Genomic DNA, 40,677 nt, shown 5'->3' with positions numbered 1-40,677 from the left:
ACGGCGCGCTCGGCGACGCGGGTGCCGGAGCCCTGGCGTGCGGTGAGCCAGCCCTCGGCGATCAGGTCGGCGTAGGCGTCGGCGACGGTGTTGCGGGCGATGCCCAGATCGGCGGCGAGGGAGCGGGAGGAGGGCAGCCGGGTGCCGGGGGCGAGCCGGCCGCCGCGGACGGCTTCCCGCAGGGCGTCGGTGAGACCGCGCCGCAGCCCGGGCCCGCTCGGGTCGAGGTGCAGGTCGATGCCGAAAGTGGCCCAGCGTTCCGCCATGGAACTGGACCATACTCCTGGGCTGACCGGCTCCTAGGGTCGAGGGCATGACGAACACCACCGACACGACCGGGACGGCCACGTACGCGGCGGAGGAGCCCGCCCGTCTGGAGTGGACGAAGCACGCCCCCGAGGTCTACAAGGCGATGGTCCGGCTGGACGTCGCGGCCCGGAAAGGGCTGGACCCGAAGCTGGCCGAGCTGGTCAAGGTCCGCGCCTCGCAGCTCAACCACTGCGCGTTCTGCCTGGACATGCACACCAAGGACGCCCTCGCGGCGGGCGAGAGCGTCGAGCGGATCGTCCAGCTCTCCGCGTGGGAGGAGTCGCGGCACTTCTACACGGAGAAGGAGCTGGCCGCGATCGAGCTGACCGACGCGGTCACGGTCCTCACGGACGGCTTCGTGCCCGACGATGTGTACCAGCGGGCCGCCAAGCAGTTCGACGAGGCGGAGCTGTCCCAGCTGATCGCCGCCATCGCGGTGATCAACGCCTGGAACCGGTTCGGCGTGACCTGCCGGATGACTCCGGGCCACTACCAGCCGGGACAGCACCAGTAGACGATCAGGGCAGCCACTTCTCCCAGACGGAGCGGTGGCTGTCCACCCATTTCCCGGCCGCCTCCTCGGGCGACAGCTTCTGCTCGGCGATCATCAGGGAGACCTCGTTCTGGTCCTCGGTCGTCCACTCGAAGTTCCTGAGCAGCTCCGCCGCCTTGCCGCCGTCGCGCGCGAAGTCCGCGTTGAGGTACTTCTGGAGCGGGGTGTGCGGGTAGGCGCAGGCGACCTTCTCCGGGTCGGCGTCGCAGCCCTCCTCGTACGGGGGCAGCTTCACCTCCGTCATCGGCACCTGCTCGGACAGCCACTGGGGCGTGTACCAGTAGGTCAGGAACGGCTTCTTCTCCTTGGCGAACTGCTGGATCTGGGTGATCTGCGCGGCCTCGGAGCCGGCGAACACCACCTGGTAGTCCAGCTTCAGGTTCTTCACCAGCGCCTTGTCGTTGGTGACGTAGGAGGGGGAGCCGTCGAGCAGCTGGCCCTTGCCGCCGCTCTCCGGCGTGCGGAACTGCTCGGCGTACTTGTTCAGGTTCTTCCAGTCGGTGACGTCCGGGTGCCGCTCGGCGAAGTACGTCGGCACGAACCAGCCGATGTGCCCGGTGACGCCCAGGTCACCGCCGTTCACGATGGTCTTCTTGTCCTGGACGTACCGCTGCTCCTGCTCGGGGTGGCCCCAGTCCTCCAGGATCGCGTCCACGCGGCCCTGGCTGAGGGCGTCCCAGGCGGGCACCTCGTCGACCTGCACGGTGTCGACGCGGTAGCCCAGCTCGTGCTCCAGCAGGTACTGGGCGACGGCCACGTTGGCCTGGGCGCCGACCCAGGACTGCACCGACAGGGTGACCGTCCTCGCCCCGCGCGCGTTGGCGAACGGCGAGGCCTGCTTGGTCATGTCGGCGGCCCCGCAGCCGGTCAGCAGCGCGAGCGCGCAGCCCGCCGCCACCGCGGGAATCGTACGGATCCGCATGTCACGCTCCCTTCCGTGCGCGGCGACCGGTGGGCTGGGTGACCCGGTCGAGCATCAGGCCCAGGCAGACGATCGCGGCGCCGGCCACCAGACCGGTCGCCAGGTCGCCCTGCGCAAGACCGAAGACGACGTCGTAGCCGAGCGCGCCGCCGCCGACCAGGCCGCCGATGACGACGACGGCCAGGACCAGCACCACGCCCTGGTTGACGGCGAGCAGCAGCGCCGGGCGGGCCAGCGGCAGCTGCACCTGCCGCAGCTGCTGGGCGCCGGTCGCGCCGAGCGAGCGCGCCGACTCCAGGGCGGCCGGGTCGACCTGGCGCAGCCCCTGGGCGGTGATCCGGACGACCGCGGGCAGCGCGTAGACGACCGCGGCGGCGACCGCCGGGGCGCGGCCCACGCCGAACAGGGCGACCACCGGGATCAGGTACACGAACTGCGGCATCGTCTGGAACACGTCCAGCACCGGGCGCAGCCACCGTTCGACGCGGTCGCTGCGGGCAGCGGCGATGCCGGTCGCGAAGCCGACGACGAGAGCCACGGCGACGGCCGCGAGGACCTGCGACAGCGTGTCCAGCGACGGCTTCCACACGCCGAGCACCCCGATCGCGGCCATGGCGAGGACGGCGGTCAGCGCGGTGCCCCAGGTGCCGATCAGCCACGCCAGGGCGGCGACGACCAGCAGCACGGCCCACCAGGGCAGCCACAGGAGTCCGTCGCGGAGCGGGTCGAGCACCCAGGTGGTGAAGCGGCCCGCCCAGTCGGCGGTGCCGCCGACCACGGGCACGCCCGAGTACAGGTGGGCGGTCATCCAGTCGACGGCCCGGTTGACCGGCTCCGCGATGCCGACGACCCAGCTCTCGGGCCACTCCAGCCGGCCCGCGAGCCGCCCCGCGACCGCGACGGCCACGGCGGCGATCAGGGCGTACGCCCCCAGCGCGCGGGCATTCGGCGCTGGCGCCTCGCCGAGCCGGGCGCCGGCCGCGCCCGTCACCCGGTCGAGGACGACCGCCAGCAGCACGATCGGGATGCCGGCGGCGAGCGCGGCGCCCACGTCCACCGAGGCGAGCGCCTGGTAGACGCGGTCGCCGAGGCCGCCCGCGCCGTGGCGCAGCGGCTCGCCGCCGACGAGACACTGAGGGCCCGCCTGGTGCGCGGCCTCGACCTGGCAGTCCTGCCGGCCGAGGCCTCGCCTCCCGGCGAGCCCTTGTACGTGCGTCAGTGACAGAAGAACGGGCACCGGGGCGCCCGCCGGGTCAGCCGTAGACCGCGCCCGTGTACTTCTCGCCCGGCCCCTTGCCCGGCTCGTCCGGGACCAGGGAGGCCTCGCGGAAGGCGAGCTGGAGCGACTTCAGGCCGTCCCGCAGCGGAGCCGCGTGGAACGAGCTGATCTCCGTCGCCGAGGCGTCCAGCAGACCGGCCAGCGCGTGCACCAGCTTGCGGGCCTCGTCCAGGTCCTTGTACGTGTCGCCCTCCTCGGTCAGACCGAGCTTCACGGCGGCGGCGCTCATCAGGTTGACGGCGACCGTCACGATCACCTCGACCGCCGGAACCTCCGCGATGTCGCGGGCCATGGCGTCGAAGTCGGGGCTGCCGGGGGTCTCGGGGGTGTCCGAGGGGGAGGTCTCACTCATGCCCCACACGATAGGCGCAGCCCCGCGCGCCGCCGACGCCAGGAGCCGGGCGGACGGCCGGTTGGTGCCTGTCCCGGGGAACTGCTAACCTTGTGTAACGACCGGTCGGACCCGTATGTCTCACGGCACGCGAGCCCGGCCCACAAGTGGAGGCTTTCGAACTCCCACCTGGCCGCCCTCAGGGCGGCGGGTCACCGGTCAGGCAGATCCCGTCCCCGAGTCGGCGATCGGCCCGAAAGCGCGCCCCGCGGTCTCCGTGGCGGTGTTCCGGTAGTTCGAGGAGCCCCGCCAGTGATCGTCCGGGGCATTTTTCGTGTCTCGGCGCGGTTAGGTCTAAGGAACACAGACGTTACGCGGCTGTCCGCCAGACCGTCGCGTGGTGCTACCGAGGAGGATCCATCAGCGCCGAGCCCCGCATCAACGACCGGATTCGCGTTCCCGAGGTGCGACTTGTCGGTCCCAGCGGCGAGCAGGTCGGGATTGTCCCGCTTGCCAAGGCCCTGGAGCTTGCGCAGGAGTACGACCTCGACCTCGTGGAGGTCGCGGCGAACGCCCGTCCGCCCGTGTGCAAGCTCATGGACTACGGGAAGTTCAAGTACGAGTCGGCCATGAAGGCCCGTGAGGCGCGCAAGAACCAGGCGCACACGGTCATCAAGGAGATGAAGCTCCGGCCGAAGATCGACCCGCACGACTACGACACCAAGAAGGGTCACGTCGTCCGGTTCCTCAAGCAGGGCGACAAGGTCAAGATCACGATCATGTTCCGTGGTCGCGAGCAGTCCCGGCCGGAGCTCGGTTACCGGCTCCTGCAGCGGCTCGCGGAGGACGTGGCCGACCTCGGGTTCGTGGAGTCGAACCCGAAGCAGGACGGCCGCAACATGATCATGGTCCTCGGTCCGCACAAGAAGAAGACCGAGGCGATGGCCGAGGCCCGCCAGGCACAGGAAGCCCGCAAGGCAGAAGCGAAGGCCAACCCCGGCAAGTCGCAGAACGCCGCGGACGCGGACTCCGTCCAGGCGGCCGAGGAGCCGGCCGAGGCGTGACTCCCCGGGGCGTGAGCCCCAGGAAGCAACCCGACACAAGTACGACGCTCCACCGTGTGCCCGGTTTCACGACCGGGCACAGGAGCGCCACCGACGAGGAGAGAACGGCGCTATGCCGAAGAACAAGTCGCACAGCGGTGCCAGCAAGCGCTTCAAGATCACCGGCTCCGGCAAGGTGCTCCGCGAGCGCGCCGGCAAGCGCCACCTGCTCGAGCACAAGTCGTCCCGCGTGACGCGTCGCCTCACCGGCAACGCCGAGATGGCCCCGGGCGACGCCGCGAAGATCAAGAAGCTTCTCGGCAAGTGACGCCCCGGCGCCCTCACTGAGCGCCGTGCGTCAACACCGGGACCCAATCGATTCCGGGCCGTGTGAAGACCACCACGGCCCCGCTACAAGGAGTTAACAAGTGGCACGCGTCAAGCGGGCAGTCAACGCCCACAAGAAGCGCCGGGCGATCCTCGAGCAGGCCTCCGGCTACCGCGGTCAGCGTTCGCGCCTGTACCGCAAGGCCAAGGAGCAGGTCACCCACTCGCTGGTCTACAACTACAACGACCGCAAGAAGCGCAAGGGCGACTTCCGTCAGCTGTGGATCCAGCGCATCAACGCCGCTGCCCGCGCCAACGGCATCACGTACAACCGCTTCATCCAGGGTCTGAAGGCCGCCAACGTCGAGGTCGACCGCAAGATCCTGGCCGAGCTGGCCGTCAACGACGCCACCGCGTTCGCCGCGCTCGTCGAGGTCGCGCAGAAGGCGCTGCCGGCGGATGTGAACGCGCCCAAGGCCGCGTAAGCACTGCGTTGGCTTGAAGCCGACGTGAGTTATTCAGGACCCGCAGGCTGAAAGCTTGCGGGTCCTGTCGTTCTGTTCGCCGGCCGTCGTTCGGCCGTGGGTCCGTCGTGGCCGGTCGCGCAATTCCCGCGCCCCTGGCTGTTCTTCCTGAAGGTGACTGAAATGGTGTCCGTCGGACCTGAGCTGATCTCTCCCCGGTCCGCCCGTGTGAGTGCCGCCCGGCGGCTCGCCAAGCGGAACTTCCGGGGGAAGGAGCGGCTGTTCCTCGCCGAGGGGCCGCAGGCCGTGCGGGAGGCCGCCGGGCACCGGGACACGCTCGTCGAGCTGTTCACCACCCCCGAGGCCGCCGAGCGGTACGCCGACATCGTCGGGGCCGCCCGGGACGCCGGGGCCCGCGTCCACCTCGCCTCCGACGAGGTCGTCGCCGACATCTCCACCACCGTCACCCCGCAGGGACTCGTCGGGGTGTGCCGGTTCCTGGACACGCCGTTCGAGGAGATCCTCGCCGCCCGCCCCCGCCTCGTCGCCGTCCTCGCCCATGTCCGCGACCCCGGCAACGCCGGCACCGTGCTGCGCTGCGCCGACGCCGCCGGGGCCGACGCCGTCGTCCTCACCGACGCCTCCGTCGACCTGTACAACCCCAAGGCCGTCCGCGCCTCCGTCGGCTCCCACTTCCATCTGCCCGTCGCCGTGGGCGTGCCCGTCGAACGCGCCGTCAGCGGACTGCGCGACGCCGGCGTGCGGCTGCTCGCCGCCGACGGGGCCGGCGACCGCGACCTCGACGAGGAGCTCGACAAGGGCACCATGGGCGGCCCCACCGCCTGGATCTTCGGCAACGAGGCCTGGGGCCTGCCCGAGGAGACCCGCGCCCTCGCCGACGCCGTCGTCCGGGTCCCCATCCACGGAAAGGCGGAGAGCCTGAACCTCGCCACCGCCGCCGCCGTATGTCTCTACGCGTCGGCACGTGCACAGCGCGCCGCCGGAGGGTCCCGCTCCGTCACCGAGAGCTAGTAGGCTGACCAGCTCGGGGACCTCCCCAAGCTCTCGGCCGGGGCCCGGGAACGGGGCGCCCCGAGGACGTTCCGAGAGGTGGGGTACGGGGATGAGCGTCGGCACGAGCAGCGCACCGGGAGCCAAGCGCACGGCGCGCCCGCCCGCGCCCCGGCGCGGTGACCTCGCCGACCTCGGCATCGACCCCGACCAGCTCCCCGACGGACTCGTCGTCGCCGACGAACACGGACGGGTGATCTGCTTCAACGCCGCCGCCGTACGCATCACCGCCGTCCCCGCCGAGCAGGCCCTCGGCCGCGCCCTGGAGGCCGCGCTGCCGTTAGAGGACCTGGAGGGGCGCCGCTGGTGGCAGCTCACCGACCCCTACGGCGGCCTCGCCATCCGGGTCGGCCAGCCCGAGCGCAACCTCCTGCTGCCCGGCGGCCGTGAGGTCCTCGTCTCCGCCCGCTACGTCCGCGTCCGCCCCACCGGGCCCGTCCGCCGTGTCGTCGTCACCCTCCGCGACACCGAGGCGCGACGCCGCACCGAGCGCAGCCACGCCGAGCTGATCGCGACCGTCGCGCACGAACTGCGCTCGCCGCTCACCTCGGTCAAGGGCTTCACCGCCACCCTTCTCGCCAAGTGGGAACGCTTCACCGACGACCAGAAGCGGCTCATGCTGGAGACCGTCGACGCCGACGCCGACCGCGTCACCCGGCTCATCGCCGAACTGCTCGACATATCCCGCATCGACTCCGGGCGCCTCGAGGTGCGCCGCCAGCCCGTCGACATCGGGGCCGCCGTGGGCCGGCACATCCAGGCGCACGTCGCCGCCGGCCAGCCCGCCGACCGGTTCCTGCTCCGGGTGCAGCACCCGCTGCCCGCGCTGTGGGCCGACCCCGACAAGATCGACCAGGTGCTGAGCAACCTGCTGGAAAATGCCGTGCGCCACGGCGAGGGAACCGTCACCATCGACATCACACCCTCGGCGTCCCCGCGCGACCGCGAGCACGCCGAACCCGCAGCCACGTCGGTCACCGTCAGCGACGAGGGGCCCGGCATCCCGGAGGAGTCCATGAACCGCGTCTTCACCCGCTTCTGGCGGGGCAGCAAGCGCGGCGGCACGGGCCTCGGGCTCTACATCGTCAAGGGCATCGTCGAGGCCCACGGCGGCAGCATCACGGTCGGACGCGCCCCCGGCGGCGGCGCCGAGTTCCGATTTACGCTGCCCGTGGCTGCCCCCGCGTATCTCACCTGAGACGCCTGCGGCCCCCACGGGCGCCTTCGCGTACACCCACCCCGTTAGACTCGGCCTTTGGCACCTTTGCGTCCCGAGGACGAACGCCGCGCCCCGCTGCGGGCGCGCGACGGACCGTTCGTCCACGAGTCGATGACGGGGACCATCAGCCAGCCAACGGAAGCACGGGAAGAGATGTCGGCACCGAATAAGTCGTACGACCCTGTCGAGGTCGAGGCGTTGAAACCGGAAGAGATCGAGCGCATGCGGGACGAGGCGCTCGCCGCCTTCGCCGCCGCGGACTCCCTCGACGCGCTCCAGGAGGCGAAGGTCGCGCACACCGGCGGCACCTCCCCGCTGGCCCTGGCCAACCGCGAGATCGGCGCGCTGCCCCCGCACGCCAAGGCCGACGCCGGCAAGCGCGTCGGGCAGGCCCGCGGCGCCGTGAACAAGGCGCTCGCCGCCCGCCAGGCCGAGCTGGAGGCGGAGCGGGACGCGCGCGTCCTCGTCGAGGAGTCCGTGGACGTCACGCTGCCCCACGACCGCGTCCCGGCCGGCGCCCGCCACCCCCTCACCACGCTCTCCGAGCGCATCGAGGACATCTTCGTGGCCATGGGCTACGAGGTCGCCGAGGGCCCCGAGGTCGAGGCCGAGTGGTTCAACTTCGACGCCCTGAACATCGGCCCTGACCACCCGGCGCGCGGCGAGGCCGACACGTTCTTCGTCGAGGGCCCCCAGGGAGGCTCCGAGTCCGGCGTCGTACTGCGCACCCACACCTCGCCCGTGCAGATCCGCTCCCTGCTCGACCGCGAGCTGCCGGTGTACGTGATCTGCCCCGGCCGCGTGTACCGCACCGACGAGCTGGACGCCACGCACACCCCCGTCTTCCACCAGGTCGAGCTGCTCGCCGTCGACGAGGGCCTGACCATGGCGGACCTCAAGGGCACCCTGGACCACATGGTCCAGTCGCTGTTCGGCGCGGAGATGAAGACCCGGCTGCGGCCGAACTTCTTCCCCTTCACCGAGCCGTCCGCCGAGATGGACATGCTCTGCTACGTCTGCAAGGGCGCGTCCGTCGGCAACCCCGACCGGCCCTGCCGCACCTGCTCCAGCGAGGGCTGGATCGAGCTCGGCGGCTGCGGCATGGTCAACCCGCGGGTGCTCACCGCCTGCGGCGTCGACCCCGAGAAGTACAGCGGCTTCGCCTTCGGGTTCGGCATCGAGCGGATGCTGATGTTCCGCCACAACGTCGAAGACATGCGAGACATGGTCGAGGGTGACGTCCGGTTCACCCGGCCGTTCGGGATGGAGATCTGATGCGGGTCCCGCTTTCCTGGCTGCGGGAGTACGTCGACCTGCCGGCCACCGAGACCGGCCGTGACGTGCAGGCCAAGCTGATTTCGGCCGGCCTCGAGGTCGAGACCGTCGAGCACCTCGGCGCCGACCTCAAGGGCCCCCTCGTGGTCGGCCAGGTGCTGACCATCGAGGAGCTGGAGGGCTTCAAGAAGCCCATCCGCTTCTGCACGGTCGACGTCGGGCAGGCCAACGGCACGGGCGAGCCGCAGGAGATCGTCTGCGGCGCCCGCAACTTCTCCGTCGGCGACAAGGTCGTCGTGGTCCTGCCCGGCGCCACCCTGCCCGGCGGCTTCTCGATCAGCGCCCGCAAGACCTACGGCAAGACGTCCCACGGCATGATCTGCTCCAGCGACGAGCTGGGCATGGGCGACGACGGTACCCACGGCATCATCGTGCTGCCGCCGGAGACCGAGGTCGGCAAGGACGCCATCGAGCTGCTCGAACTGGTCGACGAGGTCCTGGACATCGCCGTCACCGCCAACCGCGGCGACTGCCTGTCCATCCGCGGCGTCGCCCGCGAGACCGCCATCGCCTACGGCCTGCCGCTGCGCGACCCGGCGCTGCTCGACGTGCCCGGGCCCAACGCCTACGGCTACCCGGTGAAGGTCTCCGACCCGGCCGGCTGCGACCGCTTCACCGCCCGCACGGTGACCGGCCTCAGCCCCGAGGCGCGCTCCCCGATCTGGCTCCAGCGCCGGCTCCAGAAGGTCGGCATGCGCCCGATCTCGCTCGCCGTCGACGTCACCAACTACGTGATGATGGAGCTCGGCCAGCCGCTGCACGCCTACGACCGCCACCAGGTCCAGGGCACCATCGGCGTCCGCCGCGCACAGGAGGGCGAGAAGATCGTCACCCTCGACGGCGTCGAGCGGAAGCTGCACGCCGAGGACCTCGTCATCACCGACGACCGCGGCCCCATCGGCCTGGCCGGCGTCATGGGCGGCGCCGACACCGAGATCGCCGACCACGACCCCTCCGAGGAGGGCGCCGGCGCGACGACCGACGTGATCATCGAGGCGGCCCACTTCGACCAGGTGTCGGTGGCCCGCACGGCCCGCCGCCACAAGCTGTCCTCCGAGGCCTCCCGGCGCTTCGAGCGCGGGGTGGACCCGCAGGCCGCCGCCGCTGCCGCGCAGCGCACCGTCGACCTGCTGGTGCTGCTCGCCGGCGGCACCGCCGAGGCCGGCGTCACCGAGGTCGTCGCCCCCGGCGCGCCGCACACCATCACCATGGCCGCCGACCACCCGGACAAGGTCGCCGGTGTGACCTACGGCCGGGAGACCGTCGTACGCCGCCTCCAGGAGGTCGGCTGCGACGTCTACGGCCAGGACGAGCTGATCGTGACCGTCCCGTCGTGGCGGCCCGACCTCACCGACCCGAACGACCTCGCCGAGGAGGTCATCCGGCTGGAGGGCTACGAGAACCTGCCCTCCACCCTGCCCAGGCCGCCGGCCGGCCGCGGTCTGACCGCCCGCCAGCGGCTGCACCGCCGCATCGGCCGGGCGCTCGCCGGCGCCGGGTACGTCGAGGCGCTGAACTACCCGTTCGTCAGCGAGCAGGTCTTCGACCAGCTCGGCCTGGAGGCCGACGACCCGGCCCGCCGCGTCGTCAAGCTGGCCAACCCGCTCAGCGACGAGGAGCCCGCGCTGCGGACCTCGCTGCTGCCGGGGCTGCTCGCCGCGCTGCGCCGCAACGACGGCCGGGGCTCGCACGACCTCGCGCTGTTCGAGACCGGCCTGGTCTTCCAGCCGCGCGACGCCGCCGAGGTCGCCGCGAACCTCCCCGTCGACCGGCGCCCGAGCCCCGACGACATCGCCGCGCTGAACGCCGCGCTGCCCGACCAGCCGCGGCACGTCGCCGTGGTGCTGGCCGGCGCCCGCGAACAGGCCGGCTGGTGGGGCAAGGGCCGTCCGGCCGACTGGGCCGACGCGGTCGAGGCCGCCCGGACCGTCGCCCGCGAGGCCGGCGCCGACCTGCGCATGCGCAAGGGGCAGTACGGGCCGTGGCACCCGGGCCGCTGCGCCGAGCTGACCGTCACCGTCGACGGCGCCGAGCGCGTCGTCGGCCACGCCGGTGAGCTGCACCCGCGCGTCCTGAAGACGCTCGGTCTGCCGGCGCGCGCCTGCGCGATGGAGCTGGACCTGGACGTCCTGGAGCGGGTGGGCGACACGGTGCCGCAGGCGCCGTCCATCTCCACCTTCCCGGTCGCCACCCAGGACGTCGCCCTGGTCGTCGACGCCTTCGTGCCCGCCGCCGACGTGGAGGCGGCCCTGCGCGAGGGGGCCGGTGAACTGCTGGAGTCCATCCGCCTGTTCGACGTCTACGAGAACGCCGAGCAGCTGGGCGAGGGCCGCAAGTCCCTGGCGTACGCGCTGCGCTTCCGCGCGGACGACCGCACGCTGACCGTCGACGAGGCGTCGGCGGCCCGGGAGACGGCAGTCGCCCTGGCGGCGGACCGCACCGGCGCGGTACTCCGCGGCTGACACCGCGCGCTGTCCCGCGTACGGGATGCTCGCACGGGCCGGTCACAAGGCAGCGCGCCTTGTGACCGGCCCGTGGTGTGTGCGGTTGGCCGGGTGAGGCGCCCCGGAGGGGCGGAAGGGGGGTTCCGGTTCGGGCATATGACGGGGTGGGCGCGGGCATGTCAGGGCTGGTCAGCGAGCGGAACCCCGAAGTCCCCTCGGTTACTCACTCCTTCGAGTGACTGAGTCGGGTGATGCGACCGGATCGGGGGTCGCGGTCGACAGAATCGGACCGGCCTCTCGAGGCCGGTCTGCGCTGTCCGGGCCTATTTGGGGGGCCATCGGCATGATCCGCTTCAAGCCTGGGGCTCCCCGCGGGGTGCCGCCCCGGTTCCTGTCACGGCTGAGCTCCCTCGCGGTGCCCACGGCGTGGAGTGCCGTCGCCGTGGCCTACCGCCTGGCCTGCCCGCTGGCCCGGGACGACGCCCTCGGCGCCCGCCTGGTCAGCAGCGCCGTCCTGTGCACGGTCGGCACCGGCATCGTCCTGCACGTCCGCCGCCGCATGCTCCGCGAGGTCCGGCACGCCCGCCGGATCGCCGAAGCCGCCCAGAGCGTGCTGCTGCGGCCTCCCCCGCCCCGTGTCGAAGGGCTGGCCGTCGCCGCCCTCCACCTCTCCGCGGACCCGGGCGCCCGCATCGGCGGCGACCTGTACGAGGTGACGGCCACCGAGCACGGCGTACGGGCCGTCATCGGCGACGTCCGCGGCCACGGCCTCGGCGCCGTCCGCACCGGCGCCGCCGTCCTCGGCAGCTTCCGCGAGGCCGCCCACGACGAGAAGACCCTCGCCGGGGTGCTGCGCCGCCTGGAGCGGGCCATGGACCGGCACCTGCGTGAGCGGGCGGACGGCGACCACCTCGCGCCGGACGGCGCGCCCGCCGCCGAGGAGTTCGTCACCGTCCTGCTGCTGGAGATCGACCCGGACGGCGAGGTGCACGCCCTCAACTGCGGCCACCCCTGGCCGTACCGCCTGACCGGCACGGGTGCCGAGCCGCTGGCCCGCGCCGATCCCCTCCCGCCCCTCGGCCTGTTCCCGCTCCCCGGCGACCTGCCCACCGCCGCCTGCGGGCGGCTGCTCCCCGGCGACATCCTCGTGCTGCACACCGACGGCGCCGAGGAGGCCCGCGACGCCGACGGCCGCTTCTTCCCGCTCCGGGACGTCCTCACCGAGGCCGCCCGCGACCGTCCGGGCACGCCCCAAGCCGTCCTGCGCACGGTCCTCACCGCCCTGCTCGACCACAGCGCCGGCCCGCCGAAGGACGACGTGGCCCTGCTGATCCTCAGGAACGAACGCTGCTCCCCGCCCACGCGGCCCACCCGCGGCGCCTCCCGCTCGGCCACGGCCGACCGGTAGCGCCGCGCCCCCGCCCGGCCACGGCCGGCCGGTGGTGCGCGAGGCCGGCTGGCCGTCCGCCCCGCCGCGGAGTGTCGGGCAGGCGGCCGGGCGGACGGCGGACATACGGGCCGCCGCTGTACGAGGGGGAGCCGGCGGCCCGGCCGGCCTCTTTCGAGGCAATCCAGTCAACCGGCCGGGCACGCTCCGCGACAGCGCGTGCACACTACGGATGCGCGCACTTCGTTCACACCCCGTGTGAACGACCAGCCACTACCCTGTCCGCACCGAGCCACCGGGGGGCCCGACATGCAGCCCAACACTCTGCTCGACGCGATCCTCGACGAGGCCGGCATCTCCCACGCGGGGCTGGCCGCGCACGTCAACCAGGCCGGGCGGGCACGCGGTCTGACACTGCGCTACGAACACACCGCCGTCGCCCGGTGGCTGAAAGGGCAGCGCCCCCGGGGCCAGGCGCCCGACCTGATCTGCGAGGTGCTCGCCGCCCGGCTGCGCCGCCCCGTCACCCTCGACGACATCGGCCTCGGCGTCCACGGCGAACCGGCCGTCCCGCACACCGGCTCGCTCTCCGGATTCGTCGAACGGGCCACCGCGCTGTGGCGCTCCGACCAGCAGGGCCGCCCGCACCTCCTCGGCGCCCCCGCCGTCACCGGCACCCCGGCCGTGATGCCCGTGTGGGAGTGGGAGAACCCGCCCGAGGACGTGGACGTCTCCCGCGGCGGCCCGCACCGGGTCACCCCCGGCGACCTGGAGATGCTGCGCGCCGCCCGCGCCCACTACGAGCTGATGTACCGCAAGGCCGGCGGCATGGCGACCCGCGCCCGCATCGTCGGCTTCCTCAACGCCGAGACCGCCCCGCTGCTGCGCGGCAGCTACACCGACGCCACCGGCCGTCAACTCCACCGCGCGACCGGCGGGTTGGTGGCAATCGCGGGCATCTGCGCCTACGACTCCGACGCCCACGGCCTCGCCCAGCGCTACTTCCACCAGGCGCTGCGGCTCGCCAAGGCCAGCGGCGACCGCGGCCTCGGCGCCTATGTGATCGCCCTGCTCGTCAACCAGTCGCTGCACATGCGGGAGTTCCGGCAGGCGGTCGCCTTCGCCGAGGCCGCGCTGCGCGCCGCGGGCCGGCGCATCACCCCGGCGCTCGCCTCGGACCTGTACGCGATGCAGGCCAAGGCGTACGCCCATCTCGGCGACGGGGCAGGCGCGTTGTCCTGCATCCGGCGGGCCGAGCAGTCCGCCGAGCGCATCCGGCGCGGCCACGAGCCCGACGAGACCGGCTATGTCCAGCCGGGCCTGGTCAACGTGCAGGTGGCGGAGGCCCTGTTGAGCCTCGGTGAGCTGGCCGCGGCGGGTGAGCACGCGACGGCGGCCGTGGACACCCCGGCGCACGACCGGGGCCGGGTGCACCGGCTGGCCATGCTGTGCACCGTCGAACTGCGCCAGGGCAACGCCGACCGCGCGGTGGCCGTCGCCGTGCAGATGGCCGAGCAGGCCCGCGGCATGGAGTCGCAGCGGCTGCGCGACCGGCTGCGCGAGGTGCGCGAGCATCTGGTCCGCAGCGGCTGCGCTGGCACCGCCGAGGCGGCCGAACTCATCGACGGAGCGCTGCGGGTGCCGCTGTAGCGGGCCGCGCGCCGGGCCGCACCCGGCGTGTGCCTCCACCGCGCCGCCCCCTGCGTCACGGGCGGCCCTCCGTGCGCCTGCTGTGCGGCGGCCGCTGCTGCGATATTGCCCCTTACCTCTCGGAAGGCGGCAGATCCATGCAGTGGACGAAACAGAACGAGCAACGCGTGTACGCAAACCGCTGGTTCAGCGTCAATCTCGCGGATGTCGAGCTCCCCGACGGCCGTCACCTCGACCACTTCCTCATACGCCTGAGGCCCGTCGCCGTCGCCACCGTCGTCAACGACGCCAACGAGGTCCTGCTGCTGTGGCGGCACCGCTTCATCACCGACAGCTGGGGCTGGGAACTCGCGGCCGGCGTCGTGGAGGACGGCGAGGACGTCGCCGCCGCGGCGGCCCGCGAACTGGAGGAGGAGACCGGCTGGCGCCCCGGCCCCCTGCACCACCTGATGACCGTGGAGCCGTCCAACGGCCTCACCGACGCCCGCCACCACATCTACTGGTCCGACGAGGGCGAGTACGTCGGCGAGCCCGTCGACGCCTTCGAGTCCGACCGCCGCGTGTGGGTCCCCCTGAAGGTCGTCCCGGACCTGATCACCCGGGGCGAGGTCCCCGCGGCCAACATGGCCGCGGCGCTCCTCCTCCTGCACCACCTGCGTCTCCAGGACAGGCCCTAGGCGGGCCGGTGAACTCCGGCTGGTCCAGCACCCGCAGCCAGCTCCCGTCCGGCTGCCGCCGCACGACCTGGGCTCGGGCGCCGGCCCCGTCCTTCGGCGGGGTCGACGTCAGCGCGAGGTCCCCGCCGACCAGCGTCGGCAACGGCGGCTCCGGCTAGAACCGCGGGGCGTTCGCCAGCACCTCCTCCCACAGCGCGCGGATCGCCTCCCGCCCGACGGTCACCTCGCCGGGCGGACAGGCCATCACCGCGTCCTCCTCGTACAGCGCGACCCGGTCACCCCCTGGAAAAGCGGCACCGGCTCACCCTGCGCGACCTGACCGCGTACCCGCTCGTGCGTATGCCGCCGGGCTCCGGCCTGCGCACGGTACTGGACCAGGCGTGCGCCGCGCAGGGCGTGCGATCGTCCATCGCGCTCAAGGCGAGTGCCGCCGACGCAATCGCGGACCTCGCCGTCCGTGGCCTGGGCGTCGCCGTCCTCAGCGAGCCGATGGCGGACACCTACCGCGACCGCCTCACCCCCATGTCATCACCGACGCGGCCATCCCGGTCCTGCTCGCCCGGGTCCGGCGCCCCGCCCAAAACCCTGCACTGCGCGCCCTGCTGACACTGCGGGCGGGCGTTCACCTGAGGCGCCGCAGTGCCTGGCCCGGAGTCACATCAGCTCGACCTTGCCGACGACAGACCCAGGGCGATGCGCGTCTCAGCAGGGAACGTCACCGGGGCAGCGCCAGAGCACTCGGTCCGGCCAGACATGGGCGTTCGTCGACATCTTGTGGACGACCCACCTGTGTGAGTGACCCAGGGCGAGCAGCCCTTCGGCCTGATATGCGGAGTGAACCCTGTCTGCCGCACAGTTCTTCGGATCAGTGGTGTGACTCGCCCCCGCTGCCAGGGTGCCGTGCCAGAGACCGTTCCCCTGGCAGGTGTGCCGCTTACTGTGCACGAAGTAGGTGAGCCGCGAGGTGACTTCCACAGGAACCGATCCGGAGTTGCTCAGCTTGAGCGCGAAGAACACCCGTTCGTCCGTGACGCGGACGCATGCGCGCAGGAGCACCCCGGCGGGTCCGACGCGGGCGTCACTGCAGCGGCTCTCCCGTCCCAGCGGGTCGACCTGGACCTGAGAGGGGTCTTCTCCCGGCACCCAAGGCGGGACGGATTCCGGCATCGGGATGTCGTCAGGCTGCTCGGTGCCGTGCGGTGTGGCACCCGCCCTCCCGGCCGTCGGGGCCGGCTTCTGAGCAGGTACGAAGGTCAGCAGGAGAACGGCCGCTGCGACGGTCGCGAGAAGCGTGACACCACGCCGCCGTCCGAGAGTCCCGAGCCGACGGACCCACGAGTGTCGGCTCGGACCCGCGTCACCTCCGACCGGCGCCGGGGCCGGGGGAGTCTCGTGCTCCATGCCGACCTGAGCAGGAACTGCGTCATCGCCGGGACCGACTGTTTCCTCGTCGTCGGTGGGCGAGGCCAGCTGGGCCTCCAGGTCGTGCCACCGCCGCCTCCACTCGGCGATCACCGTCTCCCGCTCTTCGGGGCCGGCCTTAGCGTACGTCAGACAGGCGCGTACATAGCTCAATGTGACCTGGCGGGAGGGCATCGCCTGGCCGTTCGCGGCCCCGGACAAAGCGGTTGACGAGTATCCGGCGTACCGCGCCAGCTCCTTGTACGTGGGGCTCCCGCACTTCGCTCGAAGCTGCCGCAGCTGTACGGCGAACGCCTCGGTGGGGCCGTCGTCCGGGTTGATCGGGCGCTCCGCACGCCCTTGCCGTGGTGTCGTCATCCGCACTCCAGGTACGTCAGCTTGATGACCTATTGATGACCGGCTGTAAGAACAGTGCAGGTCATCGAGGTTCAGGCCAAGCTTCGATCACCAAATCCTCCGCCGCCGACGGGGTGGGCGGAGGTTAACCGGAAAGAAGGAACGGCTCGTGATCCGTCTTCGCAAGCGTCTGACGACGGCCCTCGTGTCCGCCGGAGCGGTGGCTGCTCTCCTCACGGGCGGCGTCGGTGCGGCTCCTGGCGCGTCGGCTGCGTCCTCCGACTGTCCGCGCTCGCTGTCGGAGTCGCCACTGTGTCTCTTCGACGGGAAGAACTTCCAGGGCCGGATGCTCAAGTTTCCCGCGTACGGCTGCGTGAACCTCGCGAGCCCGTACGGGTTCGACAACCGCGCGGAGTCCTTCATCAACAACACGCACCACCGTGCCGTGCTGTACTACGGCGCGAACTGTTCGGGCACCAAGGTCGACGTGGCGCCGCGCTCGGCAAGCAGTGACCTCGGTCCTGCCAAGAACCAGATTTCGTCCCTCCGCATCTTCCGGTAGCGGAGGCCCGGCCCCCTGCCCCGCAGGGGGCCGGTGACGGGGTCGAAGCCCATGGCAGCACTGTGGGCCCTGAGTGGAACTTCCCGCTCAGGGCCCACAGTCGCGCAGTCGGACTGCGTCATTCCTGCATCACTCGTACGTGTAGAACCCCGACCCCGTCTTCCGGCCCAGGCGGCCCGCGTCGACCATGCGCTGGAGCAGTGGGGGAGCCGCGTACAGGGGCTCCTTGTACTCCTCGTACATCGAGTACGCGACCGAGGCGACCGTGTCCAGGCCGATCAGGTCGGAGAGCTTGAGCGGGCCCATCGGGTGGGCGCAGCCCATCTCCATGCCGTTGTCGATGTCCTCGCGGCTGGCGATGCCCGACTCGAACATCCGGATCGCGGACAGCAGGTACGGGATCAGCAGCGCGTTGACCACGAAGCCGGAGCGGTCCTGGGCGCGGATGGCGTGCTTGCCCAGCACCTTCTCGGTGAAGACCTGCGCGCGGCTGAGGGTGCCCTCGGAGGTGGTGAGCGCCGGGATCAGCTCGACCAGCTTCTGCACGGGGGCCGGGTTGAAGAAGTGGATGCCGATGACGTGGTCCGGGCGGGACGTGGCGACGGCCAGCTTCACCAGCGGGATGGAGGAGGTGTTCGACGCCAGGATCGCGTCGGGGCGCGTCACCACCTGGTCGAGCACCTGGAAGATCTCCGTCTTCACCTGCTCGTTCTCGACGACGGCCTCGATCACCAGGTCACGGTCGGCGAACTCGCCGAGGTCCGTGGTGAAGGTCAGCCGGGCCTGCGTGGACTCCAGCTCCTCCTCGCTGATCTTGCCGCGCTCCGCCGCCTTCGACAGGGAGTTGAACAGCCGGGTACGGCCGATCTCCAGGGCTTCGCCGGTGGTCTCGGCGACCTTGACGTCCAGCCCGGCACGGGCGCACACCTCGGCGATACCCGCGCCCATCTGACCGCAGCCCACCACTCCGACGCGTTCGATGTCGGTCACATCGTCCCTTTCGCTACTGCTTACGGCTGTGGCAGGGTGCCGGGTCCCGGCGCCTGCTCCGTTCGTGCACGTTACTCCGAAGTATCGATGATCGATCGCGGGGGTGGGGCATCCTGGCCGGGGGACCGTCCTGACCAGGCGGTTCCAGGACGGTGGTGACGGATGCCGTCGCAGCGGAGGCAGGGGGGCGAAGGTGCGGGTGTCACGCAGGGGTTTCGCGGCGGCGGCGCTGGCCGCCCTGGCGACGACGACCACGGGGTCGGCACCGCGGCCCGCGCCGGGCACGGGCACGGGCGCGGGGACCGCGGGCGGGCCCGGCCGGGGAGGCGCCGCGACCGGGGAGATGCGGGGCATGTGGGTGGCCACCGTCACCAACCGGGACTGGCCGTCCCGCCCCGGTCTGAGCGCCGAACGGCAGCGCGCCGAGCTGCTCGCCCACCTCGACGCCGCCGTCCGCGCCCGCCTCAACACCGTGATGCTCCAGGTGCGGCCCACGGCCGACGCGCTGTGGCCGTCGCCGCACGAGCCGTGGTCGCAGTACCTCACCGGCACCCAGGGCGCCGACCCCGGCTGGGACCCCCTCGGCACGGCGGTCGCCGAGGCGCACGCCCGCGGTCTGCACCTGCACGCCTGGTTCAACCCGTACCGGGTCAGCCTGCACACCGACCCCGCCCGCCTCGCCGCCTCCCACCCGGCGCGCCGCAACCCCGGCTGGGTGATCCCGTACGGCGGCAAGCTGTACTACGACCCCGGGCTGCCCGAGGTCCGGGCGTTCGTGCGCGAGGCGATGCTGGACGCGGTGCGCCGCTACCCCGTCGACGGGGTCCACTTCGACGACTACTTCTACCCGTACCCGGTGGCCGGGCAGACCTTCGACGACGACGCCGCCTACGACCGGTACGGCGCCGCCTTCCCCGACCGCGCGGCCTGGCGGCGGGACAACGTCGACCGGCTGGTCCACGAGACCGCCGAGGCGATCCGGAGCATCCGCCCCGGCACCCGCTTCGGCATCAGCCCCTTCGGGGTCTGGCGCAACGCCGACGTCGACCCGCGCGGCTCCGCCACGCGCGCGGGTGTGCAGTCGTACGACGACCTGCACGCGGACACCCGGAAGTGGGCGCGGGAGAACTGGATCGACTACATCTGCCCGCAGCTGTACTGGAACATCGGCTTCGCCGCCGCCGACTACGCGAAGCTGCTGCCCTGGTGGGCGGACGTCGTGCGCGGCTCGGGCACGCGGCTGTACGCGGGGGAGGCGCTGTACAAGGCGGGGGACCCGGCGCAGCCCGCCGCCTGGCAGGACCCCGCCGAGCTGTCCCGCCACCTCACGCTGGCGAAGCGGTACCCCGAGGCGCGGGGGCACGTGTTCTTCGCGGCGCGCGAGGTGACGGCCGATCCGGCCGGGGCGATGGCACGGGTGGTGGCCGACCACTACGGCCGGCCCGCCGGGCCCCCGTCCTGATCAGTGCCGGGTCACGACCTCCCGGTGCCGGATCTCGGTGTCGGGGCCGGGGGAGCAGATGCCCTCGTGCCCGTCCTCGAACCGGACCCGGTACGGCGGGTCGCCGTCCCGGCCGAGCACTTCGACGATCTCGCCGACCTTGTCGTGCTGGCCGACCACCCTGCCGTGCTGGACAAGCTGGTCACCCACGGTTGCGCGCATCGTCGCCTCCTCACCTGACGGGAGCAGCGGTCCATGCTCCTTCGAGTCTACGGCGGGGTACGGGACGCGCCAGCGGTCCGGCCGCGTTGCCGGGGGCACGCGGCCGGGTTCGACTTTCCTCGGCGGGAGCGCGCTCGGCCTGTACGGCGGGCGACGCTTCGCGCATCGGACACCTGCGGCGTTTCGCGCTGGGCGTCACGCCCGCGCAACGCCCGTCCACGCCCCTGCGTACCGCGCCCCCACCGCGTACGTTCACGCGCCCCGCCCCGGCCGTGCCGCGTCCTGCTCAGCCGGCCGCGCCCCCGTGGCCTACCCCCGCGCCCGCTGCGTCACCGCGATGCACACCAGCACCGCCACCGCCGTGATCGGGGCCGCGGCCGGGAGGTGTTCGCCCAGGAGGAAGACCGACCAGAACAGGGTCAGCAGAGGCTGGGCCAGTTGGAGTTGGCTGGCCTTCGGGATGCCGATGGCGGCCATGCCGCGGTACCAGACGATCAGGCCGAGGAACTGCGAACCCGCCGCCACCCACAGCAGGCCGCTCACGCTGTGCGCGGTGAGGTGGACCGGCTCCGCGGACAGGGCGACCGCGGCGACCGGCACGGTGAGCGGCAGGCACAGCACCAGCGCCCAGCCGACGACCTGCCAGCCCGGCATCGCCCCGGCCAGCCGGCCGCCCTCGGTGTAGCCGGCCGCGCAGATCAGCAGGGCGCCGAACAGGTACAGGTCCGCCGTGGTCAGCGCGCCCCCGCTCTGCTGCACGGTGAACGCCACCACCGCCGCCGCGCCGACGAGGGCCGCCGCCCAAAAGGTGCGCGAGGGGCGTGTGCCCGTCCGCAGGGCCGAGAAGAGGGCCGTGGTGAGGGGGAGCAGACCCACGACGACGGCCGCGTGCGCCGTCGTGGACGTCTGGAGCGCCAGCGTGGTCAGCAGCGGGAAGCCGAGCACCACCCCCGCCGCGACCACCGCGAGCCCCGCCCAGTGGCGGCGGGCGGGCAGCGGGACGCGCATGGCCAGCAGGCAGCCCCCGGCGATCACCGCCGCGAGCACGCTGCGCACCGCCACCAGCGACCAGGGGCCGAAGCCCTCGAGACCCCAGGCGGTGGCGGGGAAGGTCAGGGAGAAGGCCACCACTCCGAGGGCGGCCTGGAGGGCGCCGAAGCCACGGCCGCGCGGGGGAGCGGCGACTGCTATCGGTGCGGGTGCGGTAGCGCTACTCTGTACTCTCATGCACGAGAGTAGCAGTGTCGGTGAACTGGCGGAACAGCTCAGACAGGAGCTGGACCGCTACTCCCTCGGTGAGAAGCTCCCGTCCAGCAGGGCCCTCGTCGAGCGGTTCCGGGTGAGTCCCGTGACCGTTTCCCGGGCTCTCGCGCGGCTCGCCGCCGAGGGGCTGGTGGTCACCCGGCCCGGCGCCGGCGCCTTCCGCGCCGCGCCCCGCACCCCGGCCGCCCCCACCGGCGACACCTCCTGGCAGGAGGTCGCCCTCAGCGCCGACGGCGCCGCCGACCTCGTCCCGCGCTCCGTCGACGCGTCCGGCGTCCTCGTCTCCCTCGCCGCCCCCGCGCCCGGGGTGATCGAGTTCAACGGCGGCTATCTGCACCCCTCCCTCCAGCCGGAGCGCGCCATGGCCGCCGCGCTGGCCCGCGCCGGACGCCGGCCGGGGGCGTGGGGACGGCCGCCCATGGAGGGGCTGCCCGAACTGCGCGAGTGGTTCGCGCGCGCCATCGGCGGCCCGGTCACGGCGGCCGGCGTGCTGGTCACCGCGGGCGGACAGTCCGCCCTCACCACCGCCCTGCGCGCCCTGGCCCCGCCCGGCGCGCCCGTCCTCGTCGAGTCGCCCACCTACCCGGGCATGCTCGCCATCGCCCGCGCCGCCGGACTCCGCCCGGTGCCCGTCCCGGTCGACGCCGACGGCGTACGGCCGCCTCTGCTCGCCGACGCCTTCCGCGCGACCGGCGCCCGTGTCTTCGTCTGCCAGCCCCTCTTCCAGAACCCCACCGGCGCCGTCCTCGCCCCCGAGCGCCGCGCCGAGGTGCTGCGCATCGCCCGGCAGGCCGGCGCGTTCGTCGTCGAGGACGACTTCGTACGGCGGCTGGTGCACGAGGACGCCGGACCGCTGCCGCGCCCGCTCGCCGCCGACGACCCCGACGGCGTGGTGGTGCACGTCAGCTCGCTGACCAAGGCCACCTCGCCCAGCTTCCGGGTGAGCGCCCTCGCCGCGCACGGCCCGGTGCTGGAGCGGCTGCGCGCCATCCAGATCGTCGACACCTTCTTCGTGCCGCGCCCGCTCCAGGAGGCCACCCTGGAACTGGTCGGCTCGCCCGCCTGGCCCCGCCACCTGCGCGCCGTCGCCGCCGCCCTGCGCACCCGCCGCGACGCCATGACCACCGCACTGCGCCTCCAGCTGCCCGGCCTGGCGCTGCCGCACATCCCCTCCGGCGGCTACCACCTGTGGCTGCGCCTCCCCGACGGCGCGTCCGAGCCCGCCCTGGCCGCCGCCGCCCTGCGCGCGGGCGTCGCCGTCACCCCCGGACGCCCCTACTTCAGCGCCGAACCGCCCGCCGGACACCTGCGCCTCAGCTTCGCCGCCGTGGCCGGCACCGGCGAGATCACGGAGGGCGTGCACCGGCTGCGCACCGCCTGGTCCCAGGTGGTGGGATAACGGCTCGACGCCCCAGGTCACCGGCTGCCAGCATCGGCGCATGACTGCCGAATTCCGCCTGCCCGAGGGCTACGAGCTCTCCACCGACCCCGCCCGGATCGACGCCGACACGGTGCACCGGTGGCTGTCCACCGACGCCTACTGGGCCCTGGGCCGCCCCCGCGAGACCCAGGAGAAGGCGATCGGCGGCTCCCTCAACTTCGGTGTGTACGACACGGTCACCGGCGCGCAGGCGGCGTACGCCCGCGTCATCACCGACCGGGCCACCTTCGCCTGGCTGTGCGACGTGTACGTGGACCCGGCCGTCCGCGGCAAGGGCCTCGGCACCGCGCTGGTCACCGCCGTACGGGACGAGGTGCGCGCGTACGGCGTACGGCGGGTCCTGCTCGCCACGCACGACGCGCACGAGGTGTACGCGCCCATCGGGTTCCGGCCACTGGAGCGGCCGGACCAGTGGATGGCGCTGATCTTCGAGCAGGCGTGACGCACGGTCCGGCGGGGGCATAGGGCACGGTTGTGCCGTATGCCCCCGGCGGAGGGTGAGGGCCGTGCCACCAAGCGTCATGGCCGGCCGGCACCCCTTGACCAGCCGACCCCGGCGGCTGACCATCGCCGCATGGCACTTCGGGTCACGTTCGTCGCCGCAGCGGGGAGCTCCACGGTGCTGTCCGAGCGCTTCGAGGACCCCCGGCCGCTCGACCAGGCCGGATGGGGCGAGGTGCAACGCGTCGCGCACGAACTGCTGCCCCTGGCCGCGGCCGACCTGCGCTACTGCTCCCCGGCGCCCCGCAGCCGCGCCACCGGCGAGGGCCTCGGCTACGCGCCGCTCGTCCAGCTCGCCCTGCGCGACTGCGACATGGGGCGCTGGCGCGGACTGACCCTGGGCGAGGCGATGGCCCGCGAGCCGGAGGCGGTGGACGCCTGGCTCGCCGACCCGCGGTCCACACCCCACGGCGGGGAGTCCCTGCTGGACTTCATCGGACGCGTCGGCAACTGGCTCGACACCCGGCCCGCCGAGGACGGCTGCCGGGTGGTCGCGGTGGCCGAGCCGTCGGTGATCCGCGCGGCGCTCGTCTACGCGCTGAAGGCGCCGCCCGGCACCTACTGGAACATCGACGTCCGCTCGCTGTCGACGATCAGTGTCGCCGGGCGGCCGGGCCGCTGGAGCCTGCGGCTGGAGAGCGTGTCGGCCCAGCCACTGAGCGCGTAACTCCCGGGCACGCAGGCGCGGTTCAGTCCGCGTTCAGTCCGCGCGCGTAGTCCGTGACCAGTTCGAGGTCCTTCGCCGGGCCGCGCACCCGCCAGACCGTGCGCCAGTGGTCCGCGTCCCGCACGGTGAACTCGCCCCGGTAGAGGTCCGCCGAGCAGGGGTGGTCGGCGATGTGCCGGCCGGACCTGAGGTCCAGGTCGTGGAAGAAGCGGCCGTCGGCGAACCGCACGTCCGCCGTGCCATCGGGGCCTGCCAGGAAGCGGAGCGTGCGCTCGGCGGGCCGGGTGACGCCGCGCCAGGTGAAGTCGCCGGACTCCCGTTGCAGCAGGCCGTCGCCCTCCCCGTCCTGGAGCGGCTCGAACACCACGACACCGGTGAACCGCCCGTCGTCACCGCTCGCCAGGTCTCGTACGACCCGCTCGGCCCGCCAGGTGCCGCCCAGATACGCCAGTACGTCGGGTACCGGCCAGAACTCACCCATGGCGTCCCGTTCTCCCGTGCTCGCTCGTGCTCCGCGGTGCCGCACGCCCCATTGACGTGCTCCTGCCTCCTCCCTATCTTGCCGTTCGAAGTGCTGCACAGCGTCCGACATTTCGAACACCCGCCCATCTCCCCCCAGAGCCGCGGAGTATCCATGTCACGCACAGCCCGGCACCGCACCCGCCGCAGAGCCGTCCTCACCGGCGCCGCCCTGCTGACCGCCGCCGTCCTGCTGCCGGTCCCCGCCCACGCGGAGTCCGTCGCCGACTACACCGTCACCGTCGACACCGGCGCCCGTGGCCCGGCGGTCGACGACACCATGTACGGCGTGTTCTTCGAGGACATCAACCGCGCCGCCGACGGCGGTCTGTACGCCGAACTCGTCCAGAACCGCTCCTTCGAGTACTCCACCGCCGACAACGGCTCCTACACCCCCCTCACCTCCTGGTCGGTGAGCGGCACCGCCGAGGTGGTGAACGACTCCGGCCGTCTCAACGAGCGCAACCGGAACTACGCCTCCCTGGCCGCCGGTTCGTCCGTCACGAACTCCGGCTACAACACCGGCGTCCGGGTCGAGAAGGGCGAGCGGTACGACTTCTCCGTGTGGGCCCGCGCCGAGGCCGGCGCCACCCTCACCGTCACGCTGAAGGACGCGGCGGGCACCCTCGCCGACACCCGCAAGGTGGCCGTGCGGGGCGGCTGGACGCAGTACAAGGCCACGTTCACCGCCTCCCGCACCAGCAACCGCGGCCGCCTCACCGTGGCGACGGCCGCCGACGCGGCCCTCGACATGGTGTCGCTGTTCCCGCGCGAGACGTACAAAAACCAGCCCAACGGCCTGCGCAAGGACCTCGCCGAGAAGATCGCCGCGCTGAAGCCCGGCTTCCTCCGCTTCCCCGGCGGCTGCCTGGTCAACACCGGCTCCATGGAGGACTACAGCGAGGCCTCCGGCTGGCAGCGCAAGCGCGCCTACCAGTGGAAGGACACCGTCGGCCCGGTCGAGGAGCGCGCCACCAACGCCAACTTCTGGGGCTACAACCAGAGTTACGGACTCGGCTACTACGAGTACTTCCGCTTCGCCGAGGACGTCGGCGCCATGCCGCTGCCCGTCGTCCCCGCCCTGGTCACCGGCTGCGGCCAGAACAGGGCCACCGACGACGAGGCGCTGCTGAAGCGGCACATCCAGGACACCCTGGACCTGATCGAGTTCGCCAACGGCCCGACGACGTCCACGTGGGGCGGCCTGCGCGCCGAGATGGGCCACCCCAGGCCCTTCCACCTCACCCACATCGCCGTCGGCAACGAGGAGAACCTGCCGCGCGAGTTCTTCGCCCGCTTCCAGCGCTTCCGCGCCGCCGTCGAGGCGGAGCACCCGGACATCACGGTGATCTCCAACTCCGGCCCCGACGACGCCGGCACGGTCTTCGACACCGCCTGGCAACTCAACCGCGAGGGCGGCGTCGACATGGTCGACGAGCACTACTACAACAGCCCGCAGTGGTTCCTCCGGAACAACGACCGCTACGACTCCTACGACCGGCAGGGCCCCAAGGTCTTCCTCGGTGAGTACGCCTCCCAGGGCAACGCCTGGAGGAACGCCCTGGCCGAGGCGGCCTACATGACCGGCCTGGAGCGCAACGCGGACGTCGTGAAGCTCGCCTCGTACGCGCCGCTGCTCGCCAACGAGGACTACGTCCAGTGGTCGCCGGACATGATCTGGTTCAACAACCACGCCTCCTGGGGCTCGGTCAACTACGAGGTCCAGAAGCTGTTCATGACCAATGTCGGCGACCGGGTCGTCCCCTCGGAGGCGAGCACCACCCCGGACGCCGGCGGCCCCCTCACGGGAGCGGTCGGCCTGTCGACGTGGGCGACGAGCGCGGCGTACGACGACGTGAGTGTGACCGCCGCCGACGGCACGACGCTGCTGAGCGACGACTTCTCCGGCGACGCCTCGCAGTGGACCCACAGCGGCCGCGGAAGCTGGGGCGTCCAGGACGGACAGTACGTGCAGACCGACGAGGCCGCCGAGAACACCCTGGTCACGGCCGGTGACCCGGCCTGGCACGACTACGACCTCCAGGTGAAGGCCACCAAGAGGTCCGGCAAGGAGGGCTTCCTGATCGCCTTCGGAGTGCAGGACACCGGCACCTACTACTGGTGGAACCTGGGCGGCTGGAACAACACGCAGTCCGCGGTCGAGCAGGCCGTCGACGGCGGCAAGTCCACGCTGATCTCCAAGCCCGGCTCCATCGAGACGGGCCGTGCCTACGACATCGAGATCAAGGTGCGCGGCCGCCAGGTCACCCTCTACCTCGACGGCCAGGAGTGGGGCCGCTTCACCGACGACAAGCCGGCCGAGCCGTTCCGCCAGGTGGTCACGGAGGACACCCGCACCGGCGACCTGATCGTCAAGGTCGTCAACGCCCAGCCGTCCGAGGCGCGCACCGCGATCGACCTCGGCGGCGCCCGGGTCTCCTCACGGGCGCGCGTGACCACCCTGGCCGCCGACGCGGACGCGGTGAACACCGAGACGGACGCCCCGGTCACCCCGGTGACCTCGACGTTCCGAGGCGTGGCAGACAGGTTCACGTACGCCTTCGCGCCGCACTCGGTGACGTTCATGAGGATCGACCGGCGGTGACCACGCGGAACGCGTGACCCCCGGGGCCGGCCAGGACCGGCCCCGAGGGTTCGCCCGACCAGGCCGTGGGCGGTGAGGTGGTCGGCGAGTGCGGAACAACAACTCGGGCAGAGTTACGCCGTCGTGGCTGCTGTCCCGGCGGCCTCGACCGCGGACTTGAAGTCGGGGTGGACCCCGATCTGGTCAAGCCACACGCTCATCGAGTTGTAGCAATTGAACCTTTCGATCTTTCCGTCACGGAAGTACCAGAGGTCCGCCGCCGGCACGTCGATCCGGTTCCCGGTCGGTGGGATCTCGCCGGCCGGAGTCGGAAACCCTCCGAGGTGCGTCCCCTGGATCCGCAACTCGACGGCGACGACATCACCGAACGCATGTACCTCGAGCAGCTCACGGTGTACATCGGGGAACGAGCGGGCGAGGCCCGCGATCACCTGAGGGATCTGCTCTCCGCGGAAACTCTGTGAGGTCGACATGTCGTTGAACGACCCGTCCTCGGTGAACAAGGCCAGGAAACCGTCACCGTCGAGGACATTTCCTTCCGCGAGCCGGTAAGCCTCGCGAACGGTTTTCTCGTTGCTTTCCATCTCTGCTCTCCTCTGAATTCGCCGCACACTCGAGATCCGCTCGCGCTGGTCCACGATCGACCTCCCCGGCTGTCGTAACAGTAATGGTTACGGCAGATGGTTGCAACTTGAACTGTTACGACTGCCCTGTCGTAACATGGATCGTTGCGACGGAGGAGGGGTCATGAGCGCCAACAGCAGGCTGACCATTGCCGCCCATGCGCTGGCCTGGATCGGTCTCTATCAGCGCCAGGGCCACGAGGTCGCCACCTCCGAGAAGATCGCAGCCAGCGCGAACACCAACCCCGTGGTGATCAGGCGGCTGCTCGGCGAGCTGCGCAGGGCCGGGCTCGTGGAGTCCCGGCGGGGCGCGGGCGCGGGCTGGTCGCTGGCGCGCGAGCTGGGGTCGATCACCCTGCTCGACGTGTACGACGCAGTGGAACCCGGCCCGCTGTTCGCGATGCACCGCACCACCCCGGACCAGGGGTGCGTGGTGGGTCACGGCATCCAGCCGGCGATGCGGGGCATCTACCGGGACATCGAGGAGACCCTGAGAGACGAACTGGCCCGCGTCACGCTCGAGAAGGTGCTCGGGGACGTACTCGCGGCACCTCGCCGACCTCTCTGATCGGCTGGGCGACCCCGGGTCTCCTGGAGACGTCCGGCCGCGCCGGTCCGGTGGGCGAGGTCCAGGTGCAGGTGGTTCTTCGCCGCGTCGGCGGCCGGAGCGGGTACCACGGAGAAGGCCACGGCCGCGCGGTCCGCCGTGGCGCGCTGTGTCCCGCAGGTGCCGTGGGCGGTCCGGCCGAGGGCCTGCGCACGGAGGCGGACGCTTGCCCGGACGGCCCGGGCCTCGATGTCCACCATGACCGGTCGCGGCGCCAGGAAAGCGGCTCACCGGCACTGCGTTGCATAAACGTGCAGCGAAACGTATAGTCATGCCATACAGGAGGAGGGTTTTCCATGGCGGTACGTGCGGCGGTGGCCGGAGCGAGCGGGTACGCGGGCGGTGAGCTGCTGCGTCTGCTGCTCGCGCACCCCGAGGTCGAGATCGGCGCCCTGACCGGCGCCTCCAACGCCGGCCAGCGGCTGGGCGCGCTCCAGCCGCACCTGCTGCCGCTGGCCGACCGCGTCCTGGAGCCCACCACGCCCGAGGCGCTCGCCGGGCACGACGTCGTCTTCCTCGCGCTGCCGCACGGCGAGTCCGCCGCCATCGCCGAGCAGCTCGGCGACGAGGTCCTCGTGATCGACATGGGCGCCGACTTCCGGTTGAAGGACGCCGCCGACTGGGAGGCGTTCTACGGCTCCCCGCACGCCGGCACCTGGCCCTACGGCCTGCCCGAACTTCCGGGCGCCCGCGCCGCGCTGGAGGGGTCCAAGCGCGTCGCGGTGCCCGGTTGCTACCCGACCGCCGTGTCCCTCGCCCTCTTTCCCGCGTACGCCGCCGGCCTCGCCGAGCCGGAGGCCGTGGTCGTCGCCGCCTCCGGCACCTCCGGCGCGGGCAAGTCGCCCAAGCCGCACCTGCTGGGCAGCGAGGTCATGGGCTCCATGACGCCGTACGGCGTGGGCGGCGGGCACCGGCACACCCCCGAGATGATCCAGAACCTCAGTGCGGCGGCCGGCGAGCGCGTCACCGTGTCCTTCACGCCGACCCTCGCGCCGATGCCCCGCGGCATCCTCGCCACCTGCACCGTGAAGGCGAAGCAGCCAGGCGTCACCGCCGAGTCCGTGCGCGCCGCCTACGAGAAGGCCTTCGCCGACGAACCGTTCGTAGGGCTCCTCCCCGAGGGACGGTGGCCCGCCACCGCCTCCGTGTACGGCTCCAACGCCGTGCAGGTGCAGGTCGCGTACGACGCCGCCGCGGGCCGGATCATCGCGATCAGCGCCATCGACAACCTGACCAAGGGCACCGCGGGCGGTGCCGTCCAGAGCATGAACCTCGCCCTGGGCCTCGACGAGGCCACGGGGCTGACGACGATCGGAGTCGCGCCGTGAGCGACGCACGTGCAGCCGCCGGGCCGCAGACGACGACGATGCCCGCGCCTCTGCGCTGCACGGGCGGCCGTGACATCAGCCGCTACCGCGGCGGGGCGAACGAGGAGACACAGTGAGTGTGACGGCAGCGAAGGGATTCACGGCGGCGGGCATCGCCGCCGGGATCAAGGAGAACGGCAACCCCGACCTGGCCCTCGTGGTCAACAACGGCCCCCGACGCGCCGCCGCCGGCGTCTTCACCTCCAACCGCGTGAAGGCCGCGCCCGTGCTCTGGTCCGAGCAGGTCCTCAAGAGCGGGCAGCTCACCGCCGTCGTCCTCAACTCCGGCGGCGCCAACGCCTGCACCGGACCCAAGGGCTTCCAGGACACCCACGCCACCGCCGAAAAGGCCGCCGAGGTGCTGGGGACGGGAGCGGGTGAGATCGCCGTCTGCTCGACGGGACTCATCGGCGTCCTGCTCCCCATGGACAAGCTTCTCCCCGGCGTCGAGACCGCCGTGGCTCAGCTCTCCGAGCACGGCGGCGAGAAGGCGGCCATCGCCATCAAGACCACGGACACCGTCCACAAGACGGCCGTCGCCGGCGGGGACGGCTGGACCGTCGGCGGCATGGCCAAGGGCGCCGGGATGCTCGCCCCCGGCCTCGCCACCATGCTCGTCGTCCTCACCACCGACGCCGACGTCGACAGCGCCGCCCTGGACAAGGCGCTCCGCGCCGCCACCAAGGTCACCTTCGACCGCGTCGACTCCGACGGCTGCATGTCCACCAACGACACCGTGCTGCTGCTCGCCTCGGGCGCCTCCGGCGTCACCCCGGAGTACGACGACTTCGCCGAGGCCGTGCGGACCGTCTGCGACGACCTCGGTCAGCAGCTCGTCCGCGACGCCGAGGGCGCCAGCAAGGACATCAAGGTCGAGGTGATCAACGCCGCGACCGAGGACGACGCCGTCGAGGTGGGCCGCTCCGTCGCCCGCAACAACCTCCTCAAGTGCGCGATCCACGGCGAGGACCCCAACTGGGGCCGCGTGCTGTCCGCGATCGGCACGACGAAGGCCGCCTTCGAGCCCGACCGGCTGAACGTCGCCATCAACGGCGTCTGGGTGTGCAAGAACGGCGGCGTCGGCGAGGACCGCGACCAGGTCGACATGCGCTACCGCGAGGTGCACATCGTCGCCGACCTGGCCGCCGGCGACGCCACCGCCACCATCTGGACCAACGACCTCACCGCCGACTACGTCCACGAGAACAGCGCCTATTCCTCATGACCGTCACCCGTAAGCACACCGCGCTGCCCAAGGCGCAGATCCTCGTCGAGGCGCTGCCCTGGCTGACCCGGCACCACGGCAAGACCGTCGTCGTCAAGTTCGGCGGCAACGCCATGGTCGACGAGGAGCTGAAGGCCGCCTTCGCCCAGGACGTCGTCTTCCTGCGGCACGCCGGCCTGAAGCCCGTCGTGGTGCACGGCGGCGGCCCGCAGATCAGCCGCGCGCTGGAGACCCACGGCATCGTCAGCGAGTTCAAGGCCGGCCTGCGCGTCACCACCGAGGACGCCATGGACGTCGTCCGCATGGTGCTCGCCGGGCAGGTCCAGCGGGAGCTGGTCGGACTGCTCAACCGGCACGGCCCGCTCGCCGTCGGCCTCACCGGCGAGGACGCGCACACCCTCACCGCCACCAAGCACCAGCCCGAGATCGACGGGGAGTTGGTCGACATCGGGCGGGTGGGCGAGATCACCGAGATCGACACGGGCGCGATCGAGGCCCTGCTCGCCGACGGCCGCATCCCGGTCGTCTCGTCCATCGCCCGTAGCCAGGACGATCATCATGTCTACAACGTCAATGCTGATACGGCGGCTGCGGCACTCGCTGCTGCTCTGGGCGCCGAAACCCTCATGGTCCTCACGGACGTCGAGGGACTCTACGAGGACTGGCCGAACAGCGACGAGGTGATCAGCCGTCTCACCGCGTCCCAGCTCGAGAAGCTCCTGCCGGACCTGTCCTCCGGCATGGTGCCCAAGATGGAGGGCTGCCTCCACGCCGTGCGCAACGGCGTGAACACCGCCCGCGTCATCGACGGCCGGGTCCAGCACTCGATCCTGCTGGAGATCTTCACGGACGAGGGCATCGGCACCATGGTCGTGCCCGACGAACAGGGGGAGTCGTGAGCAACGCGGAACTCACCGCCCGGTGGCAGGGCGCGCTGATGGACAACTACGGCACGCCCCGCCTCCCGCTCGTGCGCGGCGAGGGACAGCGGCTCTGGGACGCCGACGGCAAGGAGTACCTCGACTTCGTCGGCGGCATCGCGACCAACGCCCTCGGCCACGGCCACCCGGCGATCGTCGAGGCCGTGACCCGGCAGATCTCCTCCCTCGGTCACATCTCCAACCTCTTCCTCGCCGAGCCGACCGTCGCTCTCGCCGAGCGGCTGCTCCAGCTCTTCGGCCGGGACGGCAGGGTCTTCTTCTGCAACTCCGGCGCCGAGGCCAACGAGGCCGCCTTCAAGATCGGCCGGCTCACCGGATGCACCCACGTGGTCGCCACCGAGGGAGCCTTCCACGGCCGCACCATGGGCGCCCTCGCGCTCACCGGGCAGGCCGGCAAGCGGGAGCCGTTCCTGCCGCTGCCCGGGGACGTCACCCATGTGCCGTTCGGCGACGCCCAGGCGCTGGACGCGGCCGTCACCGAGGACACGGCCCTCGTCGTCCTCGAACCCATCCAGGGCGAACTCGGCGTCGTCGTCCCGCCCACGGGCTACCTCAAGGCGGCCCGCGCCATCACCGCCGCCAAGGGCGCGCTGCTCGTCCTCGACGAGGTGCAGACCGGCGTCGGCCGTACCGGCGACTGGTTCGCCTACCAGGCCCACGAGGGCGTCCTGCCGGACGTCGTCACCCTCGCCAAGCAGCTCGGCGGCGGACTGCCGCTCGGCGCCACCGTCGCCTTCGGCCGCGCCGCCCAGCTGCTCCGGCCCGGCCACCACGGCACGACCTTCGGCGGCAACCCGGTCGCCTGCGCCGCCGGACTCGCCGTGCTCGACACCATCGCCGGCGACGGACTGCTGGAGAACGCCAAGCGGCAGGGCGAGAAGCTGCGCGAAGGCGTCGAGGGCCTCGGGCACGCCTTGATCGACCACGTCCGGGGAGCGGGCCTGCTCCTGGGTATCGTGCTCACCGAGCCGCTCGCGCCCCAGGCGCAACAGGCGGCTCAGGACGCCGGGTTCCTCGTGAACGCCGCCGCCCCCGACGTCGTACGGCTCATGCCGCCGCTGAACCTCGGGGACGACGCGGTGGCCGCGCTCCTCGGGGCGCTGCCCGGCATCCTGGACGCCGCCGGACGCGCGGGTGGGGCAGAACGATCCGGAGAATGACCGGAGAATGAGACGACGATGAGCCAGGAGCAGGACCAGGGCCAGCAGGCCGGGCCCGCCGTGCCGCAGACGCGCACCGCACGCCACCGCCGGATCGTGGACATCCTCAACCGGCAGCCGGTGCGGTCGCAGAGCCAGCTCGCGAAGCTGCTCGCCGACGACGGGCTGAGCGTCACCCAGGCGACGCTGTCGCGGGACCTGGACGAGCTGAACGCGGTGAAGATCCGCAACAACGACGGGGATCTGATCTACGCGGTGCCGAGCGAGGGCGGGTTCCGCACGCCTCGCGCTCCGCTGGGGGAGTCGGCGAAGGAGGAGCGGATGCGGCGGCTGTCGCAGGAGCTGCTGATCTCCGCGGAGGCCTCCGCGAATCTGGTGGTCCTGCGGACGCCTCCGGGGGCGGCGCAGTTTCTCGCGTCCGCGATCGATCAGGCCGAGCTGCACGACATTCTCGGCACCATTGCCGGGGACGACACGCTGCTGCTGATCAGCCGGGAGCCCACGGGCGGGCAGGCATTGGCCGACCACTTGCTGCGGCTGGCTCAGAACGGGAGCTGAGCGCCCCCCGCCGACTGCGGGCAGTCGTGCTGCTTGGGGCGGCACGGGTGGGCGCAGTCGGCACCCTTCAGCGGGCCTGTGCTTGACCTCCGTGCGGTCACCGGGGTGCCGGTACCTGTTGCGTGCCGGGTGCGGTCACGTCGGGGCTGGTCGCGCCGTTCCCCGCGCCCCTTACGGGGGTGATCGTCAGCCCAGCCACCGGGCGAGGTGTGCTGTGCAACGGACCTCGTCGCCCGCTGTGATCAGGAGGGCCTCCGTGTCGGGGAGGGAGTCCAGCCAGCGCAGACCCTCGCGGGAGCCCATCGCGAACGCCGCCGTGGCCCAGCAGTCCGCCCAGGTCAGGCGGGGGGCGACCACCGTCACCGCGACCAGGTCGGTCACCGCGGAGCGGCCCGTGCGCGGGTCCACGATGTGGTCGCCGCGCTCCGCGGTCCCGGACGTCGCCACCGCCAACTCCCGCGCCCCGGCGGCGGAGACCACCGCGGCGAGGCCGCCAGGGCGCAGCGGGTCCGACACGCCGACCCGCCAGGGCCGCCCCGTGCCCGGTGAGCCGAGCAGCTGCACATCGCCGCCGCCGTTGACGCTCACCCCGGTCGCGCCGGCCGCCAGAAGCCGCCGCGCGGCGCGCTCGGTCGCCCAGCCCTTGACGATCCCGGTCGGGTCCAGCTCCCCCCGGTACCGGGTGCTGAACCACCCCTCGCTGATCCGCTCCGCCTCCGCGGCCAGCTCCAGCACCTCGGCGACCTCGGGATCGCACTGCCCGGTCTCCAGCTCGCCGCGCGCCAGCCGGGAGATCTGGGTGTCCTCGCGGTAGGTGCTGAACACCTCGTCGACCCGGCGCAGCCCGGCGGCCGCCTCCTCCAGGGCCGCGCGCACCGCGCCCGGTTCCCCGCCGCGGACGTCGAGGGAGAAGACGGTCCCCATCGTCTCCACCACACGACGCTCCGCGGCGGGAGCCTCAACCGGTTCCGTCACCGTGTCAGCCACCGGCCTTGTCCAGAGCCGACTGGAGGGACTCCTGGTAGCCGGCGCTGGTGTACGTGGCGCCGGACACGGCGTCGATGTCCGCGGTGCCGGCCTGGACGGCCGCCTGGTTGAGCTTGGGTACGGCGTTGGAGGTGACCTGGTCGCTCTGGCCGCCCTTGGGCGCCTGCACGGCCTCCGCCTTGGTGATCTTGCCGCCGCTGACGGTGATCCGTACCTGGACCGGCCCGTACTGGGTCTGCGCGACATCACCGGTGACCGTCCGCGCCTGGGCGGCGCCGCCGCCTCCCGGGTCGGCGGGTGCGGCGGCACGCGCCTTGTCCAGGGCCGACTGGAGGGACTCCTGGTAGCCGGCGCTGGTGTAGGTGGCGCCGGACACGGCGTCGATGTCCGCGGTGCCGGCCTGGACGGCCGCCTGGTTGAGCTTGGGTACGGCGTTGGAGGTGACCTGGTCGCTCTGGCCGCCCTCGGGCGCCTGGACGGCCTCGGCCTTGGTGATCTTGCCGCCGCTGACGGTGATCCGTACCTGCACCGCCCCGTACTGGGTCTGCGCCGCGTCGCCGGTGACCGTGCCGTCCCCGATGGGCCGGGCGCCGCCCTGCACGGACTCCGCCGCGGGCGGGGCGCCGCCCGCCGCCTCGGCCGACCCCGGGTCGGACGCGGGTTTCAGCGACAGCAGCAGCACGATCCCGGAGACGGTGGCGGCGGTCGCCAGAACGGCACGCCGGACGGGGTGACTCTTCCTCATCGCTTCTCAAGCTCCTGATGGGTGACGGGCGACCGGGGCCGACGGGCCGCCGCTCACATCTCGAACGACTCGTGGTGGATGCGGCGCGCGGGGACCCCTGCGTCCCGCAGGGCCGCGTACACCTGCTGGGCGAATCCGGGCGGACCGCACATGAAGACGTCGTGGCGGTCGACGTCGGGGATCTTGCGGCGCAGGCTCTCCGCCGAGATGTCCGGGCGCTCCCCGTCGGGGCTGTTCACCGCGTACATCAGCCGGGCGCCGCGCTCGTCGGCGATCTTCGCCAGCTCGCCCCACAGCGCCAGGTCCTGCGTGCTGTTGGCCCGGTACAGCAGGGTGATGTCGCCGGACGCGCCGGGCAGCGTCTCGAACAGGGCGCGCATCGGGGTGATGCCCACCCCGCCCGCCACCAGCAGCACCTTGCCGCGGCTGCGGCGCTGCGCGGTCAGCGCCCCGTAGGGGCCCTCCGCCCACACGCGCGTGCCGGGCTCCAGCTCGCGCAGCCGGGAGCTGTGGTCGCCGATAGCCTTCACGGTGATCCGCAGCATGTCCGGGCGAGGCGCCGCGGACAGCGAGTACGGGTGGGAGCTGAACCGCATCCCGGGGGCCAGGAACCGCCAGCGGAAGAACTGCCCCGCCTCGGCGCCCATCCGGTGCAGACGGTGCCCGCCGATCAGCACCGACACCACGCCGGGCGTCTCCTCGATGACCGCCTGGACCCGCATGCGGTGCCGGAGGTTCAGCCGGACCGGGGTGATGATCCGGTACCACAGGACCAGCACGGTCACGGCGCCGTAGAGCCCGTACCAGAAGGTCTTGGCGGACGGGGTGACGGCGAACTCGTTGCCGGTGGTGATCTGGTGCCAGAACGTCAGGAACACCGCCGCGTACGTCAGCAGGTGCACGTGGTACCAGCCGTCGTAGGGCAGCCGGCGCCGGACCGGGCCGACGGAGAGGAGGGCGATGACGAACAGCAGGCCGGTGCCGATGGCGGCCTTGCCCATGTCCGGCAGCGTGTTGATGGAGGTGACCGTCTGGGACACGATGTCGGCGAGGGACCTGCCCGCCTGCCGGGCGTAGCCCCACATGATCAGGAAGACGTGCGCGACGACGAGGCTCACGGTGTAGCGGCCGCTCATCGCGTGCCAGCGGGCCACCCGGTCCGAGCCGACCCGCCGTTCCAGCGCGGGCACCCGCGCCATCTGGAGCACGACCAGGGCCATCAGGTATCCGGCGAGCAGCCCGGTGATCCGCCCGGCGGCGATGATCTTGCCGGTGGTGTCCGCGATGGACGGTGTGCTCGTCCACCAGAGCCACAGCACGGCCACAGCGCCCGCGCCCACGGCGAGCAGCAGCGGGACGACGGGGGAGCGGCGTGGACGGATGCGGCGCATCGTCTGGCGGCGGGCGGCACGGCCGCCGGCGAGCGTGGTGGTCACGGTTCCTCCGTGGGACTCGGCCCTTGGCCCTCACATACGTGCCGCCACGCTGGAGTGTTCAGCGGAAACCGTGGATTCGTAGACCGTTTCAGTAGCGGGTGATGGCGGTGCGCCCGCCGGTCGTGCCGACGGCGAGGTGCGGGGACCGCGCGGGGTCGGCCCAGCGGAGGATCTTCCGCATCGCGCTCTTCGGCACGGACACGCAACCCGCGGTGGCGCCACGCCCGTTGACGTGCAGGAAGATGCCGGCGCCCCGGCCGCGCACCGGGCGGCGGTAGTTGAAGTCCACGACCAGGGCGTGGGCGTACTGCGTGCGGTAGGTGATCAGGTGCTCGGCCCGGCTGGCCCGGCAGTCGGCCGCCCGCGGTTCGGTCCAGCGGTTGTAGACGCGCGAGGAGTTGTCCTGGCACCACCAGGAGTCCGGCCGCACGGGCCGGTAGGTGTACCGGGTGCCGGAGGGGGCCGCCTCGATACCGAAGGCGTACGGCAGCCCGTACAGCCCGGTGGGGGTGGTGTTCGTGCCCTGCTTGCGGGTCGCGCCCTCGGCGAGCCCGTTCGCGCCGAAACGGGCCTTGGCCGACCCGGCCGCGATCCAGCGTCCGCCCTTGCGGTCCCACCAGGTGACCGTGCCGGTGGTGGAACCGGTCCGCGCCGCCACCGCGGTGATGAGCTGGGTGCCGCCCCCGGTGTCCGCCATCCGCTCCGGCAGCGTCGACGCGGGCCGCTGCACGGTGCCGAGCGAGAGCAGGGACAGGGACACGAGGACGGCGACGGAGACAGGACGCGGGCGCATGGCTCACATGCTGGACGGAGGCAGCGGCGACGGCAGCCCGGGACGTCCGTCCAGGCGCTTGCCTCGTGCGGACCCGCTCACCCTCGTACGCGGGAACCGTGGCCGCCCCGGCCGGCGCTTCCACGGGGCGGCCACAGCGCCTGTCACCTCACTGCGTGAGTGCGCAGGCGGCAGGGGAGTCGAGGGCCGGCGGGTCGTTCCGCGTCCATGAGCCATACGCGCCGGCCGTCTGCCGCGTTCACCTTCCGTGCGGAAGCGACCTCGGCCGGGTCCGGCCGGTTCGCGGCCGGACGCCCATGACCAGGCGGATTGACGAATCATGCGGACTCCTGCATACTCATGCATGTCAGCGAATGCACTGTGAGGAGAAACCCGTGACCGAGCGCGTCGTACTCGCCTACTCAGGCGGTCTGGACACCTCCGTCGCCATCGGCTGGATCGCCGAGGAGACGGGCGCCGAGGTCATCGCCGTTGCGGTCGACGTCGGCCAGGGCGGCGAGGACCTGGACGTCATCCGCAAGCGCGCGCTCGCCTGCGGTGCCGTCGAGGCCGAGGTCGCGGACGCCAAGGACGAATTCGCCGAGGAGTACTGCCTCCCGGCGATCAAGGCCAACGCCCTCTACATGGACCGCTACCCGCTGGTCTCCGCGCTGTCCCGGCCGACGATCGTCAAGCACCTCGTCGCCGCCGCGCAGAAGCACGGCGCCACCACCGTCGCCCACGGCTGCACCGGCAAGGGCAACGACCAGGTCCGCTTCGAGGCCGGCATCGTCGCCCTCGCCCCCGACCTCAAGTGCATCGCCCCGGTCCGCGACTACGCGATGACCCGTGACAAGGCCATCGCCTTCTGCGAGGCCAAGGGCCTGCCGATCGCCACCACCAAGAAGTCGCCGTACTCCATCGACCAGAACGTCTTCGGGCGCGCCGTCGAGACGGGCTTCCTGGAGGACATCTGGAACGCCCCGATCGAGGACGTCTACGAGTACACGCAGAACCCCGCCGAGCCGCGGGAGCCCGACGAGGTGATCATCACCTTCAAGGAGGGCGTCCCCGTCGCCATCGACGGCAAGCCGGTCACCGTGCTCCAGGCCATCCAGCAGCTCAACGAGCGCGCCGGCGCCCAGGGCATCGGCCGGATCGACATGGTCGAGGACCGCCTCGTCGGCATCAAGTCCCGCGAGGTCTACGAGGCCCCCGGCGCGATCGCCCTGATCACGGCCCACCAGGAGCTGGAGAACGTCACGGTCGAGCGCGAGCTGGCCCGCTACAAGCGGCAGGTCGAGCAGCGCTGGGGCGAGCTCGTCTACGACGGCCAGTGGTTCTCCCCGCTGAAGCGCGCCCTCGACGGCTTCATCGCCGAGGCCAACCAGCACGTCAACGGCGACATCCGGATGACCCTGCACGGCGGCCGCGCCGTCGTCACCGGGCGGCGCTCGGAGTCGTCGCTGTACGACTTCAACCTGGCGACGTACGACACGGGCGACACGTTCGACCAGGCGGCGGCCAAGGGGTTCATCGACATCTACAGTCTGTCGGCGAAGATCGCGGCCAAGCGGGATCTGGTCTGACCGGTCCGGTCGCTGTGGGAGGGGAGCTGCGGGCCCGCCGGGGCTGGTCGCGCAGTTCCCCGCGCCCCTTTCAGGGGCGCGTTACATCACCATTTTTTGAGGAGCGCAGGTAGTGAGCAGCAGCAGCGGTGACGTACGGCTCTGGGGCGGGCGGTTCGCCGACGGTCCCGCCGAGGCCCTGGCGAAGCTGTCCGCGTCCGTCCACTTCGACTGGCGGCTGGCCCCCTACGACATCGCCGGCTCCCGCGCCCACGCGCGCGTGCTGCACACGGCGGGTCTGCTCACCGAGGACGAGCTGACCCGCATGCTCGAAGGGCTCGACCAGCTCGAGGCCGACGTCGCCTCCGGCGCCTTCACCGGCACCATCGCCGACGAGGACGTCCACACCGCCCTGGAGCGCGGCCTGCTGGAGCGGCTCGGCCCCGACCTCGGAGGCAAGCTGCGCGCCGGCCGGTCCCGCAACGACCAGGTGGCCACCCTCTTCCGCATGTACCTGCGCGACCACGCCCGCGTCATCGGCGGTCTGATCGCCGACCTCCAGGACGCGCTGATCGGGCTCGCCGAGGCCCACCCGGACGTGGCGATGCCCGGCCGCACCCACCTCCAGCACGCCCAGCCGGTGCTCTTCGCCCACCATGTGCTCGCCCACGTCCAGTCCCTCTCCCGGGACGCCGAGCGGCTGCGCCAGTGGGACGAGCGCACGGCGGTGTCGCCGTACGGCTCCGGCGCCCTGGCGGGCTCCTCCCTCGGCCTGGACCCGGAGGCGGTCGCCAAGGACCTCGGCTTCGAGCACGGCAGCGCCGCCAACTCCATCGACGGCACGGCCTCCCGGGACTTCGTCGCCGAGTTCGCGTTCATCACCGCGATGATCGGCGTGAACGTCTCCCGGATCGCCGAGGAGATCATCATCTGGAACACGAAGGAGTTCTCCTTCGTGACCCTGCACGACGCCTTCTCCACCGGCTCGTCGATCATGCCGCAGAAGAAGAACCCGGACATCGCCGAGCTGGCGCGCGGCAAGTCCGGCCGCCTGATCGGCAACCTCACCGGCCTGATGGCCACCCTCAAGGCCCTCCCCCTCGCGTACAACCGCGACCTCCAGGAGGACAAGGAGCCGGTCTTCGACTCCATCGACCAGCTGGAGATCCTGCTCCCCGCGTTCACCGGGATGATGGCCACGCTCACCGTGCACCGCGAGCGGATGGAGGAACTGGCCCCGGCCGGCTTCTCCCTCGCCACCGACATCGCCGAGTGGCTGGTCCGGCAGGGAGTGCCCTTCCGGGTGGCCCACGAGGTCGCGGGCGAGTGCGTCAAGGTCGCCGAGGCGGAGGGCAAGGAGCTCAACGACCTCACGGACGAGGAGTTCGCGAAGATCTCCGCCCACCTCACGCCCGAGGTCCGCACGGTCCTGAACGTCCCCGGCGCCCTGGCCAGCCGCAACGGCCGCGGAGGCACGGCCCCCAGCGCGGTGGCCGTCCAACTGGCAGAGGTCAAGCAAAACGTGTCCCTCCAGCACAACTGGGCGAAGTCACAGCACCCCTAAGGGGCGCGGGGAACTGCGCGCGGCACGTCCCACGCCAGGGAGCGGACCGCCCCGCAAGGGGCGCGGGGAACGGCGCGCCCAGCCCCCACAACGCGGCACGTCCCGCGCCTGGGGGTGGACCACCCCCCCAGGGGCGCGGGGAAC

At 72.2% G+C, this 40,677-nt stretch carries 39 protein-coding genes and 3 pseudogenes; 27 read left to right on the top strand and 15 right to left on the bottom strand.

Annotation, left to right across the window (positions count from 1 at the left end; translation table 11 throughout):
* Positions 1-266 (bottom strand): GntR family transcriptional regulator (locus CCN29_RS04260; protein WP_143661273.1); only part of this gene is annotated, 266 nt, incomplete at its 3' end.
* Positions 267-313: 47 nt separating this feature from the next.
* On the opposite strand from CCN29_RS04260, the gene CCN29_RS04255 reads away from it, so the two are divergent.
* On the top strand, positions 314-823 hold the full coding sequence (locus CCN29_RS04255) for a carboxymuconolactone decarboxylase family protein (protein ID WP_086680105.1): 510 nt from the start codon (positions 314-316) through the stop codon (positions 821-823).
* A gap of 4 nt (positions 824-827) precedes the next feature.
* Here CCN29_RS04255 and CCN29_RS04250 read toward each other — a convergent pair whose 3' ends face one another.
* Together CCN29_RS04250 and CCN29_RS04245 are read right to left on the bottom strand one after the other, a co-directional pair.
* Complete coding sequence (locus CCN29_RS04250) at positions 828-1,784, bottom strand: ABC transporter substrate-binding protein (RefSeq protein WP_006133498.1); 957 nt, start codon at positions 1,782-1,784, stop codon at positions 828-830.
* A gap of 1 nt (position 1,785) precedes the next feature.
* Positions 1,786-2,886: pseudogene (locus CCN29_RS04245) on the bottom strand (ABC transporter permease subunit); the annotation flags it as partial.
* Between CCN29_RS04245 and CCN29_RS35280 the strand changes: the two are divergent.
* A pseudogene (locus tag CCN29_RS35280) lies at positions 2,869-3,006 on the top strand (SseB family protein); the annotation flags it as partial. The pseudogenes CCN29_RS04245 and CCN29_RS35280 overlap by 18 nt on opposite strands.
* Positions 3,007-3,037: 31 nt before the next feature.
* Here CCN29_RS35280 and CCN29_RS04235 read toward each other — a convergent pair.
* On the bottom strand, positions 3,038-3,415 hold the full coding sequence (locus CCN29_RS04235; RefSeq protein ID WP_006132334.1) for a DUF1844 domain-containing protein: 378 nt from the start codon (positions 3,413-3,415) through the stop codon (positions 3,038-3,040).
* 398 nt (positions 3,416-3,813) lie between these two features.
* On the opposite strand from CCN29_RS04235, the gene infC reads away from it, so the two are divergent.
* The 10 genes from infC to CCN29_RS04185 all read left to right on the top strand — a co-directional run bounded on the left by infC (position 3,814) and on the right by CCN29_RS04185 (position 15,011).
* A complete protein-coding gene (infC, locus tag CCN29_RS04230) occupies positions 3,814-4,458 on the top strand; it encodes a translation initiation factor IF-3 (protein WP_078540917.1) in 645 nt (214 codons plus the stop codon).
* Between the two features lie 112 nt (positions 4,459-4,570).
* Entirely contained in the window at positions 4,571-4,765 is a 195-nt protein-coding gene (rpmI, locus tag CCN29_RS04225; RefSeq protein ID WP_003977225.1) for a 50S ribosomal protein L35, read from the top strand.
* A gap of 100 nt (positions 4,766-4,865) precedes the next feature.
* Positions 4,866-5,249: a 50S ribosomal protein L20 gene (gene rplT / locus CCN29_RS04220; protein WP_004933571.1), complete on the top strand. Its 384-nt coding sequence runs from the start codon at positions 4,866-4,868 to the stop codon at positions 5,247-5,249.
* 162 nt (positions 5,250-5,411) lie between these two features.
* The gene (locus CCN29_RS04215; RefSeq protein WP_006132336.1) at positions 5,412-6,260 is read left to right on the top strand and encodes a TrmH family RNA methyltransferase; all 849 of its coding nucleotides are present in this window, start codon (positions 5,412-5,414) and stop codon (positions 6,258-6,260) included.
* Between the two features lie 91 nt (positions 6,261-6,351).
* Positions 6,352-7,497, top strand: a complete 1,146-nt coding sequence (locus tag CCN29_RS04210; protein ID WP_006132337.1) for a sensor histidine kinase — start codon at positions 6,352-6,354, stop codon at positions 7,495-7,497.
* Positions 7,498-7,671: 174 nt separating this feature from the next.
* Entirely contained in the window at positions 7,672-8,793 is a 1,122-nt protein-coding gene (gene pheS / locus CCN29_RS04205) for a phenylalanine--tRNA ligase subunit alpha (RefSeq protein ID WP_031065138.1), read from the top strand.
* Entirely contained in the window at positions 8,793-11,315 is a 2,523-nt protein-coding gene (gene pheT / locus CCN29_RS04200) for a phenylalanine--tRNA ligase subunit beta (protein ID WP_086680103.1), read from the top strand. The genes pheS and pheT overlap by 1 nt, the downstream gene beginning before the upstream one ends.
* A 325-nt stretch (positions 11,316-11,640) precedes the next feature.
* Complete coding sequence (locus CCN29_RS04195) at positions 11,641-12,705, top strand: PP2C family protein-serine/threonine phosphatase (RefSeq protein WP_031022727.1); 1,065 nt, start codon at positions 11,641-11,643, stop codon at positions 12,703-12,705.
* 288 nt (positions 12,706-12,993) lie between these two features.
* On the top strand, positions 12,994-14,334 hold the full coding sequence (locus CCN29_RS04190; RefSeq protein ID WP_031022729.1) for an NsdA family TPR-like regulatory protein: 1,341 nt from the start codon (positions 12,994-12,996) through the stop codon (positions 14,332-14,334).
* A gap of 137 nt (positions 14,335-14,471) precedes the next feature.
* A complete protein-coding gene (locus CCN29_RS04185; RefSeq protein WP_086680101.1) occupies positions 14,472-15,011 on the top strand; it encodes an NUDIX domain-containing protein in 540 nt (179 codons plus the stop codon).
* Here the strand turns inward: CCN29_RS04185 and CCN29_RS04180 are convergent.
* Positions 14,929-15,279: pseudogene (locus CCN29_RS04180) on the bottom strand (YybH family protein); the annotation flags it as partial. The gene CCN29_RS04185 and the pseudogene CCN29_RS04180 overlap by 83 nt on opposite strands.
* Positions 15,280-15,293: 14 nt before the next feature.
* Here CCN29_RS04180 and CCN29_RS35570 point away from each other — a divergent pair.
* Complete coding sequence (locus CCN29_RS35570; RefSeq protein ID WP_442538231.1) at positions 15,294-15,617, top strand: LysR substrate-binding domain-containing protein; 324 nt, start codon at positions 15,294-15,296, stop codon at positions 15,615-15,617.
* A 96-nt stretch (positions 15,618-15,713) separates the two neighbouring features.
* Here CCN29_RS35570 and CCN29_RS34765 read toward each other — a convergent pair whose 3' ends face one another.
* Positions 15,714-16,790: a helix-turn-helix domain-containing protein gene (locus CCN29_RS34765; protein WP_107481670.1), complete on the bottom strand. Its 1,077-nt coding sequence runs from the start codon at positions 16,788-16,790 to the stop codon at positions 15,714-15,716.
* A gap of 148 nt (positions 16,791-16,938) precedes the next feature.
* Here CCN29_RS34765 and CCN29_RS04170 point away from each other — a divergent pair, with 148 nt between their 5' ends.
* Entirely contained in the window at positions 16,939-17,331 is a 393-nt protein-coding gene (locus tag CCN29_RS04170) for a peptidase inhibitor family I36 protein (RefSeq protein ID WP_031022738.1), read from the top strand.
* 129 nt (positions 17,332-17,460) lie between these two features.
* On the opposite strand, the gene CCN29_RS04165 is transcribed toward CCN29_RS04170, so the two are convergent.
* The gene (locus CCN29_RS04165) at positions 17,461-18,321 is read right to left on the bottom strand and encodes a 3-hydroxybutyryl-CoA dehydrogenase (protein ID WP_006132347.1); all 861 of its coding nucleotides are present in this window, start codon (positions 18,319-18,321) and stop codon (positions 17,461-17,463) included.
* A gap of 199 nt (positions 18,322-18,520) precedes the next feature.
* On the opposite strand from CCN29_RS04165, the gene CCN29_RS04160 reads away from it, so the two are divergent.
* Positions 18,521-19,783 (top strand): glycoside hydrolase family 10-like protein, encoded by a 1,263-nt coding sequence (locus tag CCN29_RS04160; protein WP_006132348.1) that lies wholly within the window; start codon positions 18,521-18,523, stop codon positions 19,781-19,783.
* Here CCN29_RS04160 and CCN29_RS04155 read toward each other — a convergent pair whose 3' ends face one another.
* Together CCN29_RS04155 and CCN29_RS04150 are read right to left on the bottom strand one after the other, a co-directional pair.
* Entirely contained in the window at positions 19,784-19,984 is a 201-nt protein-coding gene (locus tag CCN29_RS04155) for a DUF1918 domain-containing protein (RefSeq protein WP_006132349.1), read from the bottom strand.
* Positions 19,985-20,293: 309 nt separating this feature from the next.
* Positions 20,294-21,211: a DMT family transporter gene (locus CCN29_RS04150; protein WP_086680099.1), complete on the bottom strand. Its 918-nt coding sequence runs from the start codon at positions 21,209-21,211 to the stop codon at positions 20,294-20,296.
* Here CCN29_RS04150 and CCN29_RS04145 point away from each other — a divergent pair.
* The 3 genes from CCN29_RS04145 to CCN29_RS04135 all read left to right on the top strand — a co-directional run bounded on the left by CCN29_RS04145 (position 21,210) and on the right by CCN29_RS04135 (position 23,856).
* Positions 21,210-22,646, top strand: a complete 1,437-nt coding sequence (locus tag CCN29_RS04145) for an aminotransferase-like domain-containing protein (RefSeq protein ID WP_006132351.1) — start codon at positions 21,210-21,212, stop codon at positions 22,644-22,646. The two genes, CCN29_RS04150 and CCN29_RS04145, sit on opposite strands and share 2 nt — an antisense overlap.
* 40 nt (positions 22,647-22,686) lie before the next feature.
* Positions 22,687-23,130, top strand: coding sequence for a GNAT family N-acetyltransferase (locus CCN29_RS04140; protein ID WP_006132352.1), 444 nt, complete (start codon positions 22,687-22,689; stop codon positions 23,128-23,130).
* 132 nt (positions 23,131-23,262) lie between these two features.
* Positions 23,263-23,856: a histidine phosphatase family protein gene (locus CCN29_RS04135; protein ID WP_031022742.1), complete on the top strand. Its 594-nt coding sequence runs from the start codon at positions 23,263-23,265 to the stop codon at positions 23,854-23,856.
* A 22-nt stretch (positions 23,857-23,878) separates the two neighbouring features.
* Here CCN29_RS04135 and CCN29_RS04130 read toward each other — a convergent pair whose 3' ends face one another.
* Positions 23,879-24,337: a DUF6314 family protein gene (locus tag CCN29_RS04130; RefSeq protein ID WP_006132354.1), complete on the bottom strand. Its 459-nt coding sequence runs from the start codon at positions 24,335-24,337 to the stop codon at positions 23,879-23,881.
* Between the two features lie 153 nt (positions 24,338-24,490).
* Here CCN29_RS04130 and CCN29_RS04125 point away from each other — a divergent pair, with 153 nt between their 5' ends.
* A complete protein-coding gene (locus tag CCN29_RS04125) occupies positions 24,491-26,980 on the top strand; it encodes an alpha-L-arabinofuranosidase family protein (protein ID WP_086680097.1) in 2,490 nt (829 codons plus the stop codon).
* A 113-nt stretch (positions 26,981-27,093) separates the two neighbouring features.
* Here the strand turns inward: CCN29_RS04125 and CCN29_RS04120 are convergent, their stop codons facing one another.
* Positions 27,094-27,564, bottom strand: coding sequence for a nuclear transport factor 2 family protein (locus tag CCN29_RS04120; protein ID WP_006132356.1), 471 nt, complete (start codon positions 27,562-27,564; stop codon positions 27,094-27,096).
* A 163-nt stretch (positions 27,565-27,727) separates the two neighbouring features.
* Between CCN29_RS04120 and CCN29_RS04115 the strand changes: the two genes are divergently transcribed.
* From CCN29_RS04115 to CCN29_RS04090, 6 genes are all read left to right on the top strand, one after another.
* The gene (locus tag CCN29_RS04115) at positions 27,728-28,171 is read left to right on the top strand and encodes an Rrf2 family transcriptional regulator (protein ID WP_086680095.1); all 444 of its coding nucleotides are present in this window, start codon (positions 27,728-27,730) and stop codon (positions 28,169-28,171) included.
* Positions 28,172-28,506: 335 nt separating this feature from the next.
* Positions 28,507-29,538, top strand: coding sequence for an N-acetyl-gamma-glutamyl-phosphate reductase (gene argC, locus CCN29_RS04110; RefSeq protein ID WP_086680093.1), 1,032 nt, complete (start codon positions 28,507-28,509; stop codon positions 29,536-29,538).
* A gap of 112 nt (positions 29,539-29,650) precedes the next feature.
* Entirely contained in the window at positions 29,651-30,802 is a 1,152-nt protein-coding gene (gene argJ / locus CCN29_RS04105; RefSeq protein ID WP_086680091.1) for a bifunctional glutamate N-acetyltransferase/amino-acid acetyltransferase ArgJ, read from the top strand.
* The gene (gene argB / locus CCN29_RS04100) at positions 30,799-31,701 is read left to right on the top strand and encodes an acetylglutamate kinase (protein WP_006132360.1); all 903 of its coding nucleotides are present in this window, start codon (positions 30,799-30,801) and stop codon (positions 31,699-31,701) included. The genes argJ and argB overlap by 4 nt, the downstream gene beginning before the upstream one ends.
* Positions 31,698-32,903, top strand: a complete 1,206-nt coding sequence (locus CCN29_RS04095) for an acetylornithine transaminase (RefSeq protein WP_086680089.1) — start codon at positions 31,698-31,700, stop codon at positions 32,901-32,903. The genes argB and CCN29_RS04095 overlap by 4 nt, the downstream gene beginning before the upstream one ends.
* A gap of 18 nt (positions 32,904-32,921) precedes the next feature.
* Positions 32,922-33,461, top strand: coding sequence for an arginine repressor (locus tag CCN29_RS04090; RefSeq protein WP_006132362.1), 540 nt, complete (start codon positions 32,922-32,924; stop codon positions 33,459-33,461).
* A 186-nt stretch (positions 33,462-33,647) separates the two neighbouring features.
* Here CCN29_RS04090 and CCN29_RS04085 read toward each other — a convergent pair whose 3' ends face one another.
* From CCN29_RS04085 to CCN29_RS04070, 4 genes are all read right to left on the bottom strand, one after another.
* Positions 33,648-34,385 carry an FAD:protein FMN transferase gene (locus CCN29_RS04085; RefSeq protein WP_031022749.1) on the bottom strand — a complete coding sequence of 246 codons (738 nt, stop codon included), beginning with the start codon at positions 34,383-34,385 and terminating at the stop codon, positions 33,648-33,650.
* A 55-nt stretch (positions 34,386-34,440) separates the two neighbouring features.
* A complete protein-coding gene (locus CCN29_RS04080; protein WP_086680087.1) occupies positions 34,441-35,193 on the bottom strand; it encodes an FMN-binding protein in 753 nt (250 codons plus the stop codon).
* Between the two features lie 53 nt (positions 35,194-35,246).
* On the bottom strand, positions 35,247-36,629 hold the full coding sequence (locus tag CCN29_RS04075; RefSeq protein ID WP_006132365.1) for a ferredoxin reductase family protein: 1,383 nt from the start codon (positions 36,627-36,629) through the stop codon (positions 35,247-35,249).
* 88 nt (positions 36,630-36,717) lie between these two features.
* Entirely contained in the window at positions 36,718-37,422 is a 705-nt protein-coding gene (locus CCN29_RS04070) for a L,D-transpeptidase family protein (RefSeq protein WP_006132366.1), read from the bottom strand.
* Positions 37,423-37,796: 374 nt separating this feature from the next.
* Between CCN29_RS04070 and CCN29_RS04065 the strand changes: the two genes are divergently transcribed.
* Both CCN29_RS04065 and argH read left to right on the top strand, forming a co-directional pair.
* Positions 37,797-38,990: an argininosuccinate synthase gene (locus CCN29_RS04065; RefSeq protein ID WP_006132367.1), complete on the top strand. Its 1,194-nt coding sequence runs from the start codon at positions 37,797-37,799 to the stop codon at positions 38,988-38,990.
* A gap of 112 nt (positions 38,991-39,102) precedes the next feature.
* Entirely contained in the window at positions 39,103-40,533 is a 1,431-nt protein-coding gene (gene argH / locus CCN29_RS04060) for an argininosuccinate lyase (protein ID WP_006132368.1), read from the top strand.
* The last annotated feature ends 144 nt before the right edge of the window (positions 40,534-40,677 follow it).

This window comes from Streptomyces pseudogriseolus (genome assembly GCA_002154585.1).
GTDB classification, from domain to species: domain Bacteria; phylum Actinomycetota; class Actinomycetes; order Streptomycetales; family Streptomycetaceae; genus Streptomyces; species Streptomyces pseudogriseolus.
This window is presented reverse-complemented; position numbering and strand designations above follow the sequence as displayed.

Coding starts and splice junctions, on each gene's coding strand:
- CCN29_RS04125 (WP_086680097.1), top strand. CDS start 24,491: ATGTCACGCACAGCCCGGCACCGCACCCGCCGCAGAGCCGTCCTCACC.
- CCN29_RS04250 (WP_006133498.1), bottom strand. CDS start 1,784: ATGCGGATCCGTACGATTCCCGCGGTGGCGGCGGGCTGCGCGCTCGCG.
- pheS (WP_031065138.1), top strand. CDS start 7,672: ATGTCGGCACCGAATAAGTCGTACGACCCTGTCGAGGTCGAGGCGTTG.
- CCN29_RS04130 (WP_006132354.1), bottom strand. CDS start 24,337: ATGGGTGAGTTCTGGCCGGTACCCGACGTACTGGCGTATCTGGGCGGC.
- CCN29_RS04210 (WP_006132337.1), top strand. CDS start 6,352: ATGAGCGTCGGCACGAGCAGCGCACCGGGAGCCAAGCGCACGGCGCGC.
- CCN29_RS04120 (WP_006132356.1), bottom strand. CDS start 27,564: ATGGAAAGCAACGAGAAAACCGTTCGCGAGGCTTACCGGCTCGCGGAA.
- CCN29_RS04090 (WP_006132362.1), top strand. CDS start 32,922: ATGAGCCAGGAGCAGGACCAGGGCCAGCAGGCCGGGCCCGCCGTGCCG.
- CCN29_RS04085 (WP_031022749.1), bottom strand. CDS start 34,385: ATGGGGACCGTCTTCTCCCTCGACGTCCGCGGCGGGGAACCGGGCGCG.
- argC (WP_086680093.1), top strand. CDS start 28,507: ATGGCGGTACGTGCGGCGGTGGCCGGAGCGAGCGGGTACGCGGGCGGT.
- CCN29_RS04185 (WP_086680101.1), top strand. CDS start 14,472: ATGCAGTGGACGAAACAGAACGAGCAACGCGTGTACGCAAACCGCTGG.
- CCN29_RS04190 (WP_031022729.1), top strand. CDS start 12,994: ATGCAGCCCAACACTCTGCTCGACGCGATCCTCGACGAGGCCGGCATC.
- CCN29_RS34765 (WP_107481670.1), bottom strand. CDS start 16,790: ATGACGACACCACGGCAAGGGCGTGCGGAGCGCCCGATCAACCCGGAC.
- CCN29_RS04115 (WP_086680095.1), top strand. CDS start 27,728: ATGAGCGCCAACAGCAGGCTGACCATTGCCGCCCATGCGCTGGCCTGG.
- rpmI (WP_003977225.1), top strand. CDS start 4,571: ATGCCGAAGAACAAGTCGCACAGCGGTGCCAGCAAGCGCTTCAAGATC.
- CCN29_RS04150 (WP_086680099.1), bottom strand. CDS start 21,211: ATGAGAGTACAGAGTAGCGCTACCGCACCCGCACCGATAGCAGTCGCC.
- CCN29_RS04080 (WP_086680087.1), bottom strand. CDS start 35,193: ATGAGGAAGAGTCACCCCGTCCGGCGTGCCGTTCTGGCGACCGCCGCC.
- CCN29_RS04070 (WP_006132366.1), bottom strand. CDS start 37,422: ATGCGCCCGCGTCCTGTCTCCGTCGCCGTCCTCGTGTCCCTGTCCCTG.
- CCN29_RS04140 (WP_006132352.1), top strand. CDS start 22,687: ATGACTGCCGAATTCCGCCTGCCCGAGGGCTACGAGCTCTCCACCGAC.
- CCN29_RS04195 (WP_031022727.1), top strand. CDS start 11,641: ATGATCCGCTTCAAGCCTGGGGCTCCCCGCGGGGTGCCGCCCCGGTTC.
- CCN29_RS04135 (WP_031022742.1), top strand. CDS start 23,263: ATGGCACTTCGGGTCACGTTCGTCGCCGCAGCGGGGAGCTCCACGGTG.
- CCN29_RS04215 (WP_006132336.1), top strand. CDS start 5,412: ATGGTGTCCGTCGGACCTGAGCTGATCTCTCCCCGGTCCGCCCGTGTG.
- CCN29_RS04155 (WP_006132349.1), bottom strand. CDS start 19,984: ATGCGCGCAACCGTGGGTGACCAGCTTGTCCAGCACGGCAGGGTGGTC.
- CCN29_RS04235 (WP_006132334.1), bottom strand. CDS start 3,415: ATGAGTGAGACCTCCCCCTCGGACACCCCCGAGACCCCCGGCAGCCCC.
- CCN29_RS04145 (WP_006132351.1), top strand. CDS start 21,210: ATGCACGAGAGTAGCAGTGTCGGTGAACTGGCGGAACAGCTCAGACAG.
- CCN29_RS04255 (WP_086680105.1), top strand. CDS start 314: ATGACGAACACCACCGACACGACCGGGACGGCCACGTACGCGGCGGAG.
- pheT (WP_086680103.1), top strand. CDS start 8,793: ATGCGGGTCCCGCTTTCCTGGCTGCGGGAGTACGTCGACCTGCCGGCC.
- argB (WP_006132360.1), top strand. CDS start 30,799: ATGACCGTCACCCGTAAGCACACCGCGCTGCCCAAGGCGCAGATCCTC.